Source organism: Streptomyces sp. NPDC018031 (assembly GCF_044327625.1).
Classification (GTDB): domain Bacteria; phylum Actinomycetota; class Actinomycetes; order Streptomycetales; family Streptomycetaceae; genus Streptomyces.
The window spans coordinates 104,888-156,306 of the sequence record NZ_JBIRFT010000017.1 but is presented as its reverse complement, the minus strand read 5'-3'; the positions used below and the strand labels follow the sequence as shown (position 1 = coordinate 156,306).

Genomic DNA, 51,419 nt, shown 5'->3' with positions numbered 1-51,419 from the left:
GGTGGGCCGGGGTTGGGCGGGGGCTGGTCGGGGGTGAGGGGGGTGACGGGTTTGTCTTTGGCGGCGGTGGTGTCGGGTGGGGCTTTGGTGGTGGTTTCGATCTCGCCTGCGGAGGTCTTCTTGCCTTCGCCGACTTTTCCGTCGACTTCTTCCTTGACGCGGTCGGCTTTGCCGGAGTCGGCGAACTTGTCGGCCTCGTCGAGGTTCTTCGGGGCTTGTTTGGCGATGGCGGCGTTGACCGCGGTGATGAAGGCGGCCTTGTCGAACTCGCCGGGTTTGGCGGCGTGCATCTTCTCCGCGTTGGCGGTCTTGCCCTGGGCTTCCTTGTCGTCCGGTGGGGCGACCGCCGCGTCCTGCGCGGCCTTGGACTCCGCCGCCGCCGGCGGATGCTGGGCGACCGCGCGCTTCTTCGCGGCCACATCGGCCTGGACCCGGCGGAACCCGGGAGCCTGCGACGGCGGAGGCTTCACCGGCGCGCTATAGCGCTGGGCGACCAGACCGGCAACGGCACGATTGCCCACCACACCCTGCAACCGCTGCACCAACCGCGGATCGGCAACACCACGCCCACCGGCCGCCGGCGGCGCCGCGGAGACGGCAGGGGCGTCCGCGTGGGACCCGGCGTCGGTGGAGGGCGGCCGGGCGGGCCGCGGGCCGTCCGGGGCGGGCTTGCGGTCGGTGGTCTTCACGGCGGCATCCGCCGCCCGGCCCGGTGACCCGGCTCGGGCCCCGGGCGATGGAAATCGCTGCGACCGCGCGTCCCCCGCATGCGTTCAGCATGTGGTGGCCCACCGGGACCGGGCACGTCCTCGCGGGTACCTGCTTCGGACAGTCCCCGGTGCCCTTCCGGGCAGCCGGAGCCGCCCGATCGGCCCCACCCCGGCGCCGCTCACCCCGTGGCGGGCCCCTCCGTCCCGAGGAACCGGAACGCGCCGCCCCGCACCTGGTAGAAGAACGTGCCGTCGCCGCGGAAGACCCCGTCCGCCTCGTTGAACATATAGGTCTTCGACACCCCGTCATACCGGCCCTTCCGCAGCACCGGCAGGACGTCCTCGCGGGTCACCCGTTCGCGGTCCAGCCCGTCGACGTGCCGGGCCAGCAGGCGCACGGCGTCATAGGCCTCCGCGGCGTAGGGGGCGGGCGCGGTGCCGAATCGGGTACGGAAGTCCCGGGCGAAGGCGCGGGCGCGGGGGCCGGCGGCGGGCGCGGTGGCGTCGATGACCGTGGAGACCAGCAGCCAGCCCTCGGCAGCGTCACCCGCCTCGCGGAGGAAACGCGGGTCGTGCAGCGCCTGGGTGCCGAGCACCAGCCCGTCGTAGCGGGCCTTCCGCAGCGAACGGGCGAACCGGGCTCCGTCCGGCCAGGAACCGCCGTAGATGATCGCGTCCGGGTTCTGGCCGGTCAGGCTGCGTACCGGGGGCCCGTAGTCGGTGGTGGCGGCGGGAATGACGGTGGGGATGTAGTCGACCGCGCCGTCGCGGAGTGCCGGGCTCAGCCCGCGCGTCACCTGCCAGCCGTACGTCGTCCCGTCGTCCACCAGGGCGCAGCGGGCGATGCGCCGGTCGCCGAGGAACTTCAGCAGCGGGAACATGTGGTAGGCGTTGTTGGGCCGGGCGGCCAGGAACGCCCGGTTCAGGCGGGTGATGTCGCCGTCCCAGACGCTCATCAGACCGAGCCCCGCCTCGCCGTACGCCGTCATGACCGCTTCGGCGGCCACCGTCGACGTGGCGCCCAGCACCGCCACCACCCTCCGGTCGCCGATCAGTTTCCGGGCGGCCGCGCGGGACGCCGCTTCCTGCCCCCGGTCGTCGACGATCCTCAGCTCGAAGTCGAAGGGGACGTCCCCCTCGCGGGCGTTGAGGTGTTCCACGGCGAGCCGCGCGCCGCGCTCGTGAGCCGCGCCCACCGGGCTGCCGCCTCCGCTGAGGTCGGCCTGAAGGCCCACCGCCAGGACCGGGCGGCGCGGCGGGTCCTCCGACGTCTTCTCGCCGGACCCGCCGGACGGGCCGAACCGCCAGAACGCGACCCCGCCGCCCGCCGCCAGCAGCAGGCTCCCGGAGGCGAAGAGGAACCGGCGGCGGGCGGGCGGCGCCGGACCGACCGTCCCGCGCGGCGCGGGACGGGGCGGAGGTGGGGGCGGGACACGGTCGCGCAGCGGAACGCCGCTCGCCGAGGCGGGCGGCACTCGGTCGCGCAGCGGAACGGTGGCGCCCTCCGGTGCGGCGCCCAGCGCCTCGTACGGCGGCCACTCCAGCATCGACTGGGTGCGCCGGGCGATCAGATGGGTCACCGGGGCGGGCAGCCAGCCCGGCCCGGCCGCGTCCGTGGCCCACTCCCGCCGCAGCCGGTCCGCGGTGGGACGGCGTGCCGGATCCTTCTCCAGGCACGCCTCGATCACCGGACGCAGGGCCCCGGGAACGCCGGAGAGGTCCGCCGGATAGTGGACGGTACGGAACAGCAGCGCCTCCACCGGCCCCGAGCCGAACGGGCGCTCGCCGGACGCCGCGTAGGCCAGCAGACAGCCCAGCGAGAAGACGTCACTGGGCGAGCGGATCGCCCGGGAGCCCTGCGCCTGTTCCGGCGAGAGGAACCCCGGGGAGCCGATCACCACGTCGGTGGCGGTCAGCACGGTGTCGTCCAGCGCCCGCGCGATCCCGAAGTCGATCAGCCGCGGTCCGTCGAGGGCGAGCAGCACATTGCCGGGTTTGACGTCCCGGTGCACCAGGCCGGCCGCGTGCACCGTCTCCAGTGCCTCGGCGAGCATCCCGCCGAGTGCCCGGACGCCGCGCTCGGGCAGCGGTCCGTGTTCGCCGACCGCCTCGCCGAGCGCGGGTCCGGGCACGAACTCCGTGGCCAGCCAGGGGGCGCTCGCCTCCGGGTCGGCGTCGAGGACCGGTACCGCCCACCGGGAGCGGACCCGGCGGGCGGCGGCCACCTCCCGGCGGAAGCGGACCCGGAAGCCGGGGTCGTCGGTGTACTCGGCGCGGATGACCTTGATGGCCACCAGCGTTCCGGACGGCGCCCGTCCGAGCAGCACCATGCCCATGCCGCCCGCGCCGAGCCGGCCCAGGATGCGGTACTCGGAGATCTGTACGGGGTCGGTGGGGTGCGGCGGCTGCATCAGCGGTGGACTCTCCGGGTGCGGTCCCCGGCCGTGACCGGGCGGACCCGGGTGGCGGCGGCCGGGGAGGGGATACGGGTGGTGGTCACGACAGCTCCGGCTCACGTCGGCTTGCTCACTGCAGTTCCCGCTCGATCCGGTACAGGACGCGGGCGGCCCCTTCGGCGGCCAACCGGAGCACCTCCGTCCGGTCGTAGCCGTGGGCGCCCTTGACCGCGATCGCCGCGGTCACCGGACCGATCCGTGCCTTGGACCACGCGTAGCCCTGCGGGCCGCCGGACCCCGGGCCGGTGAAGGTACCCGCCTCGAACAGCGAGGCGTGCGCGTTCCTCAGGTCCTTCTCCTGGAAACGCATCGACATCAGATCCCGCACCCGCTGCCCGCCGCCCAGCTCCTGGTCCGGGCAGCGGAACCCCTGCTGGACCGAGTCGTCGATCTCGCGGTCCGCGTCCCGCTCGGTGCGGTGCACGGTCACGGTGACCGAACCCCGCACCCGGCCCTTGCCGTCCCGGGCGGGTTTGTCGATCCAGCGGGTCACGGTGGCCAGCACGTGCGGCGGCAGCGTGCCGCGCGACCAGACGCAGGAGGTGCCGAGCACCGGCCAGCTGCCGCTCACCTCGTAGGGCGTGTGCCGCACCATCCCCTGGGACCAGGTGTCGGGGGTGAGCACGGCGTCCGATGCGAGCCGCCGGGCCTGCGCGGTGGTCCTGGGCACCCTGGCCGGGTCGGGCGTGAAGTCGTACGCGGTCGGCAGGGTGCCGACGGGTGGCGTGCTGGTGGGGGCCGGTCCCGGTGGTGTGGTGGCGGTACTGGGGGAGGCGGTGGCCGACGTGGAGGCGGACCGGGTGGGTGGCCGCCTGCCGTGGTCGTCGGACCCGCCCGATCCGCAGCCGGTCAGTGCGGCCCCCGCCGTGACGGCGCACAGCAGGACGGTCGGTAAGCGGTGACGCGCGGTGCTGCGATCCATGTGTCCATCCCCCCGATGGCCCCTGGAACCCCCGTGTGCGGCGCGGTGCCGACGGCGAGAGTCTAGGGACGCGGGCGTGCTGGTGTGCGGTCCCCGGTGTCACGGAGTCGCTACGAAACCACGCCCACCACGGGGCCGTTCCCCGGGCGAGGCGGAGGCGGAGGCGGCGGCGGTGCTCCGGGCTTCGGCCCCGGTCCCGCCGGTTCCGCGCGGCGGGGCGCGGACCCCGGGCGGGCACGGCACCGGCGCGGCGTCGGCGACCGCACCGCGCCGGTGGTGCCGGGGGCGCGCCGGTGGTGCCGGGGAGGGCGTCCGGGCACGGCTCTGGCCGGATTTCGGCCCCGGCCGGCGGGGAACCGGCCGATCCTGGACCGGCCGGGCACCCGCGGTGATAAGACCGTTGAGCCGAACACGGGTGAACATCGCGGGGACACGGGGGACATGGGCCGGCGCCAGGAGGTCGTCACCGATCGGATCGCGGCACGAGGGGCCGCCCGCGCCGGTCCGCGGGCGTCCTCGCCCGTTGCCGGACCCGCGGCGGTCCCGGCCGGGAGGCGTCGGGAAGCATCGCCGGCGCGAGGGCTGCCGGCGGTGCGCCCGCGCCCCCTGCCCCGCTCCGCCGGGCACACCCGCCGGACCGGGCGGCGGGACCACGCCGCGACGGCGGGGCGGGAACCTGCCCGGGTACCGGAAGTCCGGCCACGCCGGGGCCGCTGTCACCCCCTGTCGATACCGTCACAGCCGTCCGTCACGACCATCAGAGAACCGGGAAGACCGATGAAGGCCTCCGAGACGATCCTCGCCGATCTCATGCAGGGCAGGTCCCAGCAGTTCCAGATCCCGCTGTATCAGCGCACCTACTCATGGACCGAGAAACAGCTGGAGCAGTTGTGGCGGGACGTCCTGGACCAGGCACGGCTGCTGGAGGACGGCGAGGCCGGAACCACCCACTTCCTCGGCTCCGTGGTGCTCGCGCCCTCCCCGGTCACCGAACCCACCTTCCCCCGGTGGCTGGTCGTCGACGGCCAGCAGCGGCTGACCACCCTGTCGCTCGCCCTCGCCGCCGTCCGGGACCACCTGGCGGACACCGACCCCGACGCCCGTGAGCGGATCGACGAGGACTACCTCATCAACAAGCGCCGGCACGGCGACGACTTCTTCCGACTGCTCCCGACCCAGGCGGACCGGGCGCACTACGCCGCCTACATCCGCGGCACCCACACCGGCACCGGCGGGGGAGACCGGATCGGCGCCACCTACCGCTTCTTCCGGCTCAAGCTCGTCAAGGCCGGCGACCCCGCCGACCCCTACGACATCGGGTGCATCGAACAGGCCATCGCGTCCCGGCTGACCCTCGTCACCGTCAGCGCCGAGAAGGACGACAACGTCCACCGCATCTTCGAGTCGCTGAACAACACCGGACTGAAGCTCAGCCAGGCCGACCTGCTGCGCAACTACCTCTTCATGAAGCTGCCGGAACGGGGTGAGGCGGTCTACGAGACCTACTGGCTGCCGCTCCAGAGCGCCTTCCGCAACGAAGACCTCGAACACCTCATGTGGCTCCAGCTGATGCTCGACGGGGAGGACGGGGTACGGCGGCAGGACCTCTACACGGCCCAGCAGGCCCGCTTCGAGAAGCACGGCAGCGACGAGGCGGCCATCGAGGCGTACATCCGGGAACTCCACCGCCGCTCGGCGCACTTCGCGCGCATCCTGGACCCCGAGCGGGAGGCGGACCCGCGGGTGCGGGAGTGTCTGCGGCGGCTGCGCGCCTGGCAGGCGGGGGTGGCCCACCCGGCGGTGATGATGCTGCTCGACCAGCGCGAGAAGGGCCTCGTCGACGACGCCGAAGTGGTCAGGGCGCTGACCTACGTCGAGAGCTTCCTGGTCCGGCGCATGATCTGCTGGATCCCGACCAACAACCTCAACCGCATCTTCCAGGCCCTGCCCAGCCAGCTGCCGAGGGACGTGTCCCCGGCGGTCGGGCTGCGCCAGCTGCTCTCCGCGGCGCGCCGGTTCTGGCCGACCGACGAAGAACTCCGCCACCACCTGCGCACCGGCCGCTTCTACGAACGCGGGCTCGCGGTCCAGCGCAAATTCGTGCTCCAGCGGCTGGAAGAGAGCTACGGGCACCCCGAACCGGTCGACTTCGGCCAGGCGAAGCTCACCGTCGAACATGTGATGCCGCGATCGGCCGGCCACGAATGGCTCACCGCGCTGGCCGACGACTGCGCTCCCGGTGAGAACCCCGAGGAGGTGCACGAGCGGCTGGTGCACACCCTGGGGAACCTCACCCTCACCGCGGTCAACTCGCAGCTCTCCAACAACCCCTTCGAGCGGAAGAAGGACCTGCTCGACGCCAGTCATCTGGAGATGAACCGGCGGATCGCCGGCACCCCGCGGTGGGGCGCGAAGGAGATCCTGGCCCGAGCCGACGAGCTCGCCGACCGCGCCATCGCGCTGTGGCCGTCGCCGGTGGAGGGCGTCGCGCGGGTGGAGCGCGGACGGGACTGGGAACAGCTCCACCAGGCGCTCGCCGCGCTGCCCGACGGCACCTGGACCACCTACGGCGACCTGGCCGCCCTCATCGGCTCCAGTGCCCAGGCGGTGGGCACCCACATCGCCAACACCCGCGGACTGCTCAACACCCACCGCGTCCTCACCTCCGAAGGGCGGGTGGCCGACGGGTTCCGCTGGCCGGACGGCGAGGACCGGGGCACGGTGCGGGACGTGCTCACGGCCGAGGGAGTGGACTTCACCTCGGCCGGCGCCGCACTGCCGGCGCAACGGCTGGCCGCCGGGGACCTCACCGATCTGCTGGGCCTCCGGGAGGGCGACGACGAGGCCGGGCAGCCCGGCACCACCGAAGCCACCCCCGTCACCTGGCAGGAGCGCCGGGAACGCTTCCACGCGCAACTGGGCGCCGACAACAGTGCCGCGGTCGTCGCCGGGACCGTTGAACTGCTCGACTTCTGGGAAGCCTCCGGAGGCTGGATCGGCCACGGCTGGGGCAAGATCTACACCAGCGCCTTCCTCATGCTGGACCGGCCGGCGGCCGGGCAGATCTGGCCGCTGATCGTCGCTCCGGGAACCGGCCGTGGCGGCGGCATGGAGGTGGTCTTCCAGCAGCTCGCCACCCGGGAACCGTTCACCGATCCCGCGCTGCGGGACGAGTTCCGGCAGCGGCTCAACCGGATCGACGGTGCCGACATCCCGGAGGGCAAGATCGCGCTACGGCCCGGCGTCCCGCTGTCCGTCCTCGGCACCGAGGAGAACCGCGCCGTGCTGTTCGAGGCCCTGACCTGGTTCCGGGACCGTGCCCTGACCGCCGAGTGAGACGGCCGCCGCCGCGGCCCCGCTCTCCGGGGCGTGGCCGCCGCGCCCCCGCCTCACGCCGCCTCGTCCCCCCGTACCAGGCGGCGGAAGCGGTCCACGATGGGGAACCGTTCGCGTTGTTCGCGGGCGCTGCGGTCCAGTTCCTCCATCAGGCGGGTGGCGCGGTGCTCCATGTCGAGCTCGTCGAGGATCCGGTCGATCTCGGCCAGCAGGGCGCCGTGCAGCTGCCACTGCCGGGGGTGTTCCTGGATCCGGCGCAGCAGCAGGTGGGCGACGGTCTCGCGGCTCGCGGCGGCGGCTTCCAGTTCGACGAAGAGGCGGGTCTCCGCCTCCTCGGCGTTGGCGCTGACCTGGGTGGTGACCAGGACCGCGAAGCTCTCCACGGCGGCGGCCACGTGGTGGAACAGCTCTTCGAGCGCGGTGGCGACGTCCTCGGGGAAGAGCGGCTCGTCGGTGCGGTGCTTGGCCAGGTCGGTGAGGGTGCGGGCCAGCACCCGCAGCACCACCGTGCAGATCTCCAGCGTGTCGAGGCCGGTGCGCAGCACGACGCGGTGCAGCAGCCCCTCCTTGACCCGGGGGTTGAACCGCAGGCTGTCCTCCGCCTGGCGGAGGGCGGCGTCCACCTCGGCGACGTCGTTGTCCAGGCGCCGGGCCTCGTGGAGCCGGGCGGCGGCCCGCTCGACCGGGGTGTGGCCGCCGAGTTCCTGACCCATGTGGTGCAGCAGCGTACGCAGCCGCCGGGCCAGGTCCTCGATCGACTCGCCGGCGGTCTGCACCCAGACCGGTGGGGCGAGGAAGAAGTTGAACAGCAGTCCGACGACGGCGCCGATGAGGGTCTCCAGGACCCGGTCCCAGGCGGTGTCGGCCACCTGGGTGACGCCGAGGACCAGCATGGCGCTGATCGCCACCTCGGGCACGAACTCGCTCACCCGCACGATGTGCCCCACCAGCAGCGAGGCGAGGATGATCAGGCCCAGGCTCCACCAGGTCAGGCCGACCAGGGCGCTGAAGCCGCTGGCGATCAGCACCCCGGCCACCACCGAGTTCACCCTGCGGATTCCGGTGGTGAGGGTGGCGTAGAGGGTGACCTGCACGACGAGCAGCGCGGTGAGCGGGGCGGTGAGCGGGGCCGGTTCGCTGCTGAGCTGCAGGGCGACGACATAGGAGATCGTCGCGGCGGCCGTGGAGCGGAGGGCCTGCACCACCAGCGGGTGGCGACCGCGTCTGATGAGCCTGGCTACGGGATCGGACACCTCGGGCACCTTGTGCTCCTTCCCGCTCACTGGCCGCGCAGACACCGGAAATCTCCCCTGCCACCTGGCTGGATGCCAGGAGGCGTGCCGGGCCGGGGAGGATCTCAGCCGGGCGGGACCCGGTCGGCCAGGGCCAGCAGCCGGGTGACGGTGTTCCAGTTGCGTGCCGTGGCGGTGACGTCGCCGAGCCGCAGGCCGGTGATCTTCGCGGCGAGCTTGGAGCGGCCGATGCCGTCCGGGCACCACAGGTAGATCTCACGGCCGGTCAGCCGGAACCGGTCCGGGGCGTACCGGTCCGGATCGATGGCGTCCAGGCCGGAGGTGTCGGCGGGCACCCCGGAGAGGAAGACGACGTGCAGGGTCTTCGGCTCGGCGGCGGCCCGCGGGTACGGGTTGGCCGCTACGGTGGCGGCCAGCTCGTCGCGGGTGCGCACCGTCACCGGCACCGGGACGTTCAGCTCGGCGGCGATGCCGTCCTCGATCCGGCGGGCCGTCTCCTCCGGGGGCGTGCCGGGATCGGCGAACACCAGGTTGCCGGTCTGGAGGTGCACGGTCACCTCCCGGTACCCCAGGCCGTGCATCACCTCCCGCTGCCGGTCCATGGGGAACCTGGCGTGTCCGCCGACGTTGATGCCGCGGAGCAGGGCGATCTGGGCAGTCATCCGGGGAGTCTCCTCACGTGACGGGCGCGCGGTCGCGGGCCGCCCGCCGCGTGGTGGCCCGGGGTGCGGGCGGCGGGGGAGGCGCCGGCGGCGCGCCGGGCCGGGGCGGGCATGATGGGGGAGTGCGGCTGGAACCTATCTCCTGGGAGCGGCTGACCGATGCGCTCGCCGGGCACCTCGCGGCGGCCGGGGCGGCGGACGGCGGGCCGTGGCTGCGGGTCGCGGTCGACGGCGCGCCGGCGGCGCGCCCGGGCGAGCCGGCGGACCGGCTCGGAGCCGCCCTGCGCACCCTCGGGCGGCCGGCCCTGGTGGTCGGCGCGCACGGCTTCCTGCGTCCCGCGTCGCTGCGGCTGGAGCACGGACGGCAGGACGCCGACGCGTACTTCGGCGGCTGGCTGGACACCGGCGCGCTGTGGCGGGAGGTCTTCACCCCGCTGGAGCCGGGCGGCACCGGGCGGGTGCTGCCGGACCTGTGGGATCCGGTGGCGGACCGGGCGACCCGCAGCGGCTACGTGGAACTGCCGCCGGGCGGGGTGCTGCTGCTGCACGGCCCGCTGCTGCTCGGACACTGGTTCCCCTTCGATCTCACGGTGCATCTGAGGCTGTCCCCGGCGGCGCTGGCCCGGCGCACCGACGAGCGCGAGCGGTGGACGCTGCCGGCGTTCGCCCGCTACGAGGACGAGGTGGGGCCGGGCGACGCGGCCGATGTGGTGGTGCGCGCCGACGATCCCGCCCATCCGGCCTGGACGGGCATCCGGAACCGGTGAGCCCGGACGGCGGGGGCCCGGGCAGCGGCCGGCGCCGCGACGGGAAGCCGGCGGCGTCGCGGGGCCGGGCGCTCCGGGGTCAGAACAGCGGCTGCGGCAGGACGCCCTCCAGGGCGAGCAGGCTGCGCTTGGTCTCCAGGCCGCCGCCGAAGCCGCCTATGCCGCCGTCGCTCTCCACCACCCGGTGGCAGGGGACGACGACCGGCAGCGGGTTGCCGCCCATCGCGGTGCCGACCGCGCGGGCCGCGCCCGGCTCACCGACCCGGTCGGCGAGGTCCTGGTAGCCGACCACAGTGCCGTACGGGACGTGCTCGGCCAGCTCGCGCAGCACCCGCCGGTTGAATCCCGCGGTGAGGGACCAGTCCAGTGGCAGGCCGAACTCCCGGAGCGTTCCGGAGAAGTACGCGGTGAGCTGGCGTATCGCTTCCTCGAGCCGCTCCCGGCAGGCGTCGGTGGGGGCGGAACCCAGGCGGCGGGTGAGCCGGTCCACGGTGCGGGCGGCCGTGCGGTCGTCGGCGTGGAAGGCCACCTGGGCCAGCCCCTGACCGGTCGCGGCGAGCAGCAGCGGGCCGATGGGGGTGTCCAGCACCGCCCATGACCACGGTCGCGCGTCCGGCCGTCGGGCCGGTTCGGTCGGCTCTGTGTTCGTCACGGATCCAGGGTAGGCGGGGGCACCGACAGTGCCCCGGCCACCGGTCGGGGGGGGCGTGGCCGGCGCTCCGGTCAGTGCCCGGGGCACCGGCCGCGCCTCGTCGGCCGACGGCCGGCCCTGGGGGCACCGGTGGCGCCCCCAGGGCCGGCCGTGCGGCGGCGCGGACCTCGCGCGGGCGGGGTCAGCGGGACGCGAGGGCCCCGGCGGCCTCGTCCCGGCGGGCGTCCTCGTCCACGGCGTCACGCACCACGTCGGGCGTGTTGGTGATGATGCCGTCCACCCCCATCCGGGCGACCGTGACCGCGTTCGTGGCGTCGTTCACCGTCCAGGTGAAGACCTCCAGCCGGCGGCCGTGGGCTCCCTCGAGCTGGTGGACCGCGTCGACGTAGTCGGCGCTTATGGTCCGGTAGCTGGGGTTGATCTGGTCGGTGAACGCGGCGTACGTCGGCAGGTCGGCGACGGCCGGGGTGCCGAGGAAGCCCGTCTTGACGTCCGGGCGAAGTGCGTGGACGGTCCGCACCGAGTTGGCGCTGAAGCTCTGGATGATCAGCCGGTGCTTGACGTGGTGCCGATTCAGCCAGCCCTCCGACCGCAGCACCCGGAGGGTCTCGCTCTCGATGCCGGGGTACAGCTCCGGGGCCTTGATCTCCATCAGCAGGTTCTGGTGGTTGTCCGAGACCCGCTCCAGGTACTCCTCCAGCGTCGGCACCCGCTCGCCCGCGAACCGGGCGCCGAACCAGCTGCCCGCGTCCAGCTGCCGGATCTCCTCCAGGGTGAAGTCGGCGATCTTCCACGGCGCGCGGTCGGGGAAGACCTGCTCGACGTCGGTGGTCCGGGCCAGCGTGGTGTCGTGCACGATGACCAGCTCGCCGTCCTTGGTGCGCTGGACGTCGTTCTCCACCCACCTGATGCCCAGTTCGTCGGCCGCGTCGACGGCGGCGAGGGTGTTCTCGGGGGCGTAGGCGGAGGCCCCGCGGTGGGCCACGGTGAGCGGTCTGTGCGGATGGTCGACGGCCTGAGCGGCCGCTGCGGGAAGCAAGAGCGCGGAGATACCCAGGATCGCCCCGGACAGGGCGGCGAGCGGGCGGATCAGCATGTGTGACTCCTCGCATCGTCTGCGTCACGGACGCGCGAAGCGTCCCAGCCATGACCTACCGGGGGAAGGGGCCCGGATGGCCGGAGATTGAACGAGGGGTGTACCGGAGGTTCCGGCGGGCGGCCGAGGGGGCCCTGCGCGGGGCCCCGCCCGGCGGCCGAGACGCGCCGTCGGTGCAGGTCAGCGGCGCGGGCGCTCGAAGGTGACGAGCAGTCCCTCGACACCGCCGGGGCCCACGCGGCCCTTCACGTCGGCACCGGTTATGGCCTTCACCTGCCAGCCGTCGGCCGCGTACTTGTTCAGGACGTCCTCGACCTTGTCCGCCGACATCTTGCCGCCGATCAGCTTTTCGCGAATCTGGACCACCTTGTATTCGTACATGATCAAATCCTTTCGGGGGTGCTCTGCGCAGCCGACGCGCCGTGGTGTCGGACGTGCGGGTGCGGAACAGGCTACGAGGGCGGAACCGGGCCGTTGTCAGTGGCGGGTCGTACGGTGGGACCATGCGGCCCGTATCCCAGATCGAACGCAAGGTGGCGCCCTTCGAGGTCGTCAGCCCCTACCAGCCCAGCGGCGACCAGCCCACGGCCATCGCCGACCTGGAGCGGCGCATCCGCGCCGGTGAGAAGGACGTCGTGCTGCTCGGGGCGACCGGCACCGGCAAGTCCGCGACCACCGCGTGGATGATCGAGAAGCTCCAGCGGCCGACGCTCGTGATGGCACCCAACAAGACGCTCGCCGCCCAGCTCGCGAACGAGTTCCGCGAGCTGCTGCCGAACAACGCGGTCGAGTACTTCGTGTCGTACTACGACTACTACCAGCCCGAGGCGTACGTCCCCCAGTCGGACACCTACATCGAGAAGGACTCCTCGATCAACGAGGAGGTCGAGCGGCTGCGCCACTCCGCGACGAACTCCCTGCTCACCCGGCGTGACGTCGTCGTGGTCGCGTCCGTCTCCTGTATCTACGGCCTGGGCACGCCGCAGGAGTACGTGGACCGGATGGTGCCGCTCCGGGTCGGCGAGGAGATCGACCGCGACCAGCTGCTGCGCCGCTTCGTCGACATCCAGTACACCCGCAACGACCTGGCGTTCACTCGCGGCACCTTCCGGGTCCGGGGCGACACCATCGAGATCTTCCCGGTCTACGAGGAGCTCGCGGTCCGCATCGAGATGTTCGGCGACGAGATCGAGGCGCTGTCCACGCTCCACCCGCTGACCGGCGAGGTGATCTCCGACGACCAGGAGCTGTACGTCTTCCCGGCCAGCCACTACGTCGCCGGACCCGAGCGCATGGAGAAGGCCATCTCCGGGATCGAGCGGGAGCTGGAGGAGACGCTGGCCCGCCTGGAGAAGCAGGGCAAGCTCCTGGAGGCGCAGCGGCTGCGGATGCGGACCACCTACGACATCGAGATGATGCGGCAGATCGGCACCTGCTCCGGCATCGAGAACTACTCGCTGCACGTCGACGGCCGGGACCCCGGCACCCCGCCGCACACCCTGCTCGACTACTTCCCCGAGGACTTCCTGCTCGTCATCGACGAGTCGCACGTCACCGTCCCGCAGATCGGCGCGATGTACGAGGGCGACGCCTCCCGCAAGCGCACCCTGATCGAGCACGGCTTCCGGCTGCCGTCCGCGCTCGACAACCGCCCGCTGAAGTGGGAGGAGTTCCTGGAGCGGACCGGGCAGACGGTGTACCTCTCGGCCACTCCCGGGCCGTACGAACTCTCCCGCGGCGACGGCTTCGTGGAGCAGATCATCCGGCCCACCGGGCTCATCGACCCGGAGGTCGTGGTCAAGCCGACCGACGGTCAGATCGACGACCTCATCCACGAGATCCGCACCCGCACCGAGAAGGACGAGCGCGTCCTGGTCACCACCCTCACCAAGAAGATGGCCGAGGACCTCACCGACTACATGCTGGAACTCGGCATCCAGGTGCGCTACCTGCACAGCGACGTGGACACCCTGCGCCGGGTCGAACTGCTGCGGGAGCTGCGGGCCGGCGAGTACGACGTGCTGGTCGGCATCAACCTGCTCCGGGAGGGCCTGGACCTCCCCGAGGTCTCCCTGGTGGCGATCCTCGACGCGGACAAGGAGGGCTTCCTGCGGTCCGGGACCTCGCTGATCCAGACGATCGGGCGCGCCGCGCGGAACGTCTCCGGCCAGGTCCATATGTACGCGGACAAGATGACTCCGGCGATGGAGAAGGCCATCGACGAGACCAACCGGCGCCGGGAGAAGCAGATCGCCTACAACACGGCCAACGGCATCGACCCGCAGCCGCTGCGCAAGAAGATCGGCGACATCGTGGCGACCATCGCCCGCGAGGAGCTCGACACCAAGGAGCTGCTGGGCAGCGGCTACCGCCAGGCCGGCCAGCCCGCGGGCAAGGGCAAGGGGCAGGCCAAGGCCCCGGTGCCCGCGCTCGCCGCGCACAAGCCCGGCGCCGGCCGGAACGGGACCCCCACCGACCGGCCGGCCGCGGAACTCGCCGAGTTGATCGAGGAGATGACCGACCGGATGCGGGCCGCCGCGGCGGAGCTGCAGTTCGAGGTGGCCGCCCGGCTCCGCGACGAGGTGGGCGAGCTGAAGAAGGAGCTCCGGCAGATGCGGGAAGCCGGTCTGTCCTGACCCCTGCCCCGAATCCGCCCCGGACACCGTCCGTGGGCCGTCCCGGGGGCCGTGTCGCTCCCGCCCCCGGGGCCTCCGTGCCCCCCACCCGCACCGTCACACCGCCCGCATGCCGGGCGGTGTGTTGCAAGAACGACACAAAGCCACCACCGGCGGCCGGACCGTCCGCGCCAGTGCATAGGGTTCGAGGAGGCCGCACGAGACGGGCGGCCACGGGGTCAACGAGAAATGAGAGTAGGGACAGCGCGTGACGGTCAATATGTCCAAGGGCCAGTCGATCAGCCTGCAGAAGGCCGACGGTGGCACCCTGACCGCGGTGCGAATGGGACTGGGATGGCAGGCCGCCCCCCGGCGCGGGCTGTTCGGTTCCCGTACCCGGGAGGTCGACCTTGACGCCTCGGCGGTCCTGTTCGCCGACAAGCAGCCCACCGACGTGGTGTTCTTCCGTCACCTCACCAGCGACGACGGCTCGGTGCGGCACACCGGCGACAACCTGGTCGGCGGCGTGGGCCAGGGCGGGGACGACGAGGCGATCCTGGTCGACCTGCAGCGGGTGCCGGTCCACATCGACCAGATAATCTTCACCGTCAACTCCTTCACCGGTCAGACCTTCGCCGAGGTGCAGAACGCCTTCTGCCGCCTGGTGGACGAGACCAACGGCCAGGAGCTGGCGCGTTACACCCTCACCGGTGGCGGCCAGTACACCGCCCAGATCATGGCGAAGGTCCAGCGGGCCGGCAACGGCTGGCAGATGAAGGCGGTCGGCGAGCCCGCCAACGGCCGTACCTTCCAGGACCTGATGCCGCACATCGTGCCGCACCTGTAAGACCGCGCCGCGGCAGCGGCACGGACGGCGGTCGGCGGCCCGGCGGCGAGAACGCCGCCGGGCCGCCGAGTATCCGCACCCACCGCACGGGACCGCCCGACCACACGCGGCACGGCCCCGGGCGGGGCGGCGTCCCGTCCGACGCACCGACCACCTACGCACAGGCACCGAGCAGTGGAACGCAACGAGGGAGCACAACGATGACGGCCGAGCTGGTCCGCGGGCAGAACCACCCCCTGCCTCAGACCCGCCTGGAAATACGGGTCTCGGCGGGCGAACCCGTCGTCGCGGGAGCGACGCTCGCGGACGAGAACGGCACCGTGCGCGGTGCGGAACGGGTCGCCCACCCGGCCGCGCCGCAACTGCCCGGCATCGAGGTGTCCAAGCAGGCCGCGGCCGAGCACCGGCTCGCCGTCGACCTCGGCGCCCTCCCGGAGGACGTCCACCGGGTGAGCGTGCTGCTCGCGCTGCCCGCCGGGGTCGGCGGTCCCACCCGGTTCGGGACGCTGCCCGCGCCCTTCGTCGCCGTCACCGGCCTCGACGGCACCGGGATCGCCTGCTACACGATCATCGACCTGGACTCCGAGTCCGCGGTGGTCGCCCTGGAGCTCTACCGCAGGCAGAGCGTGTGGAAGGTGCGCGCCATCGGCCAGGGGTACGCCGGCGGGCTCGCCGCCATGCTGCAGGACCAGGGGCTGTCCGACGCGGCCGCCCTGGCCGGCCGGATCAACGAGGCGGTCGTCCAGGGCATGGCCCGCTCGGTCGCCCAGCCCCCGCCCCGCCCCGCGGAGGGCAGCCGGGTCCGCCCGGTCGCCGCCGGCGCCGCCGACCCCGCCCCGGCCGCCGCGCCGGTTCCCCCGCCCACCGCGCCGGTTCCCCCACCCGCCGCCCAGTTGCCCCCGGTCGGCGCCCCGGCGCCCGGCGGCGGAGCCGGGGCCGGCACCCCGGGCGGCGGTGCCCAGGCACCCGGCGGGCCGGTGAACTACCAGCACCCCGGCCGCCGCACCACGGCCCCGCCCGCTCCCGCCCCGGCACCGGCGCCCGCCGAGCCCGGCCGGCCCGCCGCACCGGTGGCCGGCGACGCCTCCGGCTGGACCATGGAGGAACGCCTCTACAACCAGGTCTGGGGCATGTTCGAGGACCTGGCGCGGACCACCGCCGCGTATCGCAGCGCCGTCGACTTCGCCGACTCGCGCATGGAGCAGGAGCTGGACCGGGTGCTCTCCGACCCGCGCAGCCGGGTCGGGCCCGCCGCCGACGCCGCCCGCGCCGCGGCGCGGGCCAAGCACACCCAGCTGGCGGAGCAGGCCCGCGCGGCCCTCGACCGGGACCTGGCCCAGCTCAAGGCCGAGGCCGATGTCGTGGAACCGGCCCTGCCGCCCGCCTACGCCCGCTGGGACAGCCCGGTCTGGCACGCCTACCAGGTGCCGATGGAGCTGCCGATGGCGCTGCGGCTGGGCGACCTCCACCTGTCCGAGAGCACCGACCTGCGCATCCCCATGCTGGTGCGGCTGCCGCTGGAGCGGGGGCTGTGGATCGACAGCGGCCGCGGCTCCGCACCGGAGTCGGCGGTGCTGGACTCCGCCGGGCTGCGGCGGCTGGCCATGGACACCGCGGTGGCGCACGCCGCGCGGCTGCTGGCCGTCTACCCGGCGGGCGAGTTCACCGTGCACGTGATCGACCCGGCCGGCTCGGCCGCCGCCTCGCTCGACCCGCTGCTCCGGTCCGGGGTGCTGCGGGAGCCCCCGGCCGCCGGGGCGCAGGGGGTGACCCGGGTGCTCGCCGAGCTGACCCAGCGCGTCGACCTGGTCCAGATGGCGATCCGCAGCGGGGCCACCGACGCGCTGCCGCCGGACCTGGACATGGCCCAGCAGCTGCTGGTCGTCCACGACTTCCCGCACGGTTTCGACGACCGGGCCGTCACCCAGCTGCGGTACCTGGCGGACGAGGGCCCGGCCGTCGGGGTCCATCTGATGATGGTGGCCGACCGGGAGGACGCCCGGGCGTACGGGCCGGTGCTGGACCCGCTGTGGCGGTCGCTGCTGCGCATCACCCCGGTGCCGGACGACCACCTCGCCGACCCCTGGGTCGGCCATGCCTGGACCTATGAGCCGCCCGCCGTCCCGGAGGGCAGCCGGGTACTGCACCAGGTACTGGACCAGGTGGCCAGGGCTCGGCAGGCATATGGCGGCTGACCTGGGAATTTATCCATATCTTTACTCTTCCATGGGCGTTCCTGTACGCTTCATGCCACGGAGGGGAGTACTCCTACTGCGGCGTGCCCGTCACCACGGACCAACTGGATCCCGGGGCGCCGGCCCGTAGCGCGAGCGCGGGTGGAAGAGACCTCCGGCAGCGACGACGCTGAATTTGCCGTACGAATGCCGGAGGAACAGTGGACGTTTCCTTGACGCTCTGGGTGCTGACCATCGTCGGTCTGTGCGCCCTCATCGCCGTGGATTTCTTCATCGGCGGACGCAAACCGCATGAGGTCTCCTTGAAGGAGGCCGGTATCTGGACCGCGGTCTGGGTCGCCCTCGCCGGACTCTTCGGGCTCGGCCTGCTGATCTTCGGGGGCGGCCAGCCCTCCGGGGAGTTCTTCGCGGGCTTCATCACCGAGAAGTCACTGAGCGTGGACAACCTCTTCGTCTTCGTCCTGATCATGGCGAAGTTCGCGGTCCCGACGATCTACCAGCAGCGCGTGCTGATGGTCGGCGTACTGATCGCGCTGGTGCTGCGCGCGATATTCATCGGCGCCGGTGCCGCGATCATCTCCAACTTCGCCTGGGTCTTCTACATCTTCGGCGCGTTCCTCATCTGGACGGCCTGGAAGCTCGTCCAGGAGGCGCGGGCCGACGAGGAGGACGAGGAGTTCGAGGAGAACCGCTTCCTCAAGATGGTCGAGAAGCGCTTCCCGTCGACCGACAAGTACCACGGCACCAAGCTGTTCATCGTCGAGAACGGCAAGCGGCTGATGACCCCGATGCTGATCGTGATGCTCGCGATCGGCACCACGGACGTGCTGTTCGCCCTCGACTCGATCCCCGCGATCTTCGGCCTGACCCAGGACCCGTACATCGTCTTCACCGCCAACGCCTTCGCGCTGATGGGTCTGCGGCAGCTGTACTTCCTCATCGGCGGTCTGCTGAAGAAGCTGGTCCACCTCTCCTACGGCCTGTCGGTGATCCTCGGCTTCATCGGCGTCAAGCTGGTGCTGCACGCCCTGCACGAGTCGGGGGTGCACGTCCCCGAGATCAGCATCCCGGTCTCGCTCGGCGTGATCTGCGCGGTGCTCGCGGTCACCACGATCACCAGCCTGCGTGCCTCCAAGAAGGCCGCGGCCGCCGAGGCGTCGGCCGCGGACCGGACCGTCGAGCCCGGCCCGGCGGCCCCGGAGCCGGACGAGCCCGGCAGCAGGACCAGGACCGGCGCCGACGTCTGAACCTCCATGGCGCCACGGCACCGCGTGCGGCCCACCGCACCGCGGCCGCCCGGGGCGCCGGGAGCCCACCGCTGACGGCGCCACCGGACGCCGGCGCCGTCAGACGGCCGCCTCCTCGGCCGCACCGGGCCGCAGGAGGCGGCCGCTGGTTTCCGGGAGCAGGGCGAAGCAGCCCAGGCTGCACACCGCCAGCACGGTCAGATAGCAGGCCACCCCCCACGGCGGTCCACCGCCGTGGGAGAGGGAGGTCGCCACGATCGGGGTGAGCGCACCGCCGAGCACCCCCGCCAGGTTGTAGCCGACCGCCGCCCCGGTGCACCGCACCCGCGGCTCGTACAGCTCCGGCAGATACGCCCCGGTGACCGCGTACATCAGGATGAAGGCGAGCATCGCCCCCAGGAAGCCCAGGAACATCAGCAACGGCTCCCCGGTCTGCACCAGGGCGATCAGCGGGAACGTCCACAGCGCGGTGGCCGCGCAGCCGGTCAGGCACAGCGTCCGGCGCCCGAGACGGTCCCCGAGGTGCGCCACCAGCGGCGTGATCGCCCCCTTCACGGCCACCGCCGCCATGATGCAGCCGAGCATCACCGTGCGGTCCACCCCGAGCTCGTCGGTGCCGTAGGCGAGGGACCAGGTGGTGACGGTGTAGAAGACCGCGTAGCCGATGGCGAGGCCGCCCGCGGTGAGCAGCACCAGCCGCCAGTGGCCCCGGGCCACCTCGGCGAGCGGCGCGGTGGCGCGTTCCCCGCTCTCGGCGAGGGCGCGGAACTCGGGCGTCTCGGTGAGCCGGCTGCGCAGCAGCAGTCCGGCGGCGGCGAGCACGCCCGCGGCCCAGAACGGCACCCGCCACCCCCAGGACCGGAACTGCGCGTCGGTCAGGGCGGCGGACAGCGCCAGCAGCACGCCGTTGGCGAGCAGGAAGCCGACCGCCGGGCCGACCTGCGGGAATCCCGACCACAGCCCGCGGCGGTGGGCCGGCGCGTGCTCCGCGGTCAGCAGGACCGCCCCGCCCCACTCGCCGCCGAGCCCCAGCCCCTGCAGGAACCGCAGCGCGGTGAGGAGGACGGGGGCGGCGATGCCGATGGTGTCGTACGCCGGGACGAAGCCCACCGCGACGGTGGCGACACCGGTCAGCAGCAGCGACGCGACCAGGACGGGTTTGCGGCCGTGCCGGTCGCCGATGTGGCCGAACAGCAGCGACCCCAGCGGCCGGGACAGGAAGCCGACGGCGAAGGTGCCGAAGGCGGCCAGGGTGCCCGCGAGGGGCGAGAAGTCCGGGAAGAAGAGCGGGCCGAAGACCAGCGCCGCGGCACTGCCGTAGACGAAGAAGTCGTAGAACTCGATGGCGGTGCCGGCCAGGGACGCCGTGGCGAGGCGGATCATGGACGGCGGACGATCGTCGCGCATGCCGGGCCAAACGCGGCGGCGGCCGGCGGGGTTACGGGCCGGGACGGCCGCCGGATGCGGGGGCGCGCGGCGGATGCCGGGTGGTGCACCGGTGCCCGGGCCGGGGGCCCGGGAGCGGGCGCCGGCGCCGGGCGCGGGGTGGGCGCGGCGCGAGGTCCGCGCCCGCCCCGCTCACCGGCCGGGCCGGGGGCTCACCAGCCGCGTTCGCGCCACTCGCCCAGGTGCGGGCGCTCCGCGCCGAGCGTGGTGTCGTCCCCGTGGCCGGGGTAGACCCAGGTCTCGTCGGCCAGGACGAACAGCTTGTGCTCCACGTCGTCGATGAGGCTGGCGAAGGCCTTCGGGTCGTCGTGGGTGTTGCCCACCCCGCCCGGGAACAGGCAGTCGCCGGTGAAGACGTGCGGGTGGCCGTGCGGGTCGTCGTAGATCAGCGCGATGCTGCCCGGCGTGTGGCCGACCAGGTGGCGGGCGGTGAGCTCCACCCGCCCGACGCGGATGGTGTCCCCGTCCTCGACGAGCACGTCGGTGGGGACCGGGATGCCCTCCGCGTCGAACCGGCCGGCGTGGGTGCGCGCCCCGGTGGCGTCCACGACCTCCCGCAGCGCGCCCCAGTGGTCGCCGTGCTGGTGGGTGGTGACCACGGAGGCGATGCCGCCGTCGCCGATCAGGTTCAGCAGCGTCCGGGGCTCGGCCGCGGCGTCGATCAGCAACTGCTCGTCCGTGGCGCGGCAGCGCAACAGATAGGCGTTGTTGTTCATCGGCCCGACGGCGACTTTCGAGATCATCAGGTCCGGCAGCTCATGCACATCCGCAGGTCCGCCGACCGTGACCGCTCCGCTGTACGTCATGGGGTCAGCCTAGCGGCGGAAGGGCCGGCAGGGCGCCGTCCGTGATCTTCAGGTCGGAGCCGTCGGAGCGGCCGGTGAGCCAGCCCACCAGGGCGGTGGGGGAGCCGGTGACGGTGACCGGGGGCTCGTCGGCGCGGCCGGTGACGCGCTCGGTGCCGCCCTCGGCCCGCAGCCGCAGGGCGGGCACCTTCGGGTGGCCGGCGAACTTCTCCCCGGTGAGGAAGTCCAGCTCCTGCTCGACGAAGTCGCTGGGCAGGTCGTCCAGGGTGTAGCCGAGGTCCAGGTCGACGTGGTGCAGCTCGACCTCCACCAGCCTGCGGAACGTCAGCCGCGCGGCGCGCTCGACCACGCCGTTGCGCATGGCGACCTGGTACTCCCACCGGTCCCGGGGGAGGGCGGCGGCCGCGGCGTTGAACCGGTGGGCGCTGGTGCGCAGGTCGTCGAGGTGCACCGCGAGCGGGCGGTGGGCGTCCCGCTGGATGTCCGCGTCGCGGGCGCCCTCGCTGGCGTACATCGGCGTCTCCTCGCCGGTGCGTGCCCAGGTGAGGAGGTTGGTCAGGGCGTCGGCGTTGCGGGACAGGTGGGCGAGTACGTGGCCCCGGGTCCAGCCGGGCAGCAGGGAGGGCGCGGCGGCCGCCTCGTCGTCCAGCCCGGCGGCCGCGGTGAGCAGCCGGTCGGTGGCACCCTGTACCGCGGAGGCGTTGTGCGCGAAGTCACTCATGTCCCGCACCGTAGTACCTGCGCCACACGTTCGGGTGATCGCGGTGGACTTCGCCCGTAAATCGAATGTGCGTGCTATAGGCTCGGAGTGTTGCATCCTGGAACACATCGCCGTACCGCCCCCATACCCTGGGTCGAGGGGGCATCGCTCCGCTCCGCCTCTGCGCGTGCGACAGAGTCGGGCCGAAAGCAGAGCCCGGCGCACCCCTGACTTCCTCAAGAAAGGTGCCGACCGGCGTGGCCGACCGTCTCATCGTCCGTGGCGCTCGCGAGCACAACCTCAAGAACGTCTCGCTCGACCTCCCCCGCGACTCCCTGATCGTCTTCACCGGGCTGTCGGGGTCGGGCAAGTCCTCCCTCGCGTTCGACACGATCTTCGCCGAGGGGCAGCGCCGCTACGTCGAGTCGCTCTCCTCCTACGCCCGGCAGTTCCTGGGCCAGATGGACAAGCCCGACGTGGACTTCATCGAGGGCCTGTCCCCAGCCGTCTCGATCGACCAGAAGTCGACCTCGCGCAACCCGCGGTCGACGGTCGGCACGATCACCGAGGTCTACGACTACCTCCGCCTGCTGTTCGCGCGCATCGGCAAGCCGCACTGCCCCGAGTGCGGGCGCCCGATCGCCCGGCAGTCGCCGCAGGCCATCGTCGACAAGGTGCTGGAGCTGCCCGAGGGCAGCCGCTTCCAGGTCCTGTCGCCGCTGGTGCGCGAGCGCAAGGGAGAGTTCGCCGACCTCTTCGCCGACCTGCAGACCAAGGGCTACAGCCGGGCCCGGGTGGACGGGGAGACCATCCAGCTCACCGACCCGCCGAAGCTGAAGAAGCAGGAGAAGCACACCATCGAGGTGGTCGTCGACCGCCTCACCGTGAAGGACAGCGCCAAGCGGCGGCTGACCGACTCGGTGGAGACCGCGCTGGGGCTCTCCGGCGGCATGGTGATCCTCGACTTCGTCGATCTCGAGGCGGACGATCCGCAGCGGGAGCGGATGTTCTCGGAGCACCTCTACTGCCCCTACGACGACCTGTCGTTCGAGGAGCTGGAGCCGCGCTCGTTCTCCTTCAACTCGCCGTTCGGCGCCTGCCCGGACTGCACCGGCATCGGCACCCGGATGGAGGTCGACCCCGAGCTGATCGTCCCGGACGAGGAGCGGAGCCTGGACGACGGGGCCATCCACCCCTGGTCGCACGGGCACACCAAGGACTACTTCGGACGTCTGGTGGGCGCCCTCGCCGACGCCCTGGGCTTCCGTACCGACATCCCGTGGGCCGGGCTGCCGCAGCGGGCGAAGAAGGCCCTGCTCCACGGCCACAAGACGCAGATCGAGGTGCGCTACCGCAACCGGTACGGCCGCGAGCGCGCCTACACCACCGCGTTCGAGGGCGCCGTGCCGTTCGTGAAGCGGCGGCACTCCGAGGCCGAGAGCGACTCCAGCCGGGAGCGGTTCGAGGGCTACATGCGCGAGGTGCCGTGCCCCACCTGCGAGGGCACCCGGCTCAAGCCGATCGTGCTGGCGGTGACGGTGCAGGGCCGCTCCATCGCGGAGGTCTCCGCGATGTCGATCAGCGAGTGCGCGGAGTTCCTGCGCGACATGAAGCTGAACGCCCGGGAGAAGAAGATCGCCGAGCGGGTGCTGAAGGAGGTCAACGAGCGGCTGCGGTTCCTGGTCGACGTCGGCCTGGACTACCTCTCGCTCAACCGCGCGGCCGGCACCCTCTCCGGTGGCGAGGCGCAGCGCATCCGGCTGGCCACCCAGATCGGCTCCGGACTGGTCGGCGTGCTGTACGTGCTGGACGAGCCGTCGATCGGCCTGCACCAGCGGGACAACCACCGGCTCATCGAGACGCTGGTGCGGCTCCGCGACCTCGGCAACACCCTCATCGTCGTCGAGCACGACGAGGACACCATCAAGACCTCGGACTGGGTGGTGGACATCGGTCCCGGCGCGGGCGAGCACGGTGGCAAGGTGGTGCACAGCGGCCCGCTGGAGGAGCTGCTGGCGAACGAGGAGTCCATGACCGGCCAGTACCTGGCCGGGAAGAAGTCCATCGCGCTGCCGGCCACCCGGCGCGAGGTGGACCCCGGCCGGCAGCTGACCGTGCACGGAGCCCGGGAGAACAACCTGAAGGACATCGACGTGTCCTTCCCGCTGGGCGTCCTCACCGCGGTCACCGGCGTGTCCGGCTCCGGCAAGTCCACCCTGGTCAACGACATCCTCTACACCCACCTGGCGCGGGAGCTGAACGGCGCCCGGTCGGTGCCGGGCCGCCACACCCGGGTGGACGGCGACGACCTGGTCGACAAGGTGGTCCACGTCGACCAGTCGCCGATCGGCCGTACGCCGCGGTCCAACCCGGCCACCTACACCGGCGTCTTCGACCATGTCCGCAAGCTCTTCGCGGAGACCATGGAGGCGAAGGTCCGCGGCTACCTGCCCGGCCGCTTCTCCTTCAACGTCAAGGGCGGCCGGTGCGAGAACTGCGCCGGTGACGGCACCATCAAGATCGAGATGAACTTCCTGCCGGACGTGTACGTGCCGTGCGAGGTCTGCCACGGCGCGCGCTACAACCGGGAGACCCTGGAGGTCCACTACAAGGGCAAGTCCATCGCCGAGGTGCTGGACATGCCGATCGAGGAGGCACTGGACTTCTTCGAGGCGGTGCCCACCATCTCCCGGCATCTGCGGACGCTCAACGAGGTCGGTCTGGGCTATGTGCGGCTCGGGCAGTCCGCGCCCACCCTCTCCGGTGGTGAGGCGCAGCGTGTGAAGCTCGCCAGCGAGCTGCAGAAGCGGTCGACCGGCCGCACGGTCTACGTGCTGGACGAGCCGACCACCGGTCTGCACTTCGAGGACATCAGCAAGCTGATCAAGGTGCTGTCCGGCCTGGTCGACAAGGGCAACACGGTGATCGTCATCGAGCACAACCTCGATGTGATCAAGACGGCGGACTGGGTCGTGGACATGGGTCCGGAAGGCGGCAGCGGCGGTGGTCTGGTCATCGCCGAGGGCACCCCGGAGGAGGTGGCCGCGGTCCCGGCCAGCCACACCGGCAAGTTCCTGCGGGAGCTGCTCGGGGACCGGGTGAGCGACGCCACGGTGCCGCCCGCCCGCAAGCGGGCCACGACCCGGAAGACGGCCGCGGCGAAGAAGACCGCGGCCGCCAGGACCGTGGTGAAGCAGGCCAATTCCACAGCGGTGAAGAAGGCCGCCGGCGCCACCGCCCCGGCGGCGAAGAAGACCGCCCGGAGCCGCAAGGCCTGAGCCCGGCGGACTCCGCACCCGCACCGGCCCGGACGTCGCTGACGTCCGGGCCGGTGCCGTTCGCGACCCGGCCGGTACCGGCCCCCTCCGGGTGGTGCGGTCCCCTTCGGGTGGTGCGGCTGCTCCGGGCGGTGCGGTCCCTTTCGAGTGGTGCGGCTGTTCTGGGTGGTGCGGTCCCCTTCGGGCGGTGCGGCTGCTCCGGGCGGGGCCGGTCACCTCCGGGTGGGGGCCGCCGACCACCGGGCCGGTGCCGCTGCCGGCCCCGCCAGGGCCTTCGCTGACCACTGCGCCGTCCGCTGGGCAAGCGGCACACTCTTCCTCCGCCGCCTGCCACCTCGGTTGCCCGTGGCCGCGCCTGCCGACTCGGCTGCCTGTGACCCGCGCTCGCCACTCCGGCTGGCCGCGCCGACTGTCCCCGGCTACCCGTGCCCGGCTGTCCTCGGGGCCGTGCTGACGCGGCTGTCTCGCCGGGCTCCGTGCCCTGCCGCGTGGCCCCTGCCGCCCCGGGTCCCCCGTCCGGTGTCATGCGCCGCCCGGCTCCGGTCGGCCCGCGTGCCGGCGGGTACCGTCGGGCCGTACGACGTGGCGCCCCGCGCCACCACCGCGAAGCCCGGCCGGCGAGGGTCAGCCGGCGAAGCCAGGGAGATGCCATGAGCAGCCAGCCACCCGCCCGCCGAACCGTGCTGCGAGGGGCCGCGCTGGCCGGCGCGGCGGGTCTCGGGGTCGCCGCCTGCGGAGGGGACGGGGACGGCGAGGCGTCCGCCACCCCGACCGCCCCGGTCGATCTGGGCAGCCCGGACGAGGTCCCGGCCGACGGCACCAAGATCTACCGCGAGGACCGGGTCCTGGTCACCCAGGTCGGCGAAGGCCGGTACAAGGCGTTCAGCGCGGTGTGCACGCACCGCAACTGCGTGCTGAACGGCGTCCGGGACGGTCGGGTCACCTGCTCCTGCCACGGCAGCGAGTTCGACGCCCGTACCGGCAAGGTGTTGCAGGGCCCGGCGGTCGCCCCGCTGCCGCCGGTGCCGGTCCGCACCGACGGGGGCCGGCTGATCGTGGGCCCGGAGGCCTGAGGCGCCGGGACCGGTGGGCCGGGGCCGGCGGTGTGCCCACCGGCCGGCCCGTGGCGGGGCCTTCCGGTGCACCGCCGGGCCCGCCGGGCCGCCCGGAGCCGGCGCACCCGGCCCAGGCGGCAGTTCCCGTCGGCGCTGACGGTGACCCGGGAGGAGTCGCAGACCGGCTCCCTCGTGGGGACGGCGACGTAGCGGTCCACACCGTGCCGGTGCGCCCGCACCGCATGCCGGGCCTCACGGTCCCGCAGTTCCCGGCCTGGGCCCGCCCGCGCCCCATGCCGGGCCTCATGGCCCGGCAGTTCCTGACCTGGGCCCGCCCGCGCCCCACGCCGGGCGGTCATGGCCCCGCATTCCCGGCCCGGGCCTGCCCGCGCCCCATGCCGGGCCTCACGGTCCCGCAGTTCCCGGCCCGGGCCCGCTCGCACCCGCTCCAGGTGCCCCCACCGACGGTGTGCGGCCCGGTGCCGGTGGGCACCTCCAGTGCGGCGAGGAGCCCTTGGCGGGTGCCGGCCTCGTCATCAGAGAGCGGTACGAAGAAGCCGGTGGGCGCTCCGGGCGCTCTCGGAGCTTGTCCGGGTCCAGGGGGCGGGCCGGTGCCCTGGGCGGCAGCTCCGGCGCCTCTTCCAGCGCCCGCACCGCACCCAGTGACGCGGCGCGCCCAGGCCGCCGGGCGCCGTGCTGCCCGTGGCCGTGGCCGCTGACGCCGACCGTGGTGCCGCGCTGGGCCGACCGGTACGGACCCGGTGCGGTGCCCGACCGCGCGCGGCCAGGGCGGCCCGCAGCGCCGGCGGGAAGGCGGCCCACAGCGCCGGGGGAAGGGGCCGGTGCGAGCGGGCCGGTTCCACCTCGGCTGTGGTGCCGCGCTGCGCCGACCGGTACGGACCCGGTGCGGTGCCCGACCGCGCGCGGCCAGGGCGGCCCGCAGCGCCGGCGGGAAGGCAGCCCACAGCGCCGGGCGGAAGGGGCCGGTGCGCAGCGCGCGGGCCGGCTTCCGCCTCGGCGGCTGAGCCGGCGGCGGCCTCGTCCGGGTGCCGCCCCGCGCTACCCGGTCCTGATGTGAATGTTCACGACCGGTCCGCGTCGGTGGCGCGCTCCGAAGGGCGCTGAACAGCCCGGTCCGGGCGCATCTCGTTCACAGCCGATCGCGTTCGTTCACATCCGGATGTCCTCCCGCATGGAAGCGTGTTGACCTGTCTCCGACAACATCGGATGCTCCTGCCCAGCGTCCGGACGCGCTCCTCCACCTCCCCCACTTCACCCCCCTGTCACGGGAGGAACGCCATGCGTTTCGCTTCACGAACCCCCCGCCGGCCGGGCGGCAGACGCGCCGCCCTGGCCGCCGCCGTCGCCGCGGCCCTGCTCGCCCTGCCGACGACCACCGCGAGCGCGGCCGGTCCCGGCTCCGACGACACCGGGACCCGGCAGGCGGCGAGCGCCGCGGCCGGCGCGTACCGGCTCGACATCACCATGCAGGCGCAGCAGAAGAGCAACTGGTGCTGGGCCGCCGCCGGCAACACCGTGGCCACCTGGTACGGCCGGAACTACAGCCAGAACCAGTTCTGCAACGCCGCGTTCAACCGGGCCCAGGGCAGCGACTGCCCCAACAACCAGGCCACCCTCGCCAACGTCCAGACCGCCCTGCGCTGGGCCGGCATCAGCCCCGGCTCGTACGTCAACGGCTGGCTCAACTACAGCACCGTGCAGAACGAGATCAACGCCAACCGCCCGATAGAGACCCGCATCCAGTGGTCCTCCGGCGGCGGCCACATGCACCTGCTCTACGGCTACGACACCGCCAGCAGCTGGGTCTACTGGGGGGACCCGTGGCCCGACAACTACCGCTACAACTGGGCCTCGCACAACTGGTACGTGAACAACGCCGAATTCTCCTGGACCCACTCGCTCTACCGGATCGGTGCGTGACGCCATGACCTTCGTCCACGCCGCCCGTGCGGCCGCCGCGGGTGCCTGCCTCACCGCCCTGGCCGTCCTCGCCGCACCCGCCGCGTCCGCCGCCGACGCCCCGGTCACCCCCGAGGCCCCGGCCGCCGCGGAGGTCACCGCCGCGCACGACGCCGCGGCCGCGCCCGCCACCCTCGACACGCTCTCCCGGTTCTTCTCCCGGGACGGCGCGGTGAGCAGGAGTGCCGCCGCGCCGCGCATCGAGGGCGCCACGGTGCCGGTGTACACCCTCTCGCCGGCGTTCGTGGCCGTCCCGCGGGGCGCGGCGCTCGCCCGGACGCCCATCGCGGAGCTGGAGTTCTGCGCCAGCAAGGCGGTCGCCTCCGACGGGCAGGAGGCGTCGGTGTGGTCCGTCCGGCAGGGCGGGGCCTGGCAGGTGGTCAACATCGCCACCGGCGCCGACGAGTCGCGCTACGCGGCCCAGGGCACCAGGAAGCTCAAGGGCGGCACGGTCTTCCGGGAGCCGCAGATCGACGCCTGGTACGTCCAGCGCGGCGACCGGGTGATGCCGCTCGACCCCGACGCCACCCGTGCCATCGGCGCCGGCGGTACCACGGTGCGCGCCTACCACGAGCGGGTGCGCCGGGCCTACGGCGACAAGCTCCCGGGCTCGCCCTACGCGGCCAAGGGGAAGGCCGGCGGCTACGGCGAGGAGACCGGCCCGGAGCCGGACGGCGGGGCTCCGGCGCGGGCCGGGGCGGCGGGCACCGGTGACGGGCCGCCGGCCGGCGTCCCCGCCGTCGCGGGCGCCGGGGCGCTCGCCGCCCTCGCGCTGGGCGGCGTGGCCGTACTGCGCGCCCGGCGCAGGAGTGCGGGCGACCGCGCGTGACCGGGGGGACGCGCTGAGCGCCCGGCGGCCGACGGACAGCTGACGGCGCGCCCGCCGGGCACCGGGCCCGGTGCCACCGGCCTGCTGCCGCGGCCCGGCGCCCATGGCAGCAGGCCACACAGGGGCCTCGGGAGCGGCCCCGGCCCCGCCCGCGGGAGCGGCTCCCGCTCTGGCCCCGGGAGCGGCCCCGCCGCACGTCACGGGCAGCGGGCCGGCCGCGACGTCCCGGCCCGGCGTCCCCGGTGCGGCGGCACCGGGCCCCGGGGGCGGCCGGCCCCTGCCGGACGCCCCCGAGCCCGCCGGTCCGCCCCCTCGGGGCGTCCCGCCCGGTCCGGCGTCCGTCCTCCGGACGCCGGACCCCGGCCACGCCGGTCGGCCCCCACCGCGGGTCCGAGGAAGGCCCCGGGAGGCCCCGAAAGCCCCGGGAACCCCGGGAGCGGTCCCGGAAACCCCGGGAGCCGTCCCGGGACCGTTCCGGGGCCGTACTGTCATCGCCCGCCAGTAGGGTGGTGACCATGGCCGACCCCAGCAGCTACCGACCCAAGCCGGGACAGATCCCCGACTCGCCCGGGGTCTACAAGTTCCGCGACGAACACCGCCGGGTGATCTACGTAGGAAAGGCGAAGAGCCTCCGTCAGCGGCTCTCCTCGTACTTCCAGGACGTGGCGAACCTCCATCCGCGCACCCGCACCATGGTGACCACCGCGGCGTCGGTGGAGTGGACCGTGGTCTCCACCGAGGTCGAGGCGCTGCAGCTCGAATACTCCTGGATCAAGGAGTTCGACCCGCGGTTCAACGTCAAGTACCGCGACGACAAGAGCTACCCGTCGCTCGCCGTCACGATGGGCGAGGAGTTCCCGCGCGTCCAGGTCATGCGCGGCCCCAAGAAGAAGGGCGTGCGCTACTTCGGCCCGTACGCCCACGCCTGGGCGATCCGCGAGACCGTCGACCTGATGCTGCGTGTCTTCCCGGTCCGCACCTGCTCGGCCGGGGTGTTCAAGCGCTCCGCCCAGATCGGCCGCCCCTGCCTGCTCGGCTACATCGGCAAGTGCTCGGCGCCCTGCGTCGGCCGGGTCAGCCCCGAGGAGCACCGCGAACTCGCCGAGGACTTCTGCGACTTCATGGCCGGGCGCACCGGGGCCTACCTGCGCCGCCTGGAACAGCGCATGCAGGAGGCCGCCGAGGAGATGGAGTACGAGCGGGCGGCCCGGCTGCGCGACGACATCGGGGCGCTCAAACGCGCCATGGAGAAGAACGCGGTGGTGCTCGCCGACGCCACCGACGCCGACCTGATCGCGCTCGCCGACGACGAGCTGGAAGCCGCCGTGCAGATCTTCCACGTGCGCGGCGGCCGGGTCCGCGGACAGCGCGGCTGGGTCACCGACAAGGTCGAGGCGGTGGACGCCGCCGGGCTGGTCGAGCACGCGCTGCAGCAGCTCTACGGTGAGGAACTGGGCGACGCCGGAGAGGCCGGCGGCCGTGGCGGCGTGCCGAAGGAGGTCCTGGTCCCGGCCCTGCCGGACCCGCTGGAACCCATCGTCGAGTGGCTCACCGCCCGCCGTGGCGCCCGCGTGGACCTGCGCATACCGCAGCGCGGCGACAAGAAGGACCTGATGGCGACGGTCCAGCGCAACGCCCAGCAGGCGCTGGCGCTGCACAAGACCAAGCGGGCCTCCGACCTGACCACCCGGTCGCGGGCCCTGGAGGAGATCGCCGCCGCCCTGGACCTGGACTCGGCGCCGCTGCGCATCGAGTGCTTCGACATCTCGCACCTGCAGGGTGACGACGTGGTGGCGTCCATGGTGGTCTTCGAGGACGGGCTGCCCCGAAAGAGCGAGTACCGGCGCTTCCAGATCAAGGGCCGGGTCGGGGACACCCAGGTGTGGCACGGCACCGGCCAGGACGACGTCCGCTCCATGCACGAGGTCGTCAGCCGCCGCTTCCGCCGGTACCTGCAGGAGAAGCAGAAGACCGGGGAGTGGCAGGAGGAGGAGCCGCCCGGCGCGGTACCCGTCGTGGCGGTGGGGCACGACGGGTCCCCGGCCGGGTCGCCGGCCGGGTCCCCGACCGGCGACCCGGCCGGGGAGGACGCCGGCCCGGCGGGCGGCCCGGTCGGCGAGGACGGCCGGCCCAGGAGGTTCGCCTACCCGCCCCAGCTGGTGGTGGTGGACGGCGGCGCGCCGCAGGTCGCCGCCGCCCGGCGGGCCCTGGAGGAGCTGGGCGTCGACGACGTCGCGGTCTGCGGGCTGGCCAAGCGGCTGGAGGAGGTCTGGCTGCCCGGCGAGACCGACCCGGTGGTGCTGCCGCGCACCAGTGAGGGCCTCTACCTGCTCCAGCGGGTGCGGGACGAGGCGCACCGCTTCGCCATCGCCTACCAGCGCAGCAAGCGCGGCAAGTCGATGAAGGCGGGCCCGCTGGACGCGGTGCCCGGGCTGGGCGGCAGCCGCCGCCAGGCGCTGCTGAAGCACTTCGGCTCGCTCAAGCGGCTCCGGGCGGCGACCATCGAGGAGATCTGCGAGGTGCCGGGGATCGGCCGGAAGACCGCCGAGACGGTGGCCGCGGCCCTCGCGGAGGCGGCTCCGGCCGCTCCGGCGGTGAACACCGCCACAGGAGAGATCATTGAGGACGACGGCGCCGTCACCGCGGTGCCGCCGGGGACACGGGGGACGGACACATGAAGAGCAACGAGCACGCGATCGACGGAGACGGAGCACAGGTGAGTACGGGCACGACGGAGGCGTCGGACACCGCGGCCATCCCCGAACTGGTGATCATTTCCGGCATGTCCGGCGCGGGCCGCAGTACCGCCGCCAAGTGCCTGGAGGACCTCGGCTGGTTCGTGGTCGACAACCTGCCGCCCGCGCTGATCCCCACCATGGTGGACCTCGGCGCCCGCTCGCAGGGCAACGTGGCCCGGATCGCCGTGGTCGTGGACGTCCGGGGCCGCCGCTTCTTCGACAACCTCCGCGAGTCCCTCGCCGACCTGGAGGCCAAGAACGTCAAGCGCCGGGTGCTGTTCCTGGAGGCGTCCGACGACGCCCTGGTGCGGCGCTTCGAGTCGGTGCGCCGGCCCCATCCGCTGCAGGGCGACGGCCGGATCGTCGACGGCATCGAGGCCGAGCGGGACCTCCTGCGCGAGCTGCGCGGCGACGCCGACCTGGTGATCGACACCTCCAGTCTCAACGTGCACGAGCTGCGCGCGAAGATGGACGCCCAGTTCGCGGGCGAGGAGGAGCCGGAGCTGCGCGCCACGGTGATGTCCTTCGGCTACAAGTACGGGCTGCCCGTCGACGCCGACCTGGTGGTGGACTGCCGCTTCCTGCCCAACCCGCACTGGGTGCCCGAGCTGCGGCCGTTCACCGGGCTCAACGAGGAGGTGTCCGGCTACGTCTTCAACCAGCCCGGCGCCAAGGAGTTCCTCGACCGCTACTCGGAGCTGCTCCAGCTCATCGCCACCGGCTACCGCCGCGAGGGCAAGCGCTACGTGACGATCGCGGTGGGCTGCACCGGCGGCAAGCACCGCAGCGTCGCGATGTCCGAGCGGCTCGCCGCGCGGCTCGCCGCCGAAGGGGTGGAGACCGTCGTCGTCCACCGTGACATGGGGCGCGAGTGAGCCATCCGCCCATCCGCACCCGGCGCCTGCGACGGCTCGTCGGCGGCCGCACCGGCCGGGCCACGCAGCCCAAGGTCGTCGCGCTCGGCGGCGGCATGGGCCTGTCGGCCTCGCTCGCCGCGCTGCGCCGGATCACCGGTGACCTGACCGCCGTCGTCACCGTCGCCGACGACGGCGGTTCCAGCGGCCGGCTCCGCGACGAGCTCGGGGTGCTGCCGCCGGGGGACCTGCGCAAGGCGCTGGCCGCGCTGTGCGGTGACGACGACTGGGGCCAGACCTGGGCCCGGGTCATCCAGCACCGCTTCGCCAGCGAGGGCGACCTGCACGGCCACGCGGTCGGCAACCTGCTCATCGTCGCGCTGTGGGAGCAGCTCGGCGACCACGTCAAGGCCCTGGAATGGGTCGGCCGGCTGCTCGGCGCGCACGGCCGGGTGCTGCCGATGTCGGCGGTGCCGCTGGAACTGCAGGCGCTGGTGCGCGGCCATGACCCGGACCACCCCGAGCAGGTCGGCACCGTCCGCGGCCAGGCCACCGTCGCGCTGACCCCGGGCGAGGTGCAGTCGGTGCACCTGGTCCCGGAGGATCCGCCCGCCGTCCCGGAGGCGGTCGCCGCGGTGCTGGACGCGGACTGGGTGGTGCTCGGCCCGGGCTCCTGGTTCTCGTCGGTGATCCCGCACCTGCTCGTGCCGGAACTGCTCGACGCGCTCACCGAGACCAAGGCTCGCCGGGTGCTGTCACTCAACCTGGCGCCGCAACCGGGGGAAACCGAAGGCTTCTCCCCGCAGCGTCATTTGGAGGTTTTGGCCCGACACGCCCCTAAACTCGCCTTCGACGTGGTGCTGGCCGACGCGGCCGCCGTGCCCGACCGGAGCAGTCTGTGCGACGCCGCCAAGCGGCTGGGCGCGACGGTCGAGCTGGCCCCCGTGGCGGCGCCCGACGGGGCTCCCCGGCATGACCCGGAGCTGCTGGCGGCCGCGTACGACCGTATTTTTCGGATGCATGGAAGGATCGGCCCATGGCGATGACGCCAGCGGTGAAGGACGAAATCTCCCGGCTTCCCGTCACCCGGACCTGCTGCCGGAAGGCGGAGGTCTCGGCGATCCTCAGGTTCGCGGGCGGACTGCACCTCGTCAGCGGGCGCATCGTGATCGAGGCGGAGCTGGACACCGGGATCGCCGCCCGGCGGGTCCGCAAGGACATCCTGGAGATCTTCGGCCACAGCTCCGATCTGGTGGTGATGGCCCCGGGCGGGCTGCGCCGGGGCAGCCGGTACGTGGTGCGGGTGGTGGCCGGGGGCGACCAGCTGGCACGCCAGACCGGGCTCGTCGACGGCCGGGGCCGCCCCATCCGGGGGCTGCCGCCGCAGGTGGTCTCGGGGGCCACCTGCGACGCCGAGGCGGCCTGGCGCGGCGCCTTCCTCGCGCACGGCTCGCTCACCGAACCGGGCCGCTCCTCGTCACTGGAGGTGACCTGCCCGGGGCCCGAGGCCGCCCTGGCGCTGGTCGGCGCGGCGCGCCGGCTGCAGATCGCGGCCAAGGCGCGCGAGGTGCGCGGCGTGGACCGGGTCGTCGTCCGGGACGGTGACGCGATCGGCGCGCTGTTGACCCGGCTCGGCGCCCATGAGTCGGTGCTGGCCTGGGAGGAGCGGCGGATGCGCCGCGAGGTGCGCGCCACCGCCAACCGGCTGGCCAACTTCGACGACGCCAACCTCCGCCGCTCGGCGCGGGCGGCGGTCGCCGCCGGCGCCCGGGTGCAGCGCGCGCTGGAGATCCTCGGCGACGAGGTGCCCGAGCACCTGGCGGCGGCCGGCCGGCTGCGCATGGAGCACAAGCAGGCGTCCCTGGAGGAACTGGGCGCCCTCGCCGACCCGCCGCTGACCAAGGACGCGGTGGCCGGGCGGATCCGCCGGCTGCTGGCGATGGCCGACAAGCGGGCCCAGGACCTGGGCATCCCGGGCACCGAGTCCAACCTCACCGAGGAGATGGCCGACGGCATGGTGGGCTGACCGGCCCCGCCCCCATCCGTCCGTCCGGCCCGGGCACGGCCCGGCCCGGACGTGCCGCCGCTGCCGCCGGCCCGTGGCGACAGCCGCGCGGCCTGGCCGGCGGCCCGCTCCGCCCCGGCCGTCCTCCGCCGCCCCGCCGCGACCACCTCCGCCCTGGGGCGCCTCGGCCGCCGCCCCGCCGAGAGCGCCGTCCGGTGTGCCGCCCGGCGCGACCGCCGTCCCGGCCGAGCCCCGTTCCACCGAGCCCGCCGTCCCGGGGCCGTCGGGCGTTCCGCCGCGGAGGCCGTCCGGTGCGGGCGCCGTCCGTGCCCGCCGGTCAGGAACATCCGCCGTCCCGTCGCGAGCCCCGCGCCACCGCGCCCGCCTTCGCGGGGGCCGCCGGCCGTCCGTCGCGGAGCCCGTCCGGCGGGTCGTCGCGCCCCCGGCACGATCGTCCGCCGGCCGTGCACCGGCCTCCGGCGCGGTCCTCGGCACACCCTCCACGGTGCCGCAACAGATGAGCGGACCGGCGCACTTATTTGCATCTTGAAACCCGCACAGATGAGCGGACCGGTGCACTGATCGACACCGGGAAACAGGCACAAATGAGCGGGCCGGCGCACCGATTTGCGACCTTGCCGGAGGCATGTGGCTTCGCTGCCGCCAATGCCACGTACGTCTCTTCCAGGCGGTAGGGTCGGAGGCGGTCGGGGACAACCCAAACAGCCCGCCGGTGTCCAGACCGGCACACCAACGAGGAGATCGGTTCGTGACGATCCGCGTAGGCATCAACGGCTTCGGCCGTATCGGACGTAACTACTTCCGCGCGCTCCTGGAGCAGGGTGCGGACATCGAGATCGTCGGTGTCAACGACCTGACCGACAACGCCACCCTGGTCCACCTGCTGAAGTACGACACCATCCTCGGTCGCCTGAAGTACGAGGTCAGCCACACCGACGACACCATCACCGTCGGCAACCAGACCTTCAAGACCCTCGCCGAGCGCGACCCGGCGAACCTTCCCTGGGCCGACCTGGGCGCCGACATCGTCGTCGAGTCCACCGGCATCTTCACCAAGCGCGAGGACGCGGCGAAGCACCTGGCCGCCGGTGCCAAGAAGGTCCTGATCTCCGCCCCCGCCAAGGGCGAGGACATCACCATCGTCATGGGCGTCAACCAGGACCAGTACGACGCGGCCAACCACCACGTCATCTCCAACGCCTCCTGCACCACCAACTGTGTGGCGCCGATGGCCAAGGTCCTCGACGAGAGCTTCGGCATCGCCAAGGGCATGATGACCACCGTCCACGCCTACACCAACGACCAGCGCATCCTGGACTTCCCGCACAGCGACCTGCGCCGGGCCCGCGCCGCCGCGCAGAACATCATTCCGACCTCGACGGGTGCCGCCAAGGCGACCGCCCTGGTCCTCCCGCAGCTCAAGGGCAAGCTGGACGGCATCGCGATGCGGGTGCCGGTGCCCACCGGCTCCGTGACCGACCTCGTTCTGGAGCTCGACCGCGAGGTCACCAAGGAAGACGTCAACAACGCCTTCCAGAAGGCCGCCGAGGGCCAGTTGAAGGGCATCCTCGAGTACACCGAGGACGCGATCGTCTCGTCCGACATCGTCAACTGGCCGGCCTCCTGCACCTTCGACGCCTCGCTGACCATGGCGCAGGGCAAGCAGGTCAAGGTCGTCGGCTGGTACGACAACGAGTGGGGCTACTCCAACCGCCTGGTCGACCTGACCACCTTCGTCGGCGGCCGGCTCTGAATTTGGTTCCGCACCGGACTTGAGCAGAGACTGAGCGGCAATTCGATGTGAGCGACGGGGCTCGGGCAGCGCGCACAGCGCGCCGCACGGGCCCCGTCGCTTGTCTCGACCTAAGGAGTCCACTTCATGAAGACGATCGACGACCTCGAGGTCGCCGGGCGGCGGGTCTTCGTCCGCGCCGACCTCAACGTGCCGCTGGACGGCGACACCATCACCGACGACGGCCGGATCCGTGCCGTCGCGCCGACCATCACCAAGCTGGCGGAGGCCGGCGCCAAGGTGATCGTCGCCTCGCACCTGGGCCGGCCGAAGGGCGCGCCGGACCCGCGGTTCTCCCTCGCCCCGGCCGCCAAGCGGCTCGGCGAGATCATCGGCAGGCCGGTCGCGTTCGCGACCGACACGGTGGGGGACAGCGCGAAGGCCACCGTCGCCGCTCTCGGCGACGGCGAGGTCACGCTGCTGGAGAACCTCCGCTTCAACCCCGGTGAGACCAGCAAGGACGACGCCGAGCGCGGCGCCTTCGCCGACCGGCTCGCCGAGCTGGCCGACCTCTACGTCGGGGACGGCTTCGGCGCGGTGCACCGCAGGCACGCCTCCGTCTACGACCTTCCGGCCCGGCTGCCGCACGCCGTCGGCGACCTGATCGCCGCCGAGCTCGGGGTGCTGAGGAAGCTCACCGAGAACGTCGAGCGGCCGTACGCCGTGGTGCTCGGCGGCGCGAAGGTCTCGGACAAGCTGGGGGTCATCGACCACCTGCTGGAGAAGGCCGACCGGATCCTCATCGGAGGCGGCATGGGCTACACCTTCCTCAAGGCCCTCGGCCACGAGGTCGGCACCTCCCTGCTGCAGGAGGACCAGATCCCGGCGGTCACCGAGTACCTGGCCCGGGCCAAGGAGCGCGGCGTGGAGTTCGTGCTCCCGGTCGACGCGCTGGTCGCCTCCGAGTTCCCGGACCTGAAGACCAAGGCGCCGGCGAACCCGGAGACCGTGCCGGCCGACGCCATCCCGGCCGACCGGGAAGGGCTGGACATCGGCCCGGAGACCCGGAAGCTGTACGCCGCCAAGCTCGCGGACGCGGCCACCGTCTTCTGGAACGGCCCCATGGGCGTCTTCGAGCACCCGGACTACGCGGACGGCACCAAGGCGGTCGCGCAGGCCCTGATCGACAGCCCCGCGTTCACCGTCGTCGGTGGTGGTGACTCGGCGGCCGCCGTGCGTACGCTCGGCTTCGACGAGACTGCTTTCGGCCACATCTCGACCGGTGGCGGAGCCAGCCTGGAATACCTTGAGGGCAAGACCCTCCCCGGCCTTGCCGCACTGGAGGACTGAACACAGTGAGTGACCGTTTCCCCCTGATGGCGGGCAACTGGAAGATGAACCTCAACCACCTCGAGGCCATCGCGCACGTCCAGAAGCTCGCCTTCGCCCTCGCCGACAAGGACTACGAGGCCGTCGAGGTCGCGGTCCTGCCGCCCTTCACCGACCTGCGTTCGGTGCAGACGCTGGTCGACGGCGACAAACTGAAGATCAAGTACGGTGCCCAGGACCTCTCCGCGCACGACAGCGGGGCCTACACCGGTGAGGTCTCCGGGGCGATGCTCGCCAAGCTGAAGTGCACCTATGTCACCGTCGGGCACTCCGAGCGGCGGCAGTACCACGGTGAGACCGACGAGCTGTGCAACGCCAAGGTGAAGGCGGCGTACCGGCACGGCCTCACCCCGATCCTCTGCGTGGGCGAGGGCCTGGAGGTCCGCAAGGCCGGCAACCAGGTCGCGCACACCCTGGCCCAGGTCGACGGCGCGCTCGCCGGCGTCCCGGCGGAGCACGCCGAGACCATCGTGATCGCGTACGAGCCGGTGTGGGCGATCGGCACCGGCGAGGTCGCCACGCCCGAGGACGCCCAGGAGGTGTGCGGGGCGATCCGCGGCCGGCTCGCCGAGCTCTACGGCCAGGAGCTCGCGGACAGGGTCCGGATCCAGTACGGCGGCTCGGTGAAGGCCGGCAACGTCGCGGCGATCATGGCCCAGCCGGACGTCGACGGCGCGCTCGTCGGCGGTGCCGCCCTGGACGCGGACGAGTTCGTCAAGATCGTCAGGTTCGCGGACCAGTAAGGGCCGCCCGCCGGCCCGCCGGCCCCGCGGCGCACCGCGGGCCCGCCGGCGGCCGGTGGCTATGACGACGGGCACCTGCCGTCGTACCCTGTCGGGGCCGGGACCAGCGCAATCGCGCGGCGCCCGGCCCCGACGTTATCGTTCGGATTTGCTCAGGCAGATTTTCCTAGGTTCTTGCACCCGAGAGAGTTGGTCCAGCCGTGGTCATGGGGTTCTCGATCGCCCTCATCGTCTTCAGCGTTCTGTTGATGATGCTGGTGCTCATGCACAAGGGGAAGGGCGGAGGCCTGTCCGACATGTTCGGTGGCGGCATGCAGTCCTCCGTGGGTGGCTCCTCGGTCGCGGAGCGCAACCTGGACCGGATCACGATTGTGATCGGTCTGCTGTGGTTTGCCTGCATTGTGGTACTCGGTCTGCTCATGAAGCTCGATTAACTGACGTACCGTCGTAGACGCGGCCTATCATGGGGGCGGCGTCCTCAGCGGCGGGGGTTGTCACTCCTGCACTGGACGCGCGTTGGGCCTTACGTAGACTGGGGCGCCCGCAGCGGAGCTGCTCTCGACGCTTCGCGGCACCATCACGCAGGGAGTTACGACCGTGGCAAGTGGCAACGCGATCCGAGGAAGTCGGGTCGGAGCGGGGCCGATGGGAGAGGCGGAGCGAGGCGAATCAGCACCGCGCCTCCGCATTTCCTTCTGGTGCTCGAACGAGCACGAGACTCAGCCGAGCTTCGCCAGCGACGCGCAGATCCCGGACACTTGGGACTGCCCCCGCTGCGGCCTCCCGGCCGGCAAGGACCGGGAGAACCCGCCGGCTGCGCCGCGCACCGAGCCCTACAAGACGCACCTGGCGTATGTACGGGAGCGGCGTAGCGACGCCGACGGCGAGGCGATTCTCGCCGAGGCTCTCGCCAAGCTCCGCGGCGAGATCTGACGGATCACCCGAGCAAGCGATGACAGCGGCCCGCCCGGGCACCCCGATCGAGGGTGCGCGGACGGGCCGCTGTCAGTGGTGGGGTCTACGGTTCCCGGGACGTTGATCACCGGACCGGCAGGGGGCCCCACATGACCACGCCGCGGGAGCAGGCCGCAGCGACGGCGCGGCCCGGTGCGCCGGACCTCCCCGGGGCCGGCGGCGGGGGCTTCGTGCGGCTGTGGTCGGCGGCGGTGGTCTCCCGGTTCGGGGACGCGCTGCGCGGGGCCGCACTCCCGCTGCTCGCCGTCTCGCTCACCGACTCACCGGTGCTGGTGTCCCTGGTGACGGCCTGCGGATTCCTGCCCTGGCTGCTGTTCGGACTCCTCGGCGGCGCCGTCGCGGACCGGGTGGACCAGCGCCGGGCGATGTGGACGGTGGACGCCGCGCGGGGGCTGCTGATGGCCGCGTTCGCCGTCGCCGTCTGGCAGGACCGGGCGTCGATCGGGCTGCTGCTGGCGCTCGCCTTCGCGCTCACCACCCTGCAGACCGTCTTCGACAACGCCGCCACCGCCCTGCTGCCGTCCGTGGTGGCGGCCGACGCGCTGGGCCGGGCGAACGCCCGGCTGATGACCGGTCAGGAGGTGATGGGCCGGTTCGTCGCCGCCCCGCTGGTGCCGGTGCTGCTGGGGCTGGGCGTCGCCGTGCCGTACGCCGCCGACGCGGCCAGCTATCTGATCGCCGCCGCCCTGGTGGCCTCGCTCCGCGTCGCGCCGCCGGAGCACCCGGCGCCGGAGCCCGCCCCGCGCACCCTCCGCGGCGACCTGACGACCGGCCTGCGCACGCTGTGGCGGGACCGGGTGCTCAGGTCGCTGGGGGTCTCCACGCTGCTGTGCAACACCGGCATCGGCGCGCTCATCGCCACCCTGGTACTGCTGGTCACCGGCCACCTGGGGGCCGGCGAGCCGGGGTACGCGGCCGTCATCACCGGCTACGGCGTGGGCAGCGTGCTCGGCGGGGTGGTCGCGGCCCGGGCGGCGGACCGGCTGGGGCAGGCCCGCGCGCTGCTGTTGTGCGGAACGGTCCAGGTCGCGGCGTTGACCGCGCTCGGCACGGTGCGCAGCCTGCCGGTGGCCGCCACCGCCCTCGGGGTCTTCGGATGCGCCGGGATGATCTGGAACGTCACCGTGGTGACGATGATGCAGCAGCGCAGCCCGGCGCGGACCCTGGGCCGGGTGAGCGCGGCGTTCCGCACCCTCGGCGTCGCCGGCGCGCCGCTCGGCGCGCTGCTCGGCGGAGTGCTCGCGGACGCCTGGGGGTCCGCGGCGCCCGCCCTGTTCTGCGCGCTGCTGATGCTGCTCGGCGTCATCGCGGTGCTGCCCGCCCTGACCGAGCCCTCGGGACCGGTGCCCGCACCCCGGCCCGGGGAGGGGCCCGCCGGGAAGCGACCGGCCGCCTGACGGCCTTAAGGTTGAGGCCGGCGGGGTTGCAGGCACGAGACGAAGTGGGCTGATGTCCGAGATGAACGCAGAAAGCCGCAGCAGGCTGGACCAGTTGCCGCAGTGGCACGCGCTGGCCAAGCACCGTCAGGAGCTCGGCGACATCCATCTGCGCGACCTGTTCGCCGACGACCCCGACCGCGCGGACCGGTACTCCCTCCGGGTCGGTGACCTCCATCTGGACTACTCCAAGCACCTGGTGACGGACGAGACGCTGCGGCTGCTGCGGGAGCTCGCCGGCGCCACCGGGGTGGCCGCGCTGCGCGACGCGATGTTCCGCGGCGAGCGGATCAACACCACCGAGGACCGCGCGGTGCTGCACACCGCCCTGCGCGCGCCCCGGTCCGCGGTCGTCAAGACCGACGGCAAGGACGTGGTGCCCGAGGTGCACGCGGTCCTCGCCAAGATGACCGTGTTCACCGACAAGATCCGTTCCGGGCAGTGGACCGGCCACACCGGCAGGCCCATCCGGAGCATCGTCAACATCGGTATCGGCGGCTCCGACCTGGGCCCCGCCATGGCCTACGAGGCGTTGCGCGCCTACACCACCCGCGACCTGGACTTCCGCTTCGTGTCCAACGTCGACGGCGCCGATCTGCACGAGGCGGTGCGGGACCTGGACCCCGCCGAGACGCTGTTCGTCGTGGCGTCCAAGACCTTCACCACCATCGAGACCGTCACCAACGCCACGTCGGCCAGGGAATGGCTGCTGAACGGGCTGGGCGCGGGTCCCGAGGCGGTCGCCAAGCACTTCGTGGCGCTGTCCACCAACGCCGAGAAGGTCGCCGAGTTCGGCATCGACACGGCCAACATGTTCGAGTTCTGGGACTGGGTCGGCGGCCGCTACTCCTACGACTCCGCGATCGGCCTGTCGCTGATGCTCGCCATCGGTCCGGACGGCTTCCGGGAGATGCTCGCGGGCTTCCACGAGGTGGACGAGCACTTCCGCACCGCACCGCCGGAGGAGAACGCCCCGCTCCTGATGGGCCTGCTCGGGATCTGGTACGACAACTTCCACGACGCGCAGTCCCACGCGGTCCTGCCCTACAGCCACTACCTGTCGAAGTTCACCGCCTACCTCCAGCAGCTCGACATGGAGTCCAACGGCAAGTCGGTGGACCGGCAGGGGAACCCGGTGACCTGGCAGACCGGCCCGGTGGTCTGGGGCACCCCGGGCACCAACGGCCAGCACGCCTACTACCAGCTGCTCCACCAGGGCACCAAGCTGGTCCCCGCGGATCTGATCGGCTTCGCCAGGCCGGTGCCCGGGCTGCTGCCGCAGCTCGCCGACCAGCACGACCTGCTGATGGCCAACCTCTTCGCGCAGGGGCAGGCGCTGGCCTTCGGCAAGACCGCGGAAGAGGTGGCGGCCGAGGGCGTGCCCGCCGAGCTGGTTCCGCACCGCACGTTCCACGGCAACCGCCCGACGACGACGATCCTGGCCGCGGAGCTGAGCCCCTCGGTGCTCGGCCAGCTCATCGCGCTCTACGAGCACAAGGTGTTCGTCCAGGGTGCCGTGTGGAACATCGACTCCTTCGACCAGTGGGGCGTCGAGCTGGGCAAGGTGCTCGCCAAGCGGGTCGAACCCGCGCTCACCGAGGGGGCGGCGGTCCCCGGCCTGGACGCCTCCACCACCGCGCTGGTCGCCACCTACCGCCGGCTGCGCGGCCGCTGACCCGCCCCGGCCGCCGGGCCCGCCCCGGGCCGGACGGCCGGAGCCCCGCGGACCGGGACGGTCCGCGGGGCTCCGGCAGGTGCCCGGGTCAGGGCGAGGCGGGCGGGTACATACCGCGCGGCAGACCGGCCGCGGCGGCCCGGTCGAGCAGCCACAGCGTCCGGGAACGGCCCCGGGCGCCCGCCGCCGGCGCCTGGATCTCCCCGGCCCCGGACAGCGCGATGGTCACCGCCTTCGCCTTGTCCTCGCCCGCCGCCAGCAGCCACACCTCGCGGGCGGCACGGATGGCGGGCAGGGTCAGCGAGATCCGGGTGGGCGGCGGTTTCGGCGCACCGCGCACCCCGACCGCGGTCCGTTCGGTCTCCCGTACGGCGGGCAGCTCGGGGAAGAGCGACGCCACATGGGTGTCCGGTCCGACCCCGAGCAGCAGCACGTCGAAGGACGGCACCCGGCCGTGGTTCTCCGGTCCGGTCGCTGCCGCGAGTTCGGCGGCGTACGCCTCGGCCGCGGCCTCCACGTCACCGGTGAACGCCCCGTCGGAGGCGGGCATCGGATGCACCCGCGCGGGATCCACCGGCACCGCGTCCAGCAGCGCCTCCCGGGCCTGGGTGTGGTTGCGGTCCGGGTGCCCCGCGGGCAGGAACCGCTCGTCGCCCCACCACAGGTCGAGCCGGGACCAGTCCACCGCGTCCCGGGCGGGTGCCGCCGCCAGCGCGGCCAGCAGGCCGTTGCCGTTGCGCCCGCCGGTGAGCACCACCGAGGCGGCACCCCGCGCGGACTGGGCGTCCACGATCTTCGTGATCAGCCGGGCCGCCGCGGCCTGGGCCATCAGCTCCTTGTCCCGGTGGACCACCACCTGCGGAGGGGTCACTTGGCGGCCGCCTTCTTGCCCGTGGCGGACTTCTTCGCCGGGGCTCCCTTGGCCGGGCCGGACGCGCCGCCGGAGGCGGAGTCCGGGGAGGCGTCCGGGGCCGGGGCGTCGTCGGCCGTCGGGGCGGTGTCGGCGGACCGCTTGTCCGGCGCCTCCGCGCTCCGGTCGAGCGAACCGACGCCGAACTTCACCGCGGACGCGTAGGTCTCGTCCGGGTCGAGCCGGCGCAGCTCCTCCGCGATCAGCTCGGAGGTCTCCCGCCGGTGCAGCGCGACATGGCGGTCCGGCTGGTTGGGCATGGCGAGCTCGGCCAGCGAGCCGTTGGCCCGGTCCAGGCAGATGGTGCCGTCCTCGGTGCGCAGCCGCACCGCGGTCAGCCCGGGACCCTCGGAGACCTGGCGCTCCACCGGCACCCGGAGCCGGTCGGCGAGCCAGAGGGCGAGCAGCTCGCTGCTCGGGTTGTACGCCTCGCCCTCCACCACCGCGGAGAGGATGGCCGAGTGCTTCTGGTCCAGGGCGGCGGCCAGCACGCTGCGCCACGGGGTGATCCGGGTCCAGGCCAGGTCGGTGTCGCCGGGCGTGTAGGTGGCGGCCCGCAGACCGAGGGTGGCGACCGGGTCCTCGGTGGCCTGGGCATCGGTGATCCGGCGCGCCGCGAGCTGCCCGAGCAGGTCCTCGCTCGGGTGGTCCGGGGCGTCCTCCGGCCACCACACCACGACCGGTGCGTCCGGCAGCAGCAGCGGCAGGACCACCGACTGGGCGTGGTTGGCCAGCTCGCCGTGGAGGCGCAGCAGTACCGTTTCGCCGGTGCCGGTCTCGCCGCCCACCCGCACCTCGGCGTCCAACCGCGCGATCTTGCGGTCCCGCGGCGAGCGGCCCGGGCGCTTGATGACGACGAGGATCCGGGAGGGGTGCTCCTTGGACGCCTCGTTGGCGGCCTTCAGCGCGTCGTAGTGGTTGCCCTCGTCGGTGACGATGACCAGGGTGAGCACCATGCCGACGGCCGGGGACCCGGTCGCCCGGCGCGCCTTGACCAGGGCCGCGTTGATCTGGCTGGACGTGGTGTCCGTGAGATCGATGTTCATGGCCGGCGCCAGCTCCGTCCGTCTCGTGCGAGCATCTCGTCCGCCGCGCCCGGGCCCCAGGTGCCGGCGGTGTACTGCTCGGGCCTGCCGTGGCTGTCCCAGTACTCCTCGATGGGGTCGAGGATCCGCCAGGACTCCTCCACCTCCTGGTGGCGGGGGAAGAGGTTGGCGTCGCCGAGCAGGACGTCCAGCAGCAGCCGCTCGTAGGCCTCGGGGCTGGACTCGGTGAAGGACTCGCCGTAGGCGAAGTCCATCGTGACGTCCCGGATCTCCATCGAGGTGCCGGGCACCTTGGAGCCGAACCGGATGGTCACGCCCTCGTCCGGCTGCACCCGGATGACCAGGGCGTTCTGCCCCAGCTCCTGGGTGTCGGTGGCGTCGAAGGGGGAGTACGGGGCGCGCTGGAAGACGACGGCGATCTCGGTGACCCGGCGGCCCAGCCGCTTGCCGGTCCGCAGGTAGAACGGGACGCCCGCCCAGCGGCGGTTGTCGATCTCCAGCTTGACCGCGGCGTAGGTGTCGGTCTTGGAGTTGGGGTCGATGCCCTCCTCCTCCAGGTAGCCGAGGACCTCCTCGCCGCCCTGCCAGCCGTGCGCGTACTGACCGCGCACGGTGTGCAGCCCCAGCTCCTGCGGCAGCTTGACCGCCTTGAGGACCTTCAGCTTCTCGGTGACCAGCGCCTTGGCGTCGAAGGAGGCGGGCTCCTCCATGGCGGTCAGGGCGAGCAGCTGGAGCAGGTGGTTCTGGATGACGTCACGGGCGGCGCCGATGCCGTCGTAGTAGCCGGCCCGGCCGCCGATGCCGATGTCCTCGGCCATGGTGATCTGCACGTGGTCCACGTACGACCGGTTCCACAGCGGCTCGAACATGGTGTTGGCGAACCGGAGCGCCAGGATGTTCTGGACCGTCTCCTTGCCCAGGTAGTGGTCGATGCGGAACACGTCGCTGGGCCGGAAGACCTGGTGCACGACCTGGTTGAGCTCCTGGGCGCTGGCCAGGTCGTGGCCGAACGGCTTCTCGATGACGGCACGCCGCCAGGAGTCCGCCGGGGCGTCCGACAGCCCGTGCTTCTTGAGCTGCTGGACGACGGTGGGGAAGAACTTCGGCGGCACCGAGAGGTAGAACGCGAAGTTGCCGCCGGTGCCGCGCGCCTTGTCCAGGTCCTCGATGGTGGCCTTCAGGGTGGCGAAGGCCTCGTCGTCGGAGAACTCGCCGGGGACGAACCGGAAGCCCTCGGCGAGCTGCTGCCACACCTCCTCGCGGAACGGGGTGCGCGCGTGTTCCTTGACCGCGTCGTGGACGACCTGGGCGAAGTCCTCGTGCTCCCAGTCGCGGCGGGCGAAGCCGACGAGCGAGAAGCCCGGCGGCAGCAGGCCGCGGTTGGCCAGGTCGTACACGGCAGGCATCAGCTTTTTGCGTGACAAATCGCCCGTGACGCCGAAGATCACCAGGCCCGACGGCCCCGCGATGCGCGGGAGCCGCCGGTCCTGGGCGTCACGAAGCGGGTTGTCACCGCTCGTGGACGAAGAGGTCAAGGTCATGCCTCCGAAGGGGCGAGGCGCTTGAGCTCCGCCTCGGTGGACGTCAGCAGGTCGGTCCAGGACGCCTCGAACTTCTCCACGCCCTCGTCCTCCAGCAGCTGGACGACCTCGTCGTAGGAGATCCCCAGCTCCGCCAGCGCGTCCAGGTCGGCCTGCGCCTCCTGGTAGCGGCCGCGCACGGTGTCACCGGTGATCTCACCGCGCGCCGCGGTGGCCTCCAGGGTGGCCTCCGGCATGGTGTTGACCGTGCCGGGCGCGACCAGCTCGTCGACGTAGAGGGTGTCCTTGTACGCGGGGTCCTTGACCCCGGTCGAGGCCCACAGGGGACGCTGCTTGTGCGCGCCCGCCTTGTCCAGCGCGGCCCAGCGGTCCGAGCCGAACACCTCCTCGTACGCCTGGTACGCCAGCCGGGCGTTGGCCAGGGCGGCCTTGCCGCGCAGCGCCTTCGCCTCGTCGCCGCCGAGCTTCTCCAGCCGCTTGTCGATCTCGGTGTCCACCCGGGAGACGAAGAACGACGCCACGGAACGGATCTTCGACAGGTCCAGGCCCGCGGCCTTCGCCTTCTCCAGGCCGGCGAGGTAGGCGGCCATCACCTCGCGGTAGCGCTCCAGGGAGAAGATCAGCGTGACGTTGACGCTGATGCCCAGGCCGATCACCTCGGTGATCGCCGGGAGGCCGGCCCGGGTCGCCGGGATCTTGATGAAGGTGTTCGGCCGGTCCACCAGCCAGGCGAGCTGCTTGGCCTCGGCGATGGTCGCCTCGGTGTTGTGCGCCAGGCGCGGGTCCACCTCGATGGACACCCGGCCGTCCTGGCCGCCGGTGGCGTCGAACACCGGCCGCAGGATGTCCGCCGCGTCCCGCACGTCCGACGTGGTGATCATGCGGACGGCTTCCTCGACGGTCACGCCGCGCACCGCGAGGTCCCGCACCTGCTGCTCGTAACCGTCACCGCCCGAGATCGCCTTCTGGAAGATCGACGGGTTGGTGGTGACGCCCACGACGTGGCTCTGGTCGATCAGCTCGGCCAGGTTGCCCGAGGTGATCCGCTTGCGCGACAGGTCGTCGAGCCAGATCGCGACGCCCTCGTCGGAAAGGCGCTTGAGTGCGTCTGTCATGAAAGTTGCATCTCCTACTTGGTCTCTACGAGCGTCAGCGCCCGGTGGCGGCGAGGGATTCCCGGGCGGCCTGTGCCACCGCGTCGGCGGTGAGCCCGAACTCGCGGAACAGCACCTTGTAGTCGGCGCTTGCCCCGAAGTGCTCCAGCGACACGATGCGGCCCGCGTCGCCCACGTACCGGTGCCAGGTCAGGCCGATCCCGGCCTCGACCGCGACCCGGGCGCGCACGGCCGGCGGCAGCACGCTGTCGCGGTACTCCTGGTCCTGCTCCTCGAACCACTCGACCGACGGCATCGAGACCACGCGGGCCGGGACGCCCTCGGCCTGCAGCCGCTCCCGGGCCTCGACGGCCAGCTGCACCTCGGAGCCGGTGGCGATCAGCACCACCCGCGGCTCGCCGCCCTCGGCCTCCAGCAGGACGTAACCGCCCTTGGCGGCGTCCTCGTTCGGCTCGTAGGTGGGCACGTTCTGGCGGGTCAGCGCGATGCCGTGCGGAGCGGGCCGGTCGTTGTGCCGGCGGACGATCTCGCGCCAGGCGATCGCGGTCTCGTTGGCGTCGGCGGGCCGGACGATGTTGAGCCCGGGGATGGCGCGGAGCGCGGCCAGGTGCTCCACCGGCTGGTGGGTCGGGCCGTCCTCGCCGAGGCCGATGGAGTCGTGCGTCCACACGTAGGTGACCGGCAGCTTCATCAGCGCGGCCAGCCGCACGGCCGGACGCATGTAGTCGGAGAACACCAGGAAGGTGCCGCCGTAGATCCGGGTGTTGCCGTGCAGCGCGATGCCGTTCATGGTCGAACCCATGGCGTGCTCGCGGATGCCGAAGTGGATGGTGCGGCCGTACGGGTCGGCCTCCGGCAGCGGGTTGTCCGCCGGGAGGAAGGACGAGCCGGGGTCGATGGTGGTGTTGTTGGAACCGGCGAGGTCGGCCGAACCGCCCCACAGTTCCGGGAGCACCCCGCCCAGCGCCTTGAGCACCTGGCCGGACGCCTTGCGGGTGGCGACGTCCTTGCCCGGCTCGAAGACCGGCAGCACCTCGGCCCAGCCCTCGGGCAGGTCGCCGGCGGTGATCCGGTCGAACTCGGCGGCCCGCTCGGGCAGGCTGTTCCGCCACTCCTTGATCCGCTTGTCCCAGGCGGCGCGCGCGTCACGGCCCCGGTCGAGCACCGCGCGGGCGTGCCGCAGGACCTCGTCCTCGACCTGGAAGTGCTGCTCGGGGTCGAAGCCCAGCACCCGCTTGGTCGCCGCGACCTCGTCCTCGCCGAGCGCCGAGCCGTGCGAGGCCTCGGTGTTCTGCGCGTTGGGGGCGGGCCAGGCGATGATGGTGCGCGCGGCGATGATGGAGGGACGCTCGGTCTCCTCCTGCGCCGCCTTCAGCGCCGCGTACAGGGCGTGGACGTCGAAGTCCCCGTTCCCGCTCTGCTCCACGCGCTGGACGTGCCAGCCGTACGCCTCGTACCGCTGGAGCACGTCCTCGGAGAGCGCGGTCGCGGTGTCGCCCTCGATGGAGATGTGGTTGTCGTCGTAGAGCGCGACGATGTTCCCCAGCTTCTGGTGGCCCGCCAGCGAGGACGCCTCGGCCGAGACACCCTCCTCCAGGTCGCCGTCGGAGACGATGGCCCAGATGGTGTGGTCGAAGGGCGAGGAGCCGGCCGGGGCCTCCGGGTCGAACAGGCCGCGCTCGTAGCGGGCCGCCATCGCCATGCCCACGGCGTTGGCGACGCCCTGGCCCAGCGGGCCGGTGGTGGTCTCGACACCCACGGTGTGGCCGTGCTCGGGGTGGCCGGGGGTCAGGCTGCCCCAGGTGCGGAACGACTTCAGGTCGTCCAGCTCCAGGCCGTACCCGGACAGGTACAGCTGGATGTAGAGGGTCAGGCTGGTGTGCCCCGGAGACAGGACGAACCGGTCGCGTCCGGCCCAGCCGGCGTCCGACGGGTCGTGCCGCATCAGCTTCTGGAAGAGCAGGTAGGCGGCGGGAGCGAGGCTCATGGCCGTGCCAGGGTGGCCGTTACCGACCTTCTGTACGGAATCCATGGCCAGGACGCGGACGGTATCGACGGCCCGCTGGTCCAGTTCGGTCCACTCGAGGTCTGTTGTGGTCGGCTTGGTGCTCACCCTGAGTCAGGGCTCCTCTCCACATGTCGAATGTCGGTGACGATGTGTACACCGGCGCGGCTGAGCCTACCGGCTGGGAGAAAGGTCATTTTTACGGCCGCGACACCCGCTGCCTCAGGCAACGAAGCCCCTGACGTCCGCATTCCCGGGCACCGCGGACCCCACTCCCAGACTGCCGGGCCCCGCCGGTCCCCGCCTCCCGGGCGGCGGGTCGAGCGAGCGCTCAGTCACCGCGGCCGGGGGAGGTCAACACGACCGACCCCCGCGACGGGCCGAGTACCCGCTACGTCTAGAGTGGCGTGGTACGCGCAAGTCTTTACCGGAGTTTCATGTCCGGTGCTTGCTGGTTCTGCTGCTTCTACCAGGGGTGTGCGTGACGGCCGTCGATTCCCGTCCTGCGGGTGGGAGTACCGCCCATGCCCGAAGGGCCACGGGGGAGCTCGCTGCGAGTTCCGGTCACCGTCCGTTCGGGGCCCGTGTCAAGGCGTTCGTGGCACTCACCAAGCCCCGGGTCATCGAGCTGCTGCTGATGACGACGGTCCCGGTGATGTTCCTGGCGGCGGAGGGCGTGCCCGACCTGTGGCTGGTCCTCGCCACCTGCGTCGGCGGCTACCTGTCCGCCGGCGGCGCCGGCGCGTTCAACATGTACATCGACCGGGACATCGACGCGCTGATGGACCGCACGTCCCAGCGGCCGCTGGTCACCGGCATGGTCAGCCCGCGCGAGTGCCTGGTGTTCGCCTCCGCGCTCGCCGTCGGGTCCACCGTCTGGTTCTGGGTCCTGGTCAACCCGCTCTCCGCGATGCTGTCGCTCGGGGCCCTGGTCTTCTACGTCGTGGTCTACACGATGTGGCTCAAGCGGCGCACCGCGCAGAACATCGTCTGGGGCGGCATCGCCGGCTGCATGCCGGTCTTCATCGGCTGGTCCGCGGTCACCGGCTCGGTCTCCTGGGCCGCGCTCATCCTCTTCCTCGTCATCTTCTTCTGGACGCCGCCGCACTACTGGCCGCTGTCGATGAAGGTCAAGGACGACTACGAGCGGGTGGGCGTGCCGATGCTGCCCGTCGTCGCGGGCAACAAGGTGGTGGCCCGGCAGATCGTGGCGTACAGCTGGGTCATGGTGGGTGTGTCGATGCTGCTGTGGCCGCTGGGCTACACCGGCTGGTTCTACCCCGTGGTGGCCGCGATGCTGGGCGCGTTCTGGCTCAAGGAGGCGCACGGGCTGCAGGCCCGCGCCAAGGCCGGGATCACCGGATCGAAGCTCAAGGAGATGCGGCTGTTCCACTGGTCCATCACCTATGTCTCGCTGCTCTTCGTCGCGGTCGCGGTGGACCCCTTCATCCGCTGACCCCTCCGGCGACGTCCGGCCGCCGGACCGGCGCCGGGCCGCACCGGGCCGCCGCGGCGTCACCGGGCTGACGCGGCCCCGCGGACCGCTCCGGGCCCACCGGGCGAGCGGCCACCGGGGCCGCCCCCGGAGCCCGCGACGGGACGTTGTCCGGGTCACCGGGACCGCTCCACGGACGGCCCTTCCTCCGCCGATTACTCGCGGGTAGCATCGGTGGTATGGCAGACACCCAGCAGGCGGGCCCCGAGCAGCAGGCGGGCGCGGACAAGCGCGCCGAGAAGCACGCCAAGCGCCTCGCCCACCAGATCACATCCTTCGCCGACAGCCACGGCGGCGGCGCGGAGGGCCAGCTCGCGCACATCGCCCGCGGCACCACCCGGATCGCCCTCGTCGGCGCCGACGGAGAGTGGGGCAACCTCGTGGCCCCCTCCTACGAGGCCGCCCGGCGCGCCGCCGAGATCGCCGGCCTCACGCTCCACGACGAGTTCGACGGCGAGCTCGCGGCCAAGGTCCGCACCGGCCGGTACGAGTGGTCGCGGATGGCCGGCATCCAGATCGGCGGCCCCGCCAACGACTAGCGGCGGCGGTACCGCGCTCCGGCCCAGCGGCGGCGGTCCCGCGCCCGGCCCGGGTGCGCGGGGCGGCACCGTCCGCGGAGCACCGGCCGCCCGGCGGGGAGACCCGTCCGGACGCGCGGGCGGCCGGCGGCGCCGACGGATGCGCCCGCTCGGTCATGGACAGCGGATGTGCCCGGTCATGAATAGGGGATGTGCCCCGTTATGGACGGGGGATGTGCCCGGTCATGGACAGGGGTGGGGGGGGGGGGGGCGGGGGGGGGGGGGGGCCCCCCCCGGGGGGGGCCCGGGGGGGCGGGGGGGGGGGGGGGGCCCCGCCCCCCGCCCCCCCCCGCGGCGCCCCCGGCCCCC

The 51,419-nt window shown here is 72.8% G+C and carries 38 protein-coding genes and 1 pseudogene; 23 read left to right on the top strand and 16 right to left on the bottom strand.

Annotation, left to right across the window (positions count from 1 at the left end):
* The 3 genes and pseudogenes from ACH4B3_RS28670 to ACH4B3_RS28660 form a co-directional block, all read right to left on the bottom strand.
* Nucleotides 1-689 (bottom strand): annotated as a pseudogene (locus ACH4B3_RS28670) (hypothetical protein); the annotation flags it as partial.
* Nucleotides 690-889: 200 nt separating this feature from the next.
* Nucleotides 890-3,121, bottom strand: coding sequence for a bifunctional serine/threonine-protein kinase/ABC transporter substrate-binding protein (locus ACH4B3_RS28665; protein ID WP_398467613.1), 2,232 nt, complete (start codon nt 3,119-3,121; stop codon nt 890-892).
* Nucleotides 3,122-3,236: 115 nt separating this feature from the next.
* Nucleotides 3,237-4,088, bottom strand: coding sequence for a hypothetical protein (locus ACH4B3_RS28660; RefSeq protein ID WP_398467611.1), 852 nt, complete (start codon nt 4,086-4,088; stop codon nt 3,237-3,239).
* 777 nt (nt 4,089-4,865) lie between these two features.
* Between ACH4B3_RS28660 and ACH4B3_RS28655 the strand changes: the two genes are divergently transcribed.
* Complete coding sequence (locus tag ACH4B3_RS28655; RefSeq protein ID WP_398467609.1) at nt 4,866-7,424, top strand: DUF262 domain-containing protein; 2,559 nt, start codon at nt 4,866-4,868, stop codon at nt 7,422-7,424.
* Nucleotides 7,425-7,477: 53 nt separating this feature from the next.
* Here ACH4B3_RS28655 and ACH4B3_RS28650 read toward each other — a convergent pair whose 3' ends face one another.
* Together ACH4B3_RS28650 and ACH4B3_RS28645 are read right to left on the bottom strand one after the other, a co-directional pair.
* On the bottom strand, nt 7,478-8,686 hold the full coding sequence (locus tag ACH4B3_RS28650; protein WP_398467607.1) for an aromatic acid exporter family protein: 1,209 nt from the start codon (nt 8,684-8,686) through the stop codon (nt 7,478-7,480).
* Between the two features lie 95 nt (nt 8,687-8,781).
* Nucleotides 8,782-9,339, bottom strand: coding sequence for a DUF1697 domain-containing protein (locus ACH4B3_RS28645; RefSeq protein WP_398467605.1), 558 nt, complete (start codon nt 9,337-9,339; stop codon nt 8,782-8,784).
* A gap of 122 nt (nt 9,340-9,461) precedes the next feature.
* Between ACH4B3_RS28645 and ACH4B3_RS28640 the strand changes: the two genes are divergently transcribed.
* Nucleotides 9,462-10,106: a uridine kinase gene (locus ACH4B3_RS28640; protein WP_398467603.1), complete on the top strand. Its 645-nt coding sequence runs from the start codon at nt 9,462-9,464 to the stop codon at nt 10,104-10,106.
* Between the two features lie 79 nt (nt 10,107-10,185).
* Here the strand turns inward: ACH4B3_RS28640 and ACH4B3_RS28635 are convergent, their stop codons facing one another.
* The 3 genes from ACH4B3_RS28635 to ACH4B3_RS28625 form a co-directional block, all read right to left on the bottom strand.
* Nucleotides 10,186-10,758 (bottom strand): methylated-DNA--[protein]-cysteine S-methyltransferase, encoded by a 573-nt coding sequence (locus ACH4B3_RS28635; RefSeq protein ID WP_398467601.1) that lies wholly within the window; start codon nt 10,756-10,758, stop codon nt 10,186-10,188.
* A gap of 181 nt (nt 10,759-10,939) precedes the next feature.
* The gene (locus ACH4B3_RS28630; protein WP_398467599.1) at nt 10,940-11,854 is read right to left on the bottom strand and encodes a glycerophosphodiester phosphodiesterase; all 915 of its coding nucleotides are present in this window, start codon (nt 11,852-11,854) and stop codon (nt 10,940-10,942) included.
* Between the two features lie 180 nt (nt 11,855-12,034).
* Nucleotides 12,035-12,235 (bottom strand): DUF4177 domain-containing protein, encoded by a 201-nt coding sequence (locus ACH4B3_RS28625; RefSeq protein WP_398467597.1) that lies wholly within the window; start codon nt 12,233-12,235, stop codon nt 12,035-12,037.
* A 122-nt stretch (nt 12,236-12,357) separates the two neighbouring features.
* Here ACH4B3_RS28625 and uvrB point away from each other — a divergent pair, with 122 nt between their 5' ends.
* From uvrB to ACH4B3_RS28605, 4 genes are all read left to right on the top strand, one after another.
* On the top strand, nt 12,358-14,490 hold the full coding sequence (gene uvrB, locus ACH4B3_RS28620; protein ID WP_398467595.1) for an excinuclease ABC subunit UvrB: 2,133 nt from the start codon (nt 12,358-12,360) through the stop codon (nt 14,488-14,490).
* Nucleotides 14,491-14,737: 247 nt separating this feature from the next.
* On the top strand, nt 14,738-15,316 hold the full coding sequence (locus ACH4B3_RS28615; protein ID WP_398467593.1) for a TerD family protein: 579 nt from the start codon (nt 14,738-14,740) through the stop codon (nt 15,314-15,316).
* Nucleotides 15,317-15,516: 200 nt separating this feature from the next.
* A complete protein-coding gene (locus ACH4B3_RS28610; protein WP_398467591.1) occupies nt 15,517-17,511 on the top strand; it encodes a TerD family protein in 1,995 nt (664 codons plus the stop codon).
* Between the two features lie 200 nt (nt 17,512-17,711).
* Nucleotides 17,712-18,758, top strand: a complete 1,047-nt coding sequence (locus ACH4B3_RS28605) for a TerC family protein (RefSeq protein ID WP_398467589.1) — start codon at nt 17,712-17,714, stop codon at nt 18,756-18,758.
* A 99-nt stretch (nt 18,759-18,857) separates the two neighbouring features.
* On the opposite strand, the gene ACH4B3_RS28600 is transcribed toward ACH4B3_RS28605, so the two are convergent.
* The 3 genes from ACH4B3_RS28600 to ACH4B3_RS28590 all read right to left on the bottom strand — a co-directional run bounded on the left by ACH4B3_RS28600 (nt 18,858) and on the right by ACH4B3_RS28590 (nt 21,731).
* A complete protein-coding gene (locus ACH4B3_RS28600; RefSeq protein ID WP_398467587.1) occupies nt 18,858-20,141 on the bottom strand; it encodes an MFS transporter in 1,284 nt (427 codons plus the stop codon).
* Between the two features lie 215 nt (nt 20,142-20,356).
* Nucleotides 20,357-21,010, bottom strand: a complete 654-nt coding sequence (locus ACH4B3_RS28595; protein WP_398467585.1) for an MBL fold metallo-hydrolase — start codon at nt 21,008-21,010, stop codon at nt 20,357-20,359.
* A 4-nt stretch (nt 21,011-21,014) separates the two neighbouring features.
* Nucleotides 21,015-21,731: a maleylpyruvate isomerase family mycothiol-dependent enzyme gene (locus ACH4B3_RS28590; protein ID WP_398467583.1), complete on the bottom strand. Its 717-nt coding sequence runs from the start codon at nt 21,729-21,731 to the stop codon at nt 21,015-21,017.
* A gap of 236 nt (nt 21,732-21,967) precedes the next feature.
* Here ACH4B3_RS28590 and uvrA point away from each other — a divergent pair, with 236 nt between their 5' ends.
* The 15 genes from uvrA to pgi all read left to right on the top strand — a co-directional run bounded on the left by uvrA (nt 21,968) and on the right by pgi (nt 42,420).
* Entirely contained in the window at nt 21,968-24,988 is a 3,021-nt protein-coding gene (gene uvrA / locus ACH4B3_RS28585; RefSeq protein ID WP_398467581.1) for an excinuclease ABC subunit UvrA, read from the top strand.
* Nucleotides 24,989-25,638: 650 nt separating this feature from the next.
* Nucleotides 25,639-26,061, top strand: a complete 423-nt coding sequence (locus ACH4B3_RS28580; protein ID WP_398467579.1) for a Rieske (2Fe-2S) protein — start codon at nt 25,639-25,641, stop codon at nt 26,059-26,061.
* Nucleotides 26,062-27,342: 1,281 nt separating this feature from the next.
* On the top strand, nt 27,343-27,984 hold the full coding sequence (locus ACH4B3_RS28575; RefSeq protein ID WP_398467577.1) for a papain-like cysteine protease family protein: 642 nt from the start codon (nt 27,343-27,345) through the stop codon (nt 27,982-27,984).
* 4 nt (nt 27,985-27,988) lie between these two features.
* Nucleotides 27,989-28,852 (top strand): hypothetical protein, encoded by an 864-nt coding sequence (locus ACH4B3_RS28570; RefSeq protein WP_398467628.1) that lies wholly within the window; start codon nt 27,989-27,991, stop codon nt 28,850-28,852.
* A gap of 515 nt (nt 28,853-29,367) precedes the next feature.
* Complete coding sequence (gene uvrC, locus ACH4B3_RS28565) at nt 29,368-31,530, top strand: excinuclease ABC subunit UvrC (protein WP_398467575.1); 2,163 nt, start codon at nt 29,368-29,370, stop codon at nt 31,528-31,530.
* Entirely contained in the window at nt 31,527-32,465 is a 939-nt protein-coding gene (gene rapZ, locus ACH4B3_RS28560; protein ID WP_398467573.1) for an RNase adapter RapZ, read from the top strand. Before uvrC ends, rapZ begins: the two co-directional genes overlap by 4 nt.
* Nucleotides 32,462-33,490 (top strand): uridine diphosphate-N-acetylglucosamine-binding protein YvcK, encoded by a 1,029-nt coding sequence (gene yvcK / locus ACH4B3_RS28555; protein ID WP_398467571.1) that lies wholly within the window; start codon nt 32,462-32,464, stop codon nt 33,488-33,490. Before rapZ ends, yvcK begins: the two co-directional genes overlap by 4 nt.
* Entirely contained in the window at nt 33,481-34,470 is a 990-nt protein-coding gene (gene whiA, locus ACH4B3_RS28550; RefSeq protein ID WP_398467569.1) for a DNA-binding protein WhiA, read from the top strand. Before yvcK ends, whiA begins: the two co-directional genes overlap by 10 nt.
* Before the next feature lie 748 nt (nt 34,471-35,218).
* A complete protein-coding gene (gap, locus tag ACH4B3_RS28545) occupies nt 35,219-36,223 on the top strand; it encodes a type I glyceraldehyde-3-phosphate dehydrogenase (protein WP_398467567.1) in 1,005 nt (334 codons plus the stop codon).
* Between the two features lie 126 nt (nt 36,224-36,349).
* Nucleotides 36,350-37,552: a phosphoglycerate kinase gene (locus tag ACH4B3_RS28540; protein WP_398467566.1), complete on the top strand. Its 1,203-nt coding sequence runs from the start codon at nt 36,350-36,352 to the stop codon at nt 37,550-37,552.
* A gap of 5 nt (nt 37,553-37,557) precedes the next feature.
* Nucleotides 37,558-38,334 carry a triose-phosphate isomerase gene (gene tpiA, locus ACH4B3_RS28535; protein ID WP_398467564.1) on the top strand — a complete coding sequence of 259 codons (777 nt, stop codon included), beginning with the start codon at nt 37,558-37,560 and terminating at the stop codon, nt 38,332-38,334.
* A gap of 206 nt (nt 38,335-38,540) precedes the next feature.
* Nucleotides 38,541-38,768, top strand: a complete 228-nt coding sequence (secG, locus tag ACH4B3_RS28530) for a preprotein translocase subunit SecG (protein WP_398467562.1) — start codon at nt 38,541-38,543, stop codon at nt 38,766-38,768.
* A 163-nt stretch (nt 38,769-38,931) separates the two neighbouring features.
* Nucleotides 38,932-39,267, top strand: coding sequence for an RNA polymerase-binding protein RbpA (locus ACH4B3_RS28525; RefSeq protein ID WP_197988000.1), 336 nt, complete (start codon nt 38,932-38,934; stop codon nt 39,265-39,267).
* A gap of 131 nt (nt 39,268-39,398) precedes the next feature.
* Complete coding sequence (locus ACH4B3_RS28520) at nt 39,399-40,706, top strand: MFS transporter (protein ID WP_398467560.1); 1,308 nt, start codon at nt 39,399-39,401, stop codon at nt 40,704-40,706.
* A 61-nt stretch (nt 40,707-40,767) separates the two neighbouring features.
* Entirely contained in the window at nt 40,768-42,420 is a 1,653-nt protein-coding gene (pgi, locus tag ACH4B3_RS28515) for a glucose-6-phosphate isomerase (RefSeq protein ID WP_398467626.1), read from the top strand.
* A gap of 88 nt (nt 42,421-42,508) precedes the next feature.
* Here the strand turns inward: pgi and pgl are convergent, their stop codons facing one another.
* From pgl to tkt, 5 genes are read right to left on the bottom strand one after another with little or no spacing between them, the layout of a single operon-like run.
* Nucleotides 42,509-43,291: a 6-phosphogluconolactonase gene (gene pgl / locus ACH4B3_RS28510; RefSeq protein ID WP_398467558.1), complete on the bottom strand. Its 783-nt coding sequence runs from the start codon at nt 43,289-43,291 to the stop codon at nt 42,509-42,511.
* Nucleotides 43,288-44,376, bottom strand: coding sequence for a glucose-6-phosphate dehydrogenase assembly protein OpcA (gene opcA / locus ACH4B3_RS28505; protein WP_398467556.1), 1,089 nt, complete (start codon nt 44,374-44,376; stop codon nt 43,288-43,290). The genes pgl and opcA overlap by 4 nt, the downstream gene beginning before the upstream one ends.
* The gene (zwf, locus tag ACH4B3_RS28500) at nt 44,373-45,917 is read right to left on the bottom strand and encodes a glucose-6-phosphate dehydrogenase (RefSeq protein ID WP_398467554.1); all 1,545 of its coding nucleotides are present in this window, start codon (nt 45,915-45,917) and stop codon (nt 44,373-44,375) included. Before zwf ends, opcA begins: the two co-directional genes overlap by 4 nt.
* On the bottom strand, nt 45,914-47,032 hold the full coding sequence (gene tal, locus ACH4B3_RS28495) for a transaldolase (RefSeq protein ID WP_398467552.1): 1,119 nt from the start codon (nt 47,030-47,032) through the stop codon (nt 45,914-45,916). The genes zwf and tal overlap by 4 nt, the downstream gene beginning before the upstream one ends.
* 34 nt (nt 47,033-47,066) lie before the next feature.
* Nucleotides 47,067-49,145: a transketolase gene (tkt, locus tag ACH4B3_RS28490; RefSeq protein ID WP_398467550.1), complete on the bottom strand. Its 2,079-nt coding sequence runs from the start codon at nt 49,143-49,145 to the stop codon at nt 47,067-47,069.
* Nucleotides 49,146-49,518: 373 nt separating this feature from the next.
* Between tkt and ACH4B3_RS28485 the strand changes: the two genes are divergently transcribed.
* Both ACH4B3_RS28485 and ACH4B3_RS28480 read left to right on the top strand, forming a co-directional pair.
* Nucleotides 49,519-50,493 (top strand): heme o synthase, encoded by a 975-nt coding sequence (locus ACH4B3_RS28485; RefSeq protein WP_398467548.1) that lies wholly within the window; start codon nt 49,519-49,521, stop codon nt 50,491-50,493.
* Nucleotides 50,494-50,711: 218 nt separating this feature from the next.
* Nucleotides 50,712-51,071: a hypothetical protein gene (locus tag ACH4B3_RS28480; protein ID WP_398467546.1), complete on the top strand. Its 360-nt coding sequence runs from the start codon at nt 50,712-50,714 to the stop codon at nt 51,069-51,071.
* The last annotated feature ends 348 nt before the right edge of the window (nt 51,072-51,419 follow it).

Bases quoted from the DNA above. Each gene is read 5' to 3' on its own strand.
- uvrC (WP_398467575.1), top strand. From the start codon at position 29,368: ATGGCCGACCCCAGCAGCTACCGACCCAAGCCGGGACAGATCCCCGAC.
- whiA (WP_398467569.1), top strand. From the start codon at position 33,481: ATGGCGATGACGCCAGCGGTGAAGGACGAAATCTCCCGGCTTCCCGTC.
- ACH4B3_RS28645 (WP_398467605.1), bottom strand. From the start codon at position 9,339: ATGACTGCCCAGATCGCCCTGCTCCGCGGCATCAACGTCGGCGGACAC.
- ACH4B3_RS28590 (WP_398467583.1), bottom strand. From the start codon at position 21,731: ATGAGTGACTTCGCGCACAACGCCTCCGCGGTACAGGGTGCCACCGAC.
- ACH4B3_RS28600 (WP_398467587.1), bottom strand. From the start codon at position 20,141: ATGATCCGCCTCGCCACGGCGTCCCTGGCCGGCACCGCCATCGAGTTC.
- secG (WP_398467562.1), top strand. From the start codon at position 38,541: ATGGGGTTCTCGATCGCCCTCATCGTCTTCAGCGTTCTGTTGATGATG.
- ACH4B3_RS28595 (WP_398467585.1), bottom strand. From the start codon at position 21,010: ATGACGTACAGCGGAGCGGTCACGGTCGGCGGACCTGCGGATGTGCAT.
- ACH4B3_RS28665 (WP_398467613.1), bottom strand. From the start codon at position 3,121: ATGCAGCCGCCGCACCCCACCGACCCCGTACAGATCTCCGAGTACCGC.
- rapZ (WP_398467573.1), top strand. From the start codon at position 31,527: ATGAAGAGCAACGAGCACGCGATCGACGGAGACGGAGCACAGGTGAGT.
- ACH4B3_RS28660 (WP_398467611.1), bottom strand. From the start codon at position 4,088: ATGGATCGCAGCACCGCGCGTCACCGCTTACCGACCGTCCTGCTGTGC.
- ACH4B3_RS28655 (WP_398467609.1), top strand. From the start codon at position 4,866: ATGAAGGCCTCCGAGACGATCCTCGCCGATCTCATGCAGGGCAGGTCC.
- ACH4B3_RS28575 (WP_398467577.1), top strand. From the start codon at position 27,343: ATGCGTTTCGCTTCACGAACCCCCCGCCGGCCGGGCGGCAGACGCGCC.
- ACH4B3_RS28570 (WP_398467628.1), top strand. From the start codon at position 27,989: ATGACCTTCGTCCACGCCGCCCGTGCGGCCGCCGCGGGTGCCTGCCTC.
- ACH4B3_RS28625 (WP_398467597.1), bottom strand. From the start codon at position 12,235: ATGTACGAATACAAGGTGGTCCAGATTCGCGAAAAGCTGATCGGCGGC.
- ACH4B3_RS28540 (WP_398467566.1), top strand. From the start codon at position 36,350: ATGAAGACGATCGACGACCTCGAGGTCGCCGGGCGGCGGGTCTTCGTC.
- zwf (WP_398467554.1), bottom strand. From the start codon at position 45,917: ATGACCTTGACCTCTTCGTCCACGAGCGGTGACAACCCGCTTCGTGAC.
- ACH4B3_RS28520 (WP_398467560.1), top strand. From the start codon at position 39,399: ATGACCACGCCGCGGGAGCAGGCCGCAGCGACGGCGCGGCCCGGTGCG.
- pgi (WP_398467626.1), top strand. From the start codon at position 40,768: ATGAACGCAGAAAGCCGCAGCAGGCTGGACCAGTTGCCGCAGTGGCAC.
- uvrB (WP_398467595.1), top strand. From the start codon at position 12,358: ATGCGGCCCGTATCCCAGATCGAACGCAAGGTGGCGCCCTTCGAGGTC.
- ACH4B3_RS28610 (WP_398467591.1), top strand. From the start codon at position 15,517: ATGACGGCCGAGCTGGTCCGCGGGCAGAACCACCCCCTGCCTCAGACC.
- ACH4B3_RS28480 (WP_398467546.1), top strand. From the start codon at position 50,712: ATGGCAGACACCCAGCAGGCGGGCCCCGAGCAGCAGGCGGGCGCGGAC.
- opcA (WP_398467556.1), bottom strand. From the start codon at position 44,376: ATGAACATCGATCTCACGGACACCACGTCCAGCCAGATCAACGCGGCC.
- ACH4B3_RS28630 (WP_398467599.1), bottom strand. From the start codon at position 11,854: ATGCTGATCCGCCCGCTCGCCGCCCTGTCCGGGGCGATCCTGGGTATC.
- tal (WP_398467552.1), bottom strand. From the start codon at position 47,032: ATGACAGACGCACTCAAGCGCCTTTCCGACGAGGGCGTCGCGATCTGG.
- ACH4B3_RS28580 (WP_398467579.1), top strand. From the start codon at position 25,639: ATGAGCAGCCAGCCACCCGCCCGCCGAACCGTGCTGCGAGGGGCCGCG.